The following is a 57,671-nucleotide window of genomic DNA, read 5'->3' as shown; positions in this document are numbered from 1 at the left end:
ACTTTCATATTCTCCTCTACGGTTAAATCTGCAAAAATACCTTGATTTTCGGGTACATAACCAATTCCTAATTTTGCAACTTTATAGGTCGGGCTTTTTTTAATAGAATGTGAGCGAAATTCTACCTCGCCCTTTGAAGCAGGCGTTAAGCCCATAATCGTTTTTAAAGTGGTCGTTTTGCCCGCTCCATTTCTACCAAGCAGTACACTTACTTGCCCCTCTATGGCCTCAAAATTGACGCCCTGCAAAATATGGTATTGACCTATATATGTGTGGACATCATTTAATTTCAGTAAGGTGTTCATCGTACAGACCTCCTAAATATGCATTTTGTACGGTTTCGTTTTTCATGATGTCCCCTGGTGTTCCATCTGCAAGAAGCTGGCCATTAAATAGCACCATAATCGAATCCGACAAATCTAGAATCATATCCATCTTGTGCTCAATGAGCAAAATGGTTTTATCACCTTGATTTTTAATAGTGCGAATAACATCTAAAATCGTTGGTACCTCCTCTAAGGACATGCCTGCCGTTGGTTCATCAAGTAAAAGGATTTCCGTATCAAGTGCTAACAGCATAGCAATCTCAAGCTTTCTCTTTTCCCCATGGGATAGCATTGTCGTAAGAGCATCTCTTTTATTGTCAAGCAATACAAGTGTTAATAGCTCCTCCGCTTTTTTGGTAATCGCCTTATAGCTTTTGTAATGGCGAAATAATTGGTAACGAACTTTCTCCTTGGACTGCACAGCTAAACGAACATTTTCTAAAACTGTTAGGTTCGGGAAGACATTCGTAATTTGAAAAGAGCGCCCTAGCCCCATTCGTGTTCTTTCAATAGCTGATTTTTGCGCAAGTGACTGCCCCTTAAAATAGACATCCCCGGCAGTCGGCTTTAACTCTCCACTAAGTAAATTAAAGAAGGTTGTTTTTCCAGCTCCATTTGGTCCAATAATTGATTTCAAATGCTTTTCCGGCATATTAAAATTCACATGGTCGACAGCTGTGTGTCCGCCAAAACGAATAGTTAAGTTTTCTGTTCGTAAAATGGGTTCCATCGTATTCTCCTTTCTAGTACTTCTATCTCTTTTCACCCATTCTCATATGAAAGTGGGTGAAGAGAGACAGAAAAATATCTGTCTCGTAATTTCACTTATTCATGATCGGAGGTGCCGTTTCTTCAGGGCTAAGCTCACGAATTAGCACTGGTACTGGATAATCTACACCATCTTGTTTTTCTAAACGGATAGAATACATCGACTGTAAAGCTTGATGGTCTTCTTTTCGGAAAGTCATCGTTCCTTTTGGTGTTTCAAATGACATCCCTTCCATAATGCCGATAAGTTTATCCGCATCTGTATCGCCATTTGATTTTTTCAGCGCATCAACAATAGAGATGGCTGCTGACATGCCTCCTGGCGTAAATAAATCCGGAACTTCATTGAAGCGTTTTTGATGTTCCTCCACTAACCATTTATTCACATCATTTTGTGGTAACGTATGATAATAAACAGAGAACCCTTCCATACCGATTAATGGATTCATAAATTTCAATGCAATAATATCTGGTGCACCCGTTGAAATTTTAATGCCCTTTTCTTGAATTTTTAAATCTGCAATTTGATTCCACGGTGAGTTTGCACCAGCCCATACAATAAATAGATAATCTGGTTTTGCAGCAATTACTTTTTGCAAATTGGACGTAAAATCAGTTGCTGCTGGATCTGCATATTCCTCTAAAACAATTTCTGCGCCTAACTTTTCCGCAGCTGTCTTAAACGCCTTCACCCCATCCAAGCCAAAAGAATAGTCCGGTGCAAACGTTGCGATCTTAACACCCTTTCCAGCAATCGCAGCCGCTGCTGCATAAGCATCCTGAGAAGAATTTCGTCCTGTACGGAAAATATATTTATTAAATTCTGAGCCCGTAATGCTATCTGCTACCGCAGGCTCCACCACCATTATTTTTTGATATTCTTCTGCAAGTGGTAAGACAGCGAGCGTATCACCTGAGCTAGAAGAACCTACTAAGAAATCAACCTTGTCATCTTCTAATAGCTTTGTCGCTTTTTGTACCGCCACCTCAGGCTTTGTTTCTGTATCTTCATAGACAATTTCTATTTTCTTACCGTTAACCTCCATCGTGCCGCCTGTAGCATAGTCAATCCCTAATTCAAAGCCATTCTTTGTTTGTTTCCCATACGACTCCAGAGCACCCGTCAATGACGCAAGCACACCGATTTTAATAGTGCCTCCTTCCTCAGTATTTCCCTTTGTATCATCCACCGAAGCCTTATCACCTTTTGAACTATCCTTCGTCCCCTCCGAATTACAAGCCACCATCACCATCGTCAGCATCAATAAAAGCACAAATAACCAATGCTTCTTCATCCCAAAACCCCTTTCATAATAAGTTAAAAAGAAAGCGCTTTCGTTGCTATATCCACTATATAAAACTCCAGTTACAAATTAGTTACAATATAGTTGAGCGTTAGCGTAACGACAGCGACAAAAATCTTTAATGAGCTACAGTTTTGAGATTTATCGAGAACTTTTGATTGTTTATCGACCAACTTTTTTAATTTATCACCCAACTTTCGAAAAATATCGATATCTACCTTCTTGTGGGGAGCTACTTTTCTGCGACGAAAGTGTGGTTTTTTCCGGGGATGAGAGGTTTATCGGAATAAATTTACGTTTTATCGGAACAATTTTGAGATTTATCGGAACATTTTCAGATTTTATCGGAATGTTTCATCGATTTATCGGAATCTTTTAGAAAATACACTACCATGATGAGCGCACACAAAAAGGACTCACCTAATTTGGTGAATCCTTTTAGCTTGGCCTAAAGATTAATCATTAAATTCCTCTACCCTATCCAACCATTCAAGCAAAAGGCTATTAAACAAATTCGCTTTTTCAATTTGCAAGTTATGTCCAGCTTTATCTAAAATTGTGAAGGCTGCTCTTGGGTATTTATCTAAAATGGCAAAAGCGTCCTTATAGCCAACCATGGAATCCTGTTTGCCTAGCAAAAATAAGCAAGGTTTATCAAATGAAATTTCATCTACAAGAAAAGAAAAACTATAGCTTTCTTGGATTTTCTCTAAAAACTCCACATCCGCATTTTCTATACCCGCTAACACTTCATTTGTATAACGTTGACAATTATATTCATTTAAAACAACTAGATGAGAGCTAAAATCTTCTAGCTCATGTTTCGTTAATGTCGATAAAAATTCTTTATCCGTCGAGACAATACTTTGTGGTGGTACTGTTCGACTTTGTTTATCAGGAATAATCAATGGACAAATAAACGCTGCTCCCAAAATTTGTTCATGATACTCCCTCATGATTCCTCGCACTAAATATCCACCATAAGATTCTCCTACTAATAAATAACGTTCATTTGGTATTAAGGAGTGAATTAGTTCTACTACAGCTTCTAGCATTTCATCTGAGTTACTGATCTTTTCGTAGTCTGTCGTCTTGCCCATTCCTGGAAGGTCAATATAGATTCGTTGCCAGCCCTCCCTGTCTGCAAAAACAGGCTCCATACATCCCTTCATTAATCTATGATCTGGCGAATATCCATGTAGCATTACGATTGGTGTTCCAGTCCCAATTATTTCATAGTAAATATTCGCCTTACTTACCTTACAAAATGACATAGTAGTTCCTCCAATATTATTATAAAGTGGATTTCCGTTCCGACTGGGCGCTTTGTTGCTGACGCTTCGCTTTCGCACAGATAAAACATTTGTCGCTGACGCCAGAGCAAAGCTTCCTGGGGGCGTCCGATGAGCCGCTAATCCCCAAGGATCGCCCAGTCTCTACTACAATCCATGAGTCATTATTACAAAAAAATGGTTGTTAAACCAAATATACACTACCCGATTATTAAATCATAGACAACCATCGTCGATTCCATCGGTGTTGTACTTAGTTCACTTTTTAATTGCTGCACACATTTTTCATACCATTTTAACGCGAGGGAGCGGTTTTGTAATTGATAATAACTATACATCAACAACCGATAGCCTTCTTCCCATAATGCATCCTCACGAATCATTCTTTCTGCATAAAAAATAGCTTGCTTATAATTTTGTTGCCGCGTCGCATTTTGTGCTAATCTTTCCAGTACTTCAATATATAATGATTGCAGCTTTTCACGATCCTGTATAAGCCATTCTAACTGCTTTTTTTCAGCATAAAGAACATCTTTATAGCTCGTTTCAGCAAGATGCAGCCATTCATTTGACAATTGTGAATCGAACTCCTCCATCCCTAATTCATAAAAATAAAGAAAGCGTTCGACATCGATTTGCAGAAACTGAATTTGCTGCAATTGGTACATATTATTTTTACGCTCAATGAAAAAGCTGTCCTGACGCGCATTTCTATTTGGCTCAAGAACCTTTAATAACGTATTCAATACAACTTTAAAATCTCGATCTAATGAATCAACATTCCGCTCTGGCCATAATGCCTGGGCAATCTCTTCCTTTGGCGTAAACCGATTGCGATGACAATATAAATAAACGAAGAGCTCCTTCGATTTATCGCGCTGCCATTCTTTAACTTCAAGCTTTCGATGCTTTCTTATTAAATCTAAACTTCCTAAAAAGTTCACCTGCACTTCCTCATGTGGATAAACAATATTGTCCTCAACTTGAAAATAGCTACGCATCGTCAAAATAGGGGCATTTTCCCCATCACATTTTCTACTAAATTGTAAAAGCTCATAAAAAATCATCCTATTTGGTGGACCAAGAATGGTTTTCCTTTGTAAAAAGTAATCATAGCCATTATTAATGCATAACTGTGCAAACAGCTGAAAATAATGATTGAATTGTTGAGGATTATTTTCTTTGAAGGCAATGACAGATTGAAAGAAAAGTACATGCATCTCACCATTTTGATCGCCACAGTCGTTGAAAAGTCGCCGTGCCTTCATTAATAATTGCCGCGCTCGTTCAAATTCCTGTTGAGAAATAATAATTTTAACCTCAGCGATTAATATAAGAGCGGTCATCCATGCATCTTGAACTTGCTCTGTTTCACGTAAGCCAAGTGCTACATATTTTTTAGCAGAAATAATATCTCCTTGCGCATGTTTGACAATTGCAAGTCCCATGTACGGCTCGGCCTTTACGCGAGAAATATTAATCGTATTCATTAATGTAAGGGCTTTCTCATAAGCATTACAGGCTCCGTGATAGTCAGGAAAATCTATTAATAGTAAAGCATGTGCTTTGCGAATATAGCCAACAGCCTCAATAAATACCGATTTTTCACGTAATCCCCTACGAATCCCATGCTGAGCGGCATACCAAGCATCCTTCCCTAGCCCTAATAGCGCATAGACAAATGATGCTAGCAGCTCACTCTCTCTATGTGTCGCTACAAGCTGTGGTGGTAATTCCAATCTCTTCGTCAGCAATTCCTTTGCTTCTAGAAGCTGCCCTGTTCTTAATAATAGTCGAACATCGACATTTGCTCTTTGTAGCACTTCCTCCGTCAAAGCAACCTCATCCGTAAAAATTTGAGCACCTTTCGCCTTCCCTAAATTCACCAAATTTTCAGCATACTGACGTTGCAATTCGAGAAGTTCCTCTTCGTTTAACGGCGTATGATTTGCTAATTCTAATGCCCTTTTTAAATGCGGCTCTGCCAATGCCGGCTGGATTGTATCGAGATAAATATGTGCTAAACTTGCCTGCGCTTTCGTCATAAAGAGATAATCATTCTTACTTTTTGCGATGTTTGCACAATTTTCATAGCATTGCCTCGCTTTTTCATAATAAGCACGGTAGCGGTGGCACTCACCTTCGAAATAATACATTTTGTAATATTCTGATTTTTCATCAACTGTAAATCGGTTTATTTTTTCTAATAACCACTCAAATTGCCCAGCACGAACTAGACTTTCAGCATGATTTTGTAATAGCTCACCACAAAAACCATGATCATTCGTTTTAAATGCATGATGAAGAACAGCTTGTATATTGTTTAGTTTTACATAATACAATGCTGCTTGTTTATGCAATGCAATATATTGCGAAGCATCTTGTTGCCATTTTAGCTCTAAAAAACGACTAAACAAGGCATGAAAACGATATAAACCATCCGTTGTGATCGGTTGAATAAATAAATGTCGCTGTACAAACAATTTTAACGCCTCTGCTATTTCCGAACCATAAAATTGTGTAATAAGCTCCTCTGAGAAAGTAGGAAAAATCGCCAGTTTTAATAATGCCTCTTGCTCGAAAACAGACATCTTAAGATAAACTTCCTCCGATAAATAGGTGAAAAGATCATTTGTTGAGATATTTAGCCAATGAGCTAATGTCTCTTTGTCCCATTGCTCAGCTAATAAAGAAATACTAATGGCCCAGCCCTCTGTAATTTCTAAAACCTTAGATATTTCACCTTCTGTTAAATGCACTGCTACGTAATCCTCGAAAAAAACAGCGATCTCCTCAGAAGAAAATGCTAATTCTCCTTCTGCAATAACGAGTAATTTTTTTTGTAACTTTAATCTCCTCGTAATATCCCAATTCGGCAACGTTCTAGAAGCGATGATAAAATGAACATTCGGTGGTGAAAACTCAATTATTTTTTCCATCACATAATTAATATGAAATTCATGATCAACGAGATGGTAGTCGTCAATGACAATTAAAATCGGCCCTTCGATTTCACATAAACTATTGACAAACAGCTTAAACCAACGATTAAGTTCCTCTATTTTCGGAAAGCGAGATAATTGATTCCATGCATCAAATTCTTGACCGAAGCTCGGAACAATTCGTGTGATACTAAAAAATAAATGCCTTAAAAATGGCAATATATTATCATCTTCATCCGACACACTATACCAAGAAAATTTATTTGATTGAGCATGTAGAAATTGTGTAAGGCTTGTTGTTTTGCCATACCCCGCCCCACTATGAATAAATGTGCAAGTATGGTCTAGGCTTTTTTTTAATGTTCTCATTAATGTAGCTCTACTAATACAATGATTGGATGGACTCGGTGGAATACATTTTGATTGAATAATAATGTCTGTCGTCATTTAGTGATAACCTCCCCATTCAACTGGTTATGTAAGGTTACAAGTCTTCAGAGTTAAAATCTTTTATGAGTTCATCATTATAACGCGGGGGCGATCTTGTGAAATCTTTACATTTAAGTATTAAAAGCGAAAGCTCACGTACCGCATTTGTTGCTGAGACAAACCGTGTCATCAGTAGTTTAAGGATTTCTTCCAATAACAACCGTTGCATCTAATTTATAATCTCTTGCTATTTTAGTAATTAGCCCAAAATCAGCAAAAATTTCTGAAGTTTGAGTAGCCTGAATTTCACTAGTCTCTATCAATAGATGTCCACCAGGAACAAGCCAGTGAGAAGCCTCTTCTATTACCTTTCGCTGAAGGTCTAGTCCATCCATTCCTCCATCAAGCGCCACTTTTGGTTCATATAAACGAGCTTCTTGGGGAAGCAGTTTTATTGAATCAGTAGGAACGTAAGGTACGTTAGCCACTATGATGTTCACTCGACCTTTTAATGAATCTGATAATGCGTCATATAAGTCACCTTGATAAACGTGACCACCAATCTTAGTTATATTACGGGATGTACATCGTACAGCAACAGGGTCAATATCAACAGAGTGTAATAAAATCTTTTTAAGGTCGGTTGTAATTGCCGCACCAATGGCACCAGACCCGCAACATAAATCCAAAACAATATCATATGGGCGGGTTATAATTTTTGCTTGCTGAACTAGAAACTCTGTACGTCGACGTGGTATAAAAACTCCCCGTTCTACTTCTATTCGTAGCCCACAAAACTTCGTAAACCCAAGCACGTATTCAAGCGGTAAACCACTTACTCGTTTTTCTACCATTTTCATTAAATCCTCTATACTTCTAGCCTCAGAGGTAAGTAACTGTAATTCTTCTTCAGCGAAGACACACCCCTCACTCCGTAGTCTGTTGATAATGCTTTTTTCAGTTTTATTATCTAAAAATAAATTGATTTTTTGTGCTATTAACCTCACCTCTTCCTTCATCCCAGTTATTTATCTTTTTATTCTAGAAATAATATAAATGTCCTTCATCAACAAAGCTGCTCCGTTAGTTAATAGCAACAATCTTTTCGAAAACAGCCCAGCACAAAAGTTACTTATCGTATTTCTTAAACTCGGGAGTTTCCATTAGTCTTTGGAAAAAGATATCTTTGGCTTCCCTATAGTCATCCATTGATTTGGCTTCATATTCTTTCTTCAATTTATCATATGCATCGCGATATTTATTATTTGCCAATAAAACTTCTCTAAATTTCCAAAAGAAATCAAACTCAGAATCAATTACAGTTAATTGAATCCCTAAAGGAGGATTACTTGTATCATCTTTAAATGCCCTAAATGTATCTGTTTTGACACTTTCATCATTTCTTTCATATAAATTTGATAAAAGCTCTACTGCTTTCGAAAATTGTTCAGCGCTAACACGTACTTGGATGTCTAAATCACCTTTAGTCACGCTATCAGGAATTGCTGAACTACCAACATGCTGGATATCCGCCTCTGGTAGTAATTTTTTTATTTTATTTTCGTGTATCAAAAAAGTTTTCTCAGCATTTTCATGAAATAGTTCACTAGTAAAAAAATTTACTTTTTCCATATAAAACTCCCCCAATCTAAACTAATTCTATAGTAAGTATTGTAATTCAAATTGGTACTTTACCCTTTATTTTACCATCATAGCCCAATTTTACCCTATCGCCAATATGAAATGTTGCATCTGGATTCTTCGCAAGATTTACAATTACTACCTTTTTAGGTACATAAACTATTGCACTTGGGCATTTATCTCCTCAATTGCACCTGTAAAAGTTATTTTTACTTTATTAAAAAAAAGAATCCATTTTGAAAAGATTGATCAAAATGGATTCTGATTTATGTTTTGTTTTTCCATAGATATGAAAACCTTTGCTATACCGCGATTTAGAGGATGGTAAATGTAAACTAATTAATACTTATCAATGACTGATTAAACTTGATTGACTCTTCCCACTGGGGAAAATGACTTGAATTTTCGAACCAAATGAGTTTTTTTGGCGTTTTTATTGTGTGATAGTAATCCTCTACTAATGACGAAGAAACATGCTGATCATGACGCCCCTCAAAAAAAGTAATAGGGACATCGAAACTCTTGTATTCACTAAAATCTATTTCCATGAGCTCTTGCCACAAATATTGAATAGATTGTAGACTCCCTTTTTCGCGATTGATTAAATCTTTAAATGTGTACTTTGATGAAAAAATGAAATCCCTTACCAATTGGTTGTAATTACTTTTTCCATATAAAGAATGTCTGTATCGAACCACTAATTTAGTAACAAATAATAAATCGATTAACCAATCTTTTTGAGTCAATGAAAGGTCAATATTTTTCAATCGCTGAACTATCTTTTTTTGATTCCGTTCTTGACTTTCTTTCAGAACAAAATCATATTGACACTTCAACCCTTCTTTCATGTTAACTACTTGACCACATCCAAAATAACTATGTACTAGCTGTGGATATTTTTTAATGAAAATTAAGCCTAGTACACTTCCCCACGAATGCCCTAAAAGGTAAACTTTTTCTTGTTTAAACGTTTCTAATAAATAATAAATTAAACTGTGTAGGTCCTCTATGTATGTTTCAATAACTATTTGTTCCTCTTCAGAAAATTTATAGTAGGATTTTCCAGACCCTCTTTGTTCCCAGACTACAACATTAAACGTTTTTCCAAGTTCTGAGTTATATTTATAAATCAGTGGTAAAGCGGCATCACCTGGACCACCATGCAAATACACTAAAAGAGGCAGATTGTTATCTTCACCAAAAATAGAAATAAATTGTTTGGAAGAGCCTATTTTTATATATTTGGACACTTGAGTTTTCATTTTCTTCTCCTACCTTACTATCTATGATATATCTACCTTGGATAGAGCCGTTAAGAAAGCTTACTACTGTCTTTATCTCATTAAATAAGAACCACATACTATATCGGATAAAAAAGGGTTTATTTAACAACAAATATAATTAATTACCATAAAAAACCCAATGATTTGTTATATCGATGAGTTCGCTTTACGTAATGTTAGCAATTATGCAGTCGTTAATTTTGTCATCTCCAGCTTTTGATGAGCGTTTTCAATTATTGTCAGTTTACCTCTATAGTGATTTAACAAAATAACTTGCTAAAAATGAAAAACCCGATTATCAACTATATGATAATCGGGTAGTAGTTAAATAGTTTACTATTATAAAAGTTCTTTACGTAATTCAGCAGCTGATTTTGGTGATAACAGACCGAATGGGATATCGAATACTGTTTTAGCACCTTTGTCACCAGCTTGGTTTAAGCGATGTGCTGCACGAGCAAATGCTACTAGAACGCTAGACGTGAAGTTTGGATTACTTTCAAGCTTTAATGAGAATTCAAGAATTTGTTTTTCGTTAGCGCCGCTTTCACCACTGCGAATAACGAATCCACCGTGTGGCATGCCTGTATGGTTAGCTTTAAATTCTTCTTCAGAAATAAAGTTTACTGTTGTGTCATACTCGTCAAAATAGTTTGGCATCGTCACAATTTCTTGTTCAACTTTTGCAGCATCTGCACCTGCCTCAAGAACAACCCAGCATTCACGTGCATGTTTTTCACGCGTTGTCAGCTCAGGATTTTCACCGTTTCGCACACGGTCAACAGCTTCTTTAATTGGTAATGTGTATTGTACAGCATTGTTAACACCTTCGATGCGACGAATAGCATCTGAGTGACCTTGACTTAAACCGTCTCCCCAGAAAGTATAAGTTGTGCCTACTGGTAGAACTGTCTCCCCAAGTATACGATTTAATGAGAACAAACCTGGATCCCAACCAACTGAAATGACTGATACTTTACCAGATTTTTGTGCTTCTGCATCTACAGCCTCGAAGAACTCAGGAATTTTCGCATGTGTATCAAAGCTGTCAATTGTATTAAACCATTGTGCAAAGTGTGGTCCTTGCTCAGGTAAATCTGTTGCTGAGCCACCACATAAAATCATTACATCAATGTCATTTTGGAATTTTTCAGCATCATCCACTAAATATACGCTTGCATTACTTGCAATGTTTACAGTTGAAGGATCGCGACGTGTGAATACCGCTACTAATTCCATATCTGGATTTTGCGAGATAGCATACTCTACTCCGCGCCCTAAATTTCCATAACCTACAATACCTACTCGAATTGCACTCATTAAAAATTCCTCCTCACGATTACGTGACTCTGTAAAACCTTTCACGTTAAATCTAATTACAATAATACGTTTTGTTAGGAAAATTCACAATAGTTTGAGTACGTGTTTTTCTCTTGAAATTATACAAATTTTCTATGATTTTTATTCGTTAATGGCATGAATGCGGTTACATATTACTAATCTAATGAAATCACTAACCTTTAAGTTTTCGTTAAAGCCTTGTAAATGAAGACTATTCCGACCGCATGTCTTGTACAATAAAACTAACGACAAAGGGGGCATGTTGAATGAAAAGTAATTGTTATTCACCTAGCACAACATTGGAACAAGGAGAATTACTTGCTTGTCCATTCCAAAATGCACAAAAATCTGCTAAAACTCACATTGAAGCTGAGGCAAAGCACAAAAAATTTTCACCTAACAAACATCAATGTATAAGGGTTTTACCTTTTGGCGTTATAGACGAAACCCTAAATATCTCCGTAGAAAACCAACGAGTCGATGAGGTTAACTTCTACCATAGCGGCAAGGAAATCGCCCGCTGGTTGATTAAAAAAAGTGAATACAATAAGCTGTAGTATCCCTCAAAGTATCTCCTGTGCCAATTCGGAAAGACGCTTTTCATTGATAATGTGATAGCCATTCTTTCTCTTTTCTAAAATTTTTTCTTCGCAAAATTGTGCCAGTACATATAACAAATGCCTATAAGAAACCCCTAAATATTCGCAGATTTCCGTATGCTTTTCTTTATAGATTCCTTGATCTGACGAAAATTGAATAAATGCAGCAAGTCGATTTTCAAGTGGAAATGCTTGATTTTGTGTATATTTTGACGTCATTTTGAACGCCTTTTCCCCTAAAAACACACAAAGTTTACGTAAAAATAATACATCCGTGAGTAACTTTTCTTTGCAGGACTGTGTAATCGAAAAACAAATCGTCTCGGTTACTGCCTGAATCCCCTTCGTATATCTTGCCTCATTAAGCAACTCAATTTCACCCATAAAAAGTGGTGCTTCCAAGTAATCGATAAGCGAGACCTTACCATTTTTATGTGTCATATATAACTTCGCTTTTCCTTCAATCATGTAATATAGAGTATCCGGGAATGACCCTTCTTGAAAAATCCATTCACCTTTGTCAAACTTACATATTTCTAGAAATAGATCAATTTCAAAAGAAAAAAAACCATCTATTGGATATTTATCAAGATAGTATGAACGTTCCTCAGCTGTAAGAATATGCATTATTTTACTCTCTCCTTCAAAACAATGTGAGATATCTCACATTATTGTACCGATGAACGTGCTATTATTCAACTTAGTTAAATTGGAGGTACGGAAAATTTATGAACAATCAACGATGGCTTTCTCAAAATTTCTTTGCATTTTTCTTTACATGGGGTATTTTCTTACCTTACTGGACTGGTTGGCTTGTAGATGCCAAACATCTTACTGTCTCACAGGCTAGCGTCATAATGGGCTGCGGTCTTTTAGCACGAGCAACTTCAAATCTATTTTTATTCCCGACTCTTGCAAAATATGTAAATAACAAACGACTAACTACAATTCTGGCAATAGGTGCCCTAATCACAACTTTATTTTACATACCAAGCACGAGCTTTATCTCGCTTCTTATCGTTACCCTGTTATTTAGCGTTTTTTATCCAGCTCTGCTCCCTGCCGTTGAAAGTAGTGCAGCTACGCTCGTACAGCATGGAAATGTACACTATGGTAAAAGCCGCTCCTACGGTTCCCTTGGCTTTGTCATTGCAGTATTAATCATTAGTATGCTAACAGGTGCATTTGGCAATGAGGTGATCTTTTGGAGTATGGTGATCGGCCTAATCGGTATGCTGTTGATGCAGCAAATGGCTACACCAAAAGAGTTACTCGTTATACCGACGAAAGAACAACGGGCAAAATCATTGTCGATGAAAACATTATGGACTATTAAAGGCTTCCCTATTGTTTTATTAATCGTTATCCTATTGCAAGGCGCACACGCTTCTTATTACAGCTACGGCTATATTTATTTAGGTGATTTACATGTTGATCCATTCTATATGGGGATGATTATAAACATCGCCGTTCTTTGCGAAATTTTATACTTTATGAAGGCAGATACACTATTTAAAAAATGGCGCTCATCTTCCTTATTACTTTTAGCTGCAAGTGGTTCTTCGTTACGTTGGCTACTCATTTACTTATTCCCTAATGTTTGGGTATTTATCGCTTCTCAAACATTGCATGCATTTTCTTTTGCTCTCGCGCATTTCGCTTTTATTAGCTATTTAACAAAAACATTGCCGAAGGAGCAAATTCCAAATGCACAAGGACTTTACTCTGCATTAGCAATGGGATTAAGTACAGCGATCCTTACATTTTTAGGCGGCTATTTATACGATATTTCACCTGGACTATCATTTGCAGCAATGCTTATTTGTACTGTTCCAGCAATCGGTATTCTGCTTGCTACTAGAAATAAATATCAATATTAAAAACAAGCAGGTGGGAAAGATAAGATCTTTTATCTTTCCTACCTGCTTTTCTATATGCTCACCTTGGATAATAAGAAAATCCAGGATATTTTACAACCGGCCACTTTTCCTTTCTTAGTACGTTAAGAAGTTCTGGACCAACATTTAAATTGCTTTGTACTAGCTCAGATGGAGTAAGGGCCATCCATTGATTTAACGAAACATCCTGAAATCTATCACTTTTAAACATTTCAAGGAACCATAATGTCTCAGTACCGGTATTTTCAATATAGTGACCATTTGCAAACGGCACGTATCCCACATCTCCAGCACGATAATCGAATGTTCTCGCCACACCATTAGCTGCAAATACTGTCATACGCCCTTTTCCTTGTAGGTAATATTGCCATTCGTCATTATTCGGGTGCCAATGCAACTCTCTCATAGCACCAGGCTTAATCTCGACAAGTGCTGCGGCGATATTTTTAGAAATAGGAAAGTTTGTCGAATCCACAATTCTGACACTGCCACCAGGAGTTTTAATAGGAGTTTGGGCAAGCAGGCTATGTTTGAAGGTTTGGGGGACTGTACCGTATGGGGATTGTACTTTTTGTGTGTCTAGAGGTCCCGGAACCTTATCTTGATAAATATAGACCTGTTCTTTCGGGATATGTTTAAAAGCGCTAATCGGAACACCAAAATTGGAGGACAGCACATCTTTAGGAGTATGAGCAAACCAATCAGATATCGAAAATGTACTAAGATCTGAGAAATGCCCATCGTCAAACACCAGTAAAAATTCACAGCCATCTTCAAGACCCTGGATGGAGTGAGGAATTCCTGGTGGAAAATACCACAAATCCCCCGGTCCTACATCGGCAATAAAATTACGCCCATTTTGATCGACCGCTGTAATACGTGCATGACCAAGAAGCATATACGACCATTCTGCTTGTTGATGCCAATGCAGTTCACGTACCCCACCTGGTGTCAAACTCATATTGACACCTGCCAATGTAGTGGCAATTGGCAAATCACGAGCAGTAACTTCTCGAGACCAACCGCCATTTTTTAATACCATATGCGTATCAGAAAAAGAGAATTTTAAATTTGGTACAAGTCCAGCATCTGTTTTAGGAGGGACAAGCATATCTGGGTTTTCCAGATCTCTCATAATATCTCTCGGCCCTTTATCCACCCACCCCGCCCCATCTTTCCGAATAGGCTGTGGAACATAAGAATAGCCCTCTGGCATGTTCTCCAATGATTCACCTCTTCATAAAGAAATCGTTATATAATATATATGGATTCTTTACTTGGATTATTCTTTTCTCGAAAGCTTGCGCCCGAAAAGAACCGTTAAGTTGGATCTTTCATACCCATAGTAATCGCTAACCGTTTAACTTGGTGGCTCTTTCAATGTTTAGTAATAGCCTTTGTCATTTTGAAAATCTTTTTTTCACCATATTTACAGTTGGAATGTTATTAAACTCCTTTACATATATTTACTTCGGGATAGCTTACATTTTGCATCGCCCCAAACGTCATTGCAGTTTGCTATCCCATCATTATTTTAATTTCCCTCATATATTATTCAGTAGTATCCAAATTCCGCATTCATTTATGAAATAAACAAATGTAAGTTGATTCTCTTTTAAATCTGAGCTATAGCGTATACACGCTGCGGCTTTTATAAAGAAAAAATGAGGTGTTGAGCCGATGAATGGAGTATCTATTCCTGCGTTACTAAAGGCTGTCTTTATTTTCGTCAGTGGCATATTCAACAAATTTTAGTTTTAAAAAAGTTAGTGAAAAAATTAAAAAAATATATAAATTAAATTTTAGAGCGATTAGCTTTTATCTTAGGGTGACAACCTTCAAACGTATGTAAATAAATGAGGCTGGGACAAAAGTGTTTCAGCCAACAAAAATACCGAACTATCCAATGAAACGCTCATGAAGTGTTTCGGAATAGTTCGGTTTTTCTATTTATCGTGTTTTGTTAATTTAGAGATTATTCGGCTTTATGAAGGAACCATTTAGTTATGTCCCAGCCTCATTTTTTATGATTCTTTTCGTAACGATTGTTGTTTTATCTTGTCTTACCCAACTAACGGGGCAGTTTAAGATCAATTTATAACTCAACCTCGGTAACTTCATTATTATTTTTATTACCATTGCCATTGCCATTGCCATTGCCATTGCCATTACCATTGCCATTGCCATTGCCATTGCCATTGCCGTTACCATTACCATTGCCGTTGCCGTTGCCATTACCATTGCCATTGCCATTGCCATTGCCATTGCCATTGCCGTTGCCATTACCGTTACCATTACCGTTGTCATTCCCTGGCTTTACAACCAACACATCAAATGTTAGTGTGTGCTCACCATACGTTACCGTAATCGTCGTATTACCTTGACCTTTTCCTTTTACAGCCCCTGCTTTTACAGTAGCTATTTTATCATTCGCTATTTCGTAGGTTGCAAGCTTTGTAACATCTTTTTCTGTTGTTTTACCATCAAAAGTAGTTACTTCAGTAATTTTAACTGTAACTTCTTTACCTATTCTAGTTTCAACCTGAGCTTGGTCAATTTCTAGTGTTACTATTGGTTCTTTTACAACAGGTGCTTTAACTGTCACATTTATAGTAACTTTATTATCACCGTATGAAATAGTAATTGTAGTCGTGCCCTCACCTACTGCAGTTACTAATCCATTTACTATTGTTGCAACATTTTCATCTCCAACAACATAAGTAGCTTTTGAAGTTACGTCTTCCTCTGTTGCATCACCTTTTGCAGGCGTTGACGTTTCTGTTACCGTAAGTTGTGCAGTTTCTCCAGCTGTTAGGTCTAGCTTAGTTGGATTTACAGAAAGTGCTACTACTGGTTCTACTACTTCTTTTTCATATATCTTCGCTTCACCAACATTCCCGGCAGCGTCTTTAATTATTACTGATACAGCATTTGTTTCTGCTGTTACTGGGAATGTGAAGCTACCGTCTTGATTTAATTCAAAAACAACTGGTGCTTGTACTACGCCATTTACCGTCGAAATATAGGAAGCTTTTAATTTATCATTTAAATTGTAATTTAAACCGTATAAATATAACTCTTCATTGTAGTCGATATACTTATCTGTTACCTGTCCTGTAGCGACACCTTTAGCTACTGAACCAGTAATTTCTGGTTTAGTCGATTTCACGATAATTGGTCCAACATAACCGGAAACTACTCCTGATGCTGCAAGACCGGTGAAGTCAATTGTATATAGGCCATCTGGAATCGTTGTGGCAGGTGCTGTTCCCCATGGTTTGTACTGCCCACCAACATTCAGCGTATAAGAGCCTTTTCCTAGCGCAGTACCTGCATGTAGATAACCAATGTAGCCGTCTCCATATTCTCCACCTTCAGGATTCATAATATCCCAAAGCTCGATATAGTTAGTTGTTACATCTCCAGTTAATGTGAATGAAAGTACAGCTGAGTCTTTCACTCCATCTCCGTTAAAGGATAGGTCTGTTTCTGTAATCTTAAAATCTTTAATTTCAGTTTTTGCCGCGCCGCCTAAGTCAGCTGCGAATGGCAATGAAATTTCTGTAGCTCCGCCGCTGATGTTAATATACCCTAGTATTTCAGAGCCGTTTGGTGCCGTAGCTTGTGAAGCAGTTAATGTAATATTTAAAACTTGCTCACCATCTAGATTAAATGTCGGCTGATCTACTGTAACAGTTGCATCACCAAATGTTTTTGTTACATCAACTGATACGTTATAATTGCCGCCGTTCCCTTTAATATCTTTTACTAAAACTTGTTTCGTTACAGAAATATCTCGGTCTTTAAGTGATTGTGGACCGAAAGTAACTGTACCTTTCAAGTTTTCTGTAACTGCACCAGTTCCATCTAAAATTGCGCTATCAAGTGCATAGGCAAGAATTTCCGGATGAGCTGCTGCATAAGCATTTACACGCCCAGCACCCTGAGAAAACACATCGTATTTTGTTTTATCTATAACATTTGCGGTATTAGAAAGCGCCACTTTTACATCGAACGCGTTCCAATCAGGATTTGCTTGTTTAACTAATGCTGCAATACCTGCAATATGTGGTGTTGCCATAGAAGTTCCTGTTTTACGACCATATGCTTCCCCATAATCTGCATCAGGGAAATCTTTTTTATACATTGGAATCGTTGACATTATGTTTGTCCCAGGTGCACTTACATCTGGTTTAATATCAAAGTTTGGTGTAGATGGTCCACGTGAACTTGAATCGTTTACATCATCTCCTAGTGTCTTTGTGGAAGCAAATTTACTAAAGCTTACTTTTCCAATCCCGCTTGCTAATGCAGCGCGAATTGCAGCGCCATCCGTTTGTGACATATCAAATGTTGGCAGAAAATCAAATGAATCACCAAGGAATGTGCCTGAAATGTTCGGTGCATTCGTTCCACCAGCAAAGTTATGAATAATTGTTGCGACTGCTCCTTTTGCCTTTGCATTTGCAATTTTATCAACGAATGCGATACTGCCGCGAGAAATCAATGCCACTTTACCTTTTACATCAATTCCTTCAAAGTCTTTTACTTCCCCGTTTCCAGGAACAGCAACTAGGTCCAATTCTCCTTGAAGCTGTGTTGCTAAATTTTTCCCAAAAGTCGTTCCCATTAATGGAAGCTGTTTTGTTAAGTTGTAGTCGCCAACTGTAACATTCACTTCCCCGTTATACATTGTTTCAGGATTTGTTGTGTTACCAACAGCAATTCCTAAACGAGCAGTTGCAGGCGTGCCCATTGTTCCGCGATTTGGACCTTCGTTTCCTGTTGCAACTACTCCGATTGTTCCAGCCATCATTGCATTATTAATAGCAAATGAACCAGCATCCGTTTCAGAGTTAGCTCCCCCGCCAAGTGAAAGGTTGATAACGTCCATTTTTTCTTTTACAGCAGTTTCAATTGCTTTAACAATACCAGATGTAGCTCCACTTCCGTACGCCCCAAGAACACGGTAAGCATAAAGGTCTACTTTTGGAGCAATTCCTTTAATACCGAATTCGTTAGCTCCGATTGCTGCAATTGTTCCAGCAACATGTGTACCGTGAGAAGTATAGAACGCGCTGCCCTTTTCATTAAATTCAGGTGTCCCAGCTGGACGCTCCAAAGGCGATGTTTCCGATGCATCGTTATCTGCCCGAGGCTTCGTGTAAGTTGCTGAATTCGGAATGAAGTTTTTTCCACCTTTATAAACTCCAGCAAACTCAGGGTGATCTACATCAATACCAGTATCTAATACCGCTACTTTTATTCCTTGTCCTTCAAGTCCTTCCTTCCAAAGCTGTTCGATACCAAGGAAAGAATTACTTGTATTCATTTGAGCTTCTAATGGATCTTCTTTAATAAGTTCCGATGATTTCATCGTATTATCTTCTGATGCGGAAACAATTGCATCAGGTTCGATTAATGTAATTCCTTCTACTGTAAGCAGTTTCGGGAGATCATTTGCTTTTACATTTGCCGCAAAACCGTTTAAAACAGTATCAAATGTGTACCCTTGAGTCATCTGAACATTTTTAGCAGCTAACTCTTCTTTAACTTCTGCTTGTTGTGCTTTTACAGTTGAACGAACTTCATTTGCTTGGGCTTTAGAGAATTCTTCGCCTTTGGCTTCGCTCAGTCCTTGCTCTAGTGCCACTGGCTTTTCAGATAAATGAATGATGACTGCAACATCTTGATTGCCTGATACATTTTGTAAGCTTTCGTGAAGAGTTGGACCATCTTTAGACAAGCTTAGCTGTTCAGCGATAGCTGCCTTTAGTTGAATTATACTTTCACTTTGACTACCCTGCTTGAATGGTTTCGATTCTTCAGCACTAGCACTCGACAATGGAACCAATAGAGAAAGCACCATAACGAAAGCTAGAATACTACTTAAGAACTTCGTAAACTTAAACTTTTTCAAATCTCATTTCCCCTTCCGCTTTTAATTGTCACACTTTTCAGTTTAATGTGATATTTCCAATTTATCACAAATGGACTGATCCGAATATCTTAATATTTAAATATTCTAAATTATTGATAATTAGTATCGATTTATCAAATATAGATTAAATCTATCTTCCTAGTAATTTAATAAAAAAGTAGAACTTTCAAACGAGAAATTACTTACAGTAATTCATTAATTTTTTCAATTAATCCTATCAAGGCAGCAGTTGTAGGTACAGTCGGAGGTGTAGTTGCTTATAGAAAATTAGGAGGGCAGTAAGAAGAGTGATTGGAGGGGATGTCTTAAATGTTTAATTTCTTGATATTCCAACATACGATGAAACTAAAAATGCATATGAAAAGATGATAGATATATTTAAAGATTAAAAAGTAAGATAGGAACAAAATTACATGATTGTGAAGAAATACACTTAAAGTAACGGAGGCTTTACTAGAAGATCATTGAGTTGCATATGCAGCTCTTTTTTTCTTATTGAATTAACGGGGCTGGTTAGACCAGACTCTATAAGTGACTAATTATCTTCTATTCCTATACCCTTATATAAGATTAAATCGTTCTATTTTCGTTTAATATTCATATTGTTCGTTAGTTTGCTGTAGCGTAGGATGCCACCGAGGCTTTTTTTATGATAAAATTTACATATATTACATAACGAGGTGATAATATGGAAATCGAAAAATTAGTTTGTAAGGCTTGTGGTAGTGATTCCTTCGCACAAGGTGAATTAGGTGGATCTATGGCAAAAGTAAAACCCATTAAGCTCGATATGCTCCATTTTTCGAGTTCACCACTAATTTTGACTATTTGTACGAATTGTGGGGAAGTAGCTTCAATGAAAGTTAAGAAAGTTGATAAGTTTAAATAGTCTCTTATAGTTAAATATTGGGTCACATCTACTCGAGTGACTCTTTATTAGTTTCTTTCCTCTAAATGTTCATTAGAATGTCTTCCCTAATAGTGGACGTGGCTCAATTTAGATTTATAAATCCCAGAATGTGAAAAATAATTTATATAAATTCGTTAAGCAAAAAAAGGAAGTGTATCGTAATGAATATAAATTTGTTGTCATTCTTAATGTCTTTATGTTGTATAATTTTTTTCATCATAATAAGCACTAGCTCAACAAATTTAAATAGTTTTTTTATCTCACACTTTCAGTTCCATCCATTGAGCGTTGTATTACTATTAACAATACTTTCTTTTTTCTTGGCCCTAATAGGAATGAAGGATGTAAAAAATTTGGTTACCCTTATTGGGGGCATTGTTTCGATGGTTCTAACGTTAATACTCACTGGAATAATTGGTTATATACTATTCATTGGGAACTTATTAACTTAGATGGTTTTTTAAACTCTTCTAATGTGAAATTGCACACACCTGGATTAAAAATGAACAAACTATCCATTATTTTCGCAGTAATCGGTGCTGTTCTATTGAGTTTCACTTACATTTATTCAATTAACTTTGAAGTTCTTATGATATCTGGATTCGGTTTATTATTTATAAGTTTATTGTTAAGTCTTGGCGCTGTGTTTAAAAGAGAACAGGGAAAACTCAAGTTTTTGCCTGTCCAAACATTTTTCATTTGTAGTTTCATCATTACTTGCTATGAACCATTTCAAATTGTAAGATTACTTACTTGGATTAAAAATTAAATATTTTGAAATGAACTTCAAAAGCACTATAAGGAACTGTTTTAGCCTAATAGCACTGAAAACAGCCTTCCAGCCCCATCTGAGCAAGAATATAATAACCTTTTTTTCTTTCGATCTTAGCCAATTTGGCAATATATGAATTTGAATAATATTTAGCTAACATAATAATAACCACAGTTAAATAAAATCCGTTCCATATGTAAAAAATAGGAGGTGGATAACATGCATTATTTCCAAATTTTTTTCCTTACTTTATTTTTAAGTGTCATCAGCTTTTTGGCTTTAGCCGCAGCAGGATTCCTTAATTATATAGAAGGTCTAATAATGTCTATTGGGCTAATAATAGTTGCTTTACTTTCTATTATTATTAGCTTATTAGTGAGCACTAATAAACAATTGAAAAAGAGAGTGTAAAATATTTTTTGTTTGAATAAAAAAACGACAAAAAAGGAAGACCTTATCTTGGTAGAATTAATTCACCATAACCAATCAGGTCTTCCCTAATTTGGATTTAGGCTATACTTTTAGGATAGTGAGTTTTTAGCTGTCGCGAGTTTCATAATAGCAACTAGAAATAATGCTATACGGTGCAATAAAATCTTCATTATTAAATGAAAATACGCTATACCATTGATACATAATAAGGATATATTTCACTATAGTAATTTATCGCATCTTTGGATATATCCTACAAAAAACAGTTCAAAACTTAAGTATTTCCTCTTGTGTAATTTACCCCACTAGCACAGATAACAGTCTTTCTTAGGATTCCCTATAACCCCTGTCTTAACATTTCGCTCTCATAACTAATTCTGGAATATATGAATATGAATTCCTTTACTAACCTCATTTTTTTCTTAAAAAAGACGATTTATCGGAAAAGTAGTAGAGATTGCATTTTTCGCAAAAATATTATGGTAAAATATCTCTTTATTCTTTAATCATCAAGAAAGAAGGATAGATATGGAGAAAGACAAATCAAAAAAGACACAGAAGGATTTTAGCCCGAAAGATGCTATTTTTGCATTCTCTTCTTTTACATTCGTTTGTGTAGCTATCATTTTCGCTCTTATCGTTTATGATGTATTCACAATACAAAATTTTCTATCATTTGACCAACCATTCACAATGGTATTGAGCGTTATTCTCGCTTCATTCGGTCTACTTTCGTTTGGCGTAATATTAACATTGTATATTCCCTCGAAATACATAGACGAAACTAACAAAAGCTATCAAAACTATTCGTTGTTAAGTATTGTTGCCTTTATGTTTATAGGGGCGTTATTTGAAGAAATTTTGTTTAGAGGAATTATTCAAAATTTACTTCTAGTATTTCTAGAACACCAATGGTCTGCAATTATCATAACAACTTTATTGTTTATAGGGATGCATACTCAATACTTCAAAAAACCTATAATGTTAATTAATATAACCGTTCAAAGTTTAATTTTCGGATGGATTTATTTTGAAACAAACAATATTTTAGTACCTTTTCTTGTACATTTTTTGATGAATATCGGAATGACACTATTATTCAAATACAATTTAATAAGAGTTAAACATTAAAACGGATCGTGTAGATATACACGAAATTAATGAGACTTGTCGACGCAATAGCTTGGCAAATTCTTATCAACAATTGGTACATGTCAGATTTTTCACTTGAATTATTCTTTACTCAAAAGGTTACGCCCGAAAAGAGCCACCAAGATCTAATACTATTATTGCATTCAATCATAAATCATTTATATTCCTTGTTACTGTTTATAGCGGGATCATAAATTTTCCATTACAAATAATAACAAATCGTTTATAATACTACTTGAATGAAAAAACACGATTCGGTTGGTAGTCCGGATGCATCATAAATATGATGTCAGTAACCTTCCCCTCCTCGGGATGTCCGTCATTCGATTTTAATATGAGGAGGGACCTACTATGAAACTAACCATTTTTTATGATGGCCAATTTTATATAGGGCTAATAGAAAACATTTCCGAAAACAAATACAAAGCATACAAGTATACTTTCGGGAATGAACCAAAAGATCAAGAAGTCTTTGATTTTGTAAATAATAATTTGTTGGATTTTATCAAAAATAATGATAAATATGATGGAATACCTATCCAACAAGTTAAAATGAAGAAAATCAACCCTAAAAGGCTTCAAAGAAAAGTTGCAAAAGAACTAAGAAATCCAAGTATCACCTCTAAGGCCGAAGAAGCTATAAAAGCAGAATTGGCACTTAGAAAAAAAGAAAAATCTGTTACCTGTAAACGACTTAAAGAAGAACGCAAAGAATATATTCGGAATATCAAAGTTCAAAAGTCTAAAAATAAACATAAAGGTAGGTAATATTATTCTTTTTACTGGCAACTATTGTTGTCAGTTTTTTTATTAGGGATTAACACACAATTTCTTTTGAAAAATTTTCATATTGTACAATACATTCGGACAGATTCATTAACATTTCTTGTAATTAATGCTAATGTTAAAATACACATTATTATATTACTACTGTGGAGGGTACGTTGAATGTTCCAGATAGAATTACATAACGCACTATGGCTTTTTGTTATTATTTTTATGCTCCATGATTTTGAAGAGATAATAACTGTTGAAAACTGGTCTCAGAAAACAAATCATTTAATTAAAAATACAAATAATAATTTGAAACTACTAATTTGGAAGTTTTGGAATATCAATTCACATTCTTTTGCTAAAAGAGATGTATTTATTTTTCTAGTAACCTCAAGTATTGTATTTTTAAAAGTTCAATTTATAGATAATAATTGGACTGCAATCTTATTTATATCTTTTCTATGTTTCGTTCTCTTACATAATCTCATACATATCATACAAACAATCATTTTAAAGACATATACTCCTGGTCTTTATACAGCAATTTTTCTTGTTACTCCCTATTCTGTTTATCTTTTAAACAGATTAATTTAAGTCTTTTAATAAATTTTGTACCGTAGGCAATTTACCTGCCCTACGGTATTTCCATCTACCTTTTTTTGATAATCTCAAGTAAGATTTTTATCCTTTTTCCAATTCTCCATAGCATCTTGCGGATCGTATATATATCCAGCTTTAACGAGAACTTTTCGATGCAATAGCTGATTATATCATGGCAAAAAAAGAGACAACTTTAGGCTACATCTAGAAATTTTATCTCCCACCTTCACTAGTGCTGTCGCATCTTTACGTAAAAGTGGGAGACTTCTTTCGGAGAGAAGTTAATTTTGACCAAATTTGTCTACCGTCTAATCTACTAAAAAAGAACCCCCTATAATTGTGCTAATAACCAGCTATCATGCAACCATTTTTCGGTTATCCGACCACCTTCCCATTTAATGCCTTGCTCAAATGTCATTATTTTTTCATCAGGACCGAAAAATTGTAGCGCAAACAATTGATTCTACACAAGATACGTCATTCGTTTTGGATACTTTATATCAATTACCTGATTTACCGCAAGGCTGCATCTTGCATAGCGATCAAGGTTCTGTGTACACATCATATGCGTATCAAAAATCAGTCAAAGAAAAAGGAATTACCATAAGCATGTCCCGCAAAGGCACGCCCACTGATAATTCCCCAATTGAAACGTTCTATCTCGACGGAATCTACCGCACGACAAATGCGCATATGATTCAAATCGTCGAAGACTAAATTACCTATAATAACAATATCCGTATTCAAACAAAATTTAACAGCCAGTCCCCCATACCTGAATGAAAACACTGCTATCATTCAAAAAATAACGTTACATCTGCCAGTTTACTTAAGCTAAAATGCTCTCTGACTGTATAATAGTTGGTTTATAGGAATTTCGCAACTTCATGTACCTACAATAATTTAGATTACAATTATGTTTATATAGTAACTAATTCAGCTTTCTTTTTCTTAAGTGGTGCAAGCTCTGGTAGACGTACCCAACTTAAACCAAGCGTTCCTTCACCTGCATGAACCGCTACACAAGCACTTAGTGGTAATACGGAGAAGTTTATGAGCGGATATTCGTTCTCTAAAGCTTTTTTCCAAGCGGTTGCGCCTTCTTCATCATTACAGTGAATAATTGCAACTTCAGGGATAATACTTTTTTCTAGATCTGTATTTAAAACATTTTGTACATATGTTTTAGCTCTAGTCGTAGCGCGTACTTTTTCTTTCATAACGGGCTTCCCATCTTCAAATGATATGACAACTTTAATATTCAACAAGTTACTTAAAAATGCTTGAGTCCCTGAAACTCGACCACTTTTATGTAATTGTGATAAGTTAGCCGGAATAAATGAAAGCTCACTGTTATCTGCCATCTCATTGATTCTTTCAACAATATAGCCAGGTTCAAAACCTTCACGCTCTAACTGCTGACCGAGTTTAATCATTTTCATCATCGGAAATGACCCGATTTTTGAATCCACTGGATATACTTCAAATTCAGCTTGACCAGCTGCTGTGAAAGTGCTTTGATAAGTGCCCGAAAGATGTTGAGAGGTATGAATTGCAATTGCACATGTATACCCTTGTTCTTTTAATGATTTATATAAGTCTACAACTTCACCAATAGCAGGTTGTGATGTCTTTGGATTTTTTTTAGCATTTCGTAGCTTTTCGTAAAACTGATCATGTGTCATATCAACAGTTTCGCGTAAAGCCCCTTCTTCGAACACTATATTAAGTGGTAATACGTGAATTTGATTGTCCTGTATGAACTTTTCATCTAACAATGCTGCTGTATCTGTAACCCATGCAATTTTCTTTCCCATTTAAAAGTAATCCCCTTCATCTATCGTAGAATATTATTCATTTTATCTTATGCAACTATACACAGATAAGATCATCATGAGTAGTGATATTTATAATACTGTATTTATTTTTTTGCAATCTTCGACATTATTTCGACAATAATTGCGATAAAAATAGCATTTTATAAGCATACGGTAAGCTATCTAATATTTCATTCGCTAATTGTTGGGCGCATATACGACGTTATTGGCTGAAAGCCGATAGCAAAAATGGGAAAATCGGCTTGGATTACTGTGATCAACTATATCGCTTAGAACGGCAATATAAGCATCTCTCACCAGGAAAGCGTCGTAAAGCACAGCAAAAGCAATCAAAACCGATTGTCGAAAAGTTTCAGGAATGGGTAGATAAATCGCCTTTCTTCGGAAAAAACACCTTAGATAAAGTTTCCAAAAACACATTAAATCGTGTACATGGGTTAAAAGTTTCTCTGTTCGATGGTCGGATTGGAATTGATAATAATCCAGTTGAAAATCCGATTCGTCCTAATGTGATTGGCCGAAAGAACTGGCGTTTTTCTGTGAGTGAAGCTGGTGCTAAAGCGAATGCACTGCTTGAGTCTGGCTGAAACAGCAAAAGCGAATGGTATCGATTTCTATCAATATTTAGTTAAACTAATGATGGAGCTGCCGAATTTACCGATCCATCAGCAACCCCAAATTTTAAATAAATACATGCCTTGGTCGAAAAATATCCAAGCCACATGTGCAAAATAGCCATCTATTCGAAAAAAATTTCAGATAGATGGACATTCGTAGTGCGGTCCGGAAAGGTGCGCATATTTTTTATATTTCGGGCTTACCCTGTAACCGTTAAAGCCTCATTATTCACTGTAATAACTTCATCATGTGGGCGAATCCAATGATTTTCTAATGGATCAAATAATCCACTTTGAATTTTGTTCAGAAACACTTTAACCAGTTCCTCTGTTCTTTTTTCAGAGGGAAGTTGTTGATTGGAAGCAAAACGCTGATCCATCCATGTAATTCCTACGATTTTGTGACTCTCTTGTTCAATTGTAAAGGAATAATGTTCCCCTTCTAGACCGTTATTGAGTAAATCAGATTTTTAGGCTTTACTCTCGATGCGGCTGCTAAAAAAGTTGAAACCCGTATGAAAAATATAAACGAAGTATTTTTTAAATTGGCGAATTCGTCGTCGGAGAAAGATGATATTATCGAATAATTTATATATTCTTCTTATTATTTTAAGAATGAAAAGTCCCCATCGTGATTACACAATGGGGACTTTTTTTAGAATCTACCTAAAAGTTTATTTCTTCTTTCTTACAATCTCAAATAGGATATTTAATCCTTTTTCCAACTCTTCCTCCGTTGCATAGGCATATGATAATCGAATATGCTGCGTATCTTGAGGATCGTAAATATAGCCAGGATTAATGAGGACTTGTCGTTGTAATAGTTTGGTAAATAACTCTTTATCAACGATCGGCTCATGAAACTTTAGCCAAATATAAAAGCCCCCTTTTGGCTTAACCCAATTAGCAATTTCCGTAAATTTCTTTTGTAATATACCCTCAACAAAATTGGCTCTCCGTAATAATTCTTTCCGCAAACACTTAATATACCTTTCATACTTCCCTGATTGCAGCCAATGCAGCACAATTTCCTGTGAAATTGCGCTTGAACCGTAATCTGTTTGCATTTTTATATCTGCTAACCGCTCAATCACTGTTGTTGGACCGATTAACCAGCCGATTCTTAGTCCTGGACTTAATGTTTTCGAAACACTCCCAATATAAAGGACTTGCCCGCTATCATCCATTGATTTAATTGGAGATGTCGCCGCTTCAAAGAGCAATTCATGATAGACGTCATCCTCAATGATGGGGATGCGAGACGCTTTACACGCTTGATAAAGTTGTTTTTTTTCAAGCGACGTCCATACCCCACCAGTCGGATTGTTTAAAGTAGGAACAGCATAAAATACAGCCTGCCTTTTTCTTTTCCGCTGAGCAAATGTTTGCGCGAGCTGTTCATCACGATCGATAGCCATCATTTGCATACCCACAGACTGGAAAGGGTGGACTGAATTTAAATATGACGTCTGTTCCTGGAATACGATTGACCCCTGCTCAAGTAGTCCAACAGCAATGAGCTGCAATGCTTGAAGTGCACCAGATACAATACAAACATTTTGCGGCTTTGTATGGATCCCTCTTTTTTTCACGTATTCACAAATCGCTTCTCGAAGTTTATCGCTACCCTGTGGTGATGAATAACCTAAAGCTTTCGGCTGCAAAGAGAGTTCTTTCAATGACGCTTCAATTTCAGCAGTCGGTAATAAACTTGGTGCAAGCTCTCCAGTTCCCAATCGAATGACATCATCGCGCTGCTCGTATTCATTGATTAATTGAATGGTATGATAATTGGGCTTATGGAGACTTGTGTCTATGTACTTTTGCCAATTTGGTTGTGTTTGTGTAATGAATGAATCCCATGAATTTTGTGCTACATAAATACCTGATCCTACTTTCGATTCCAATATTCCTGCTGCTTTTAACTCTTCTAATGCCTGCTGAACAGTACTACGATTGACCCCAAACTGCATAGCTAGCTGTCTTTGTGTCGGTAGCTTTGTTCCTGCCACCCAATCTCCCCGTTCTATATGCTCAGTAATCCACTGAATAATTTGCTGCTGTAATGTCATTTCTCCCTGTCTACTTGGCTGCCAGCTCATCCATATCACCTCAAACATATCAATTTTGCCTCGGCATAACTGCGTCCGGAACCGGCTTTGTGCTTAGTGCAGGTCAGTTAGCCGTTATCGCATGGATGCGATGATCTTAGGCTAACATCCTTTATGAACTCCTTTCCGATTCCGTGACATCCGCCGTAGGCTTTAGGCCAACACGATGTTGGTCACTCAGTCGTGTGTTGCTGTCGCTGCGCTTTCGCACAGATAAATTGCCACAGGACGTGGCGTTCTTAGACTGAGTTCCTCTCTTTCAGATGGTGTCCAAACACCCGCTGAAAGTAATTAAAATTGGGTGGCTAAAAAACCATCCAATTGGTCGTTTTCTTTTAGTTATAACATATCTAAAATGTTTAGTGAAAGGAGGAATTTCATTGGAAGCATTTTTACATGGAATGATTTTAGCATTTGGACTTATTTTGCCCTTAGGCGTACAAAATGTCTTTGTCTTTTCTCAAGGTGCAACTCAGCCACATCTAGTTCGTGCCTTACCCGCCAGCATCACTGCCTCAATTTGTGATACGCTTTTAATATTGCTTGCGATATTTGGTTTATCTATAATCGTGTTGCAATTTGAGTGGTTACGGATCGCCTTGATGAGTGGTGGGATACTTTTCTTACTTTATATGGGCTATACAATTTGGCGCTCAAACCAGGCATCTGCCGATAATAACGAAGCACTTCCTGTTAAAAAACAAATTTTATTTGCGGTTTCTGTCTCTCTCTTAAATCCACATGCCATTTTAGATACAATAGGCGTTATCGGAACGAGTGCTTTAAAATATAGTGGAACGGAGCAAATGTTGTTCACTGCAGCATGTGTTTTGATTTCTTGGTTGTGGTTTTTCGGTCTTATCATTGCTGGAGCATCCTTGAAAAGAGTTGATAGCTCCGGGAAGCTTATGAATATTTTTAATAAATGCTCAGCGATTTTTATTTGGGGAACCGCTCTCTATATTGTTAGTGGTTTAATGTAATCTATTAAACGCTCAGGATACTGGTTTTTATTAAAAGCCAAGAATTTAAACTGTACCCTATAAGATAGACACTTTGAAAAAAGTCTATCCTATAGGGTACTTTTGTTTATAATGAGAAAAAAGATGTCGGAGCGGAATAAATGACGAAAAGATTATTTACTAAAAAAGAGCAAGAACAACTAAAGTGTAATCCTAATGTCCAAGCTATTAGTGATAAAGCGATTACTTATACTGAGGAATTTAAACGCCATTTTATTGCAGAAAATGAAAAAGGAAAACTCCCAAGAACGATTTTTGAAGAGGCTGGTTTAGATGTTGAACTGATTGGTTTGAAGCGCATTAGTTCAGCGGGAAAGCGTTGGCGTGCAGCTTATCGTACAACTGGAGTAGCTGGTCTACAAGATACACGGAAAACGAATTCAGGTCGTCCATCAGAACGGGAATTAAGTTTAGAAGAAAAAATTGCACGATTAGAAGCGAAAAATAGATTATTACAAGCGGAGAATGAACTTTTAAAAAAGCTCGATCTACTCGAAAGGCAGATGTTAAAGAAGAAATAACAATCGCAACGGAACTAAAGTTTGAATTAATCAGTAAAACGATTCAAAAATATAAACTAAAACGTTTAGTAAGCTATCTATGTGAAATCATGGGCGTATCACGTTCAGGTTACTATAATTATTTCACAGAGAAATCAATGCAAAAGCGTGCAGCATATGAATTAGCAGATGAAGCAACCAAAGAAATCATTTTAAAAGCGTATCATTTCCGAGGACGTAGAAAAGGTGCACGTCAGATTAAAATGACGTTAGAAAATCAATATGGAATTACATATAACTTAAAACGTATTCGCCGCATTATGAAGAAATTTGAGATTATATGCCCAATTCGAAAAGCGAATCCGGCACGTAGAATGGCCAAAGCAACAAAAGAACATCGTACATGTCCAAATGAATTACAGCGTAACTTTAAACAAGGTGTAGCAGGAAAAGTATTATTAACAGATCTCACGTATTTGACGTATGGAAACGGCAAACGTGCTTATTTATCAACGATTAAGGACGCTGAAACAAACGAAATTTTAGCGTATGAAGTATCTGCTTCTTTAAGTATGGATATACTTTCGATTTGTGGATGTATATGAGTGGTATCAGCAAGACAATACAGTTCTATTAAGAAGTAAAGGGTTTCCCATACCAAAAAGTCATCATCTAATTTAAATAACACCTCAATGACATTAGGAATGTAGTTAAACGCTTCTTCGGGTGACATTCCTTTTGTTATTGATTCGAAAGAATTACTAAAATACCACTCGTCATTATCTAATTTATCTTCCCATCCCATATATATTTCTACTTACGCTAGTTCAATAAAGAAAAAGAGAGCTGCCTACGCAACTCAATGATTGTTAATTAACGCATGTGTTAGTTCAATAAGATACTAGAATTTAATCTAATTTTTTACAAATAAAACTCTGTCTTGAATTGGTCCGTCATAGTCTGTATTTACTGATAGACCATTAACAATTCTATCTCCATTTTCAATTTCAAAACCCATCTTGGTATGATAGGCAATCGAAACTTTGTTGACAGGTGACGTTACACATCGAACAATACTTCGATTATTTTGCTTTACCGCATTAAAAAATTTATTGTATAATTGGTTTCCAATATTATGCTTTCTGTAGTCAGGATGAACTCCAACAAAATGAATATACGCCTCATTTGCATGAGTTTGAGAAAGGAATCCTATTAGAAAACCAACAAGTTTACCATCCTTTTCTGCAATGAAACTTGTTTGTGTAAAATGGTCGAAGAATAATTTTGGTAACATATCAGACATATTCCTACCACCCCACCACTCATTGATTAAAGGTGAAATTACATAGTAGTCTGAACCTTTAACTGAACGAATTTCCATTTTAATCCCCCTATTTATGTAAAAATCTATTTAGACTAATATTAACATCAAAGCAAATTTTATAGTATTCTTTATGCAAATAAACTACACTTTTAGCACAAGAAGCGACTGCTCTAATTGAACAATCGCCCCCGTTATTCAAAGTACATTCCTTCACAATTTCTTTAAGCTTAGCGGAGGCAAGCAAAGCACTCTTTACTTTAGGAACAATTCTTCGCAAAGCTTCCTTTTGTATCTTGTGAGGATATCCATCTATTAATCATAAAACCCTAAAGTCTTTCATACTTTCTCCAACAATATAGTGTGAAAACCACATTAAATTCTGCTTCATAATAGCCACATTAATTCCTGGCTGGTCAGAACTATACGCCATTCCTTTAAATATAATTAATTCTGTATCAACTTCCATATCCTTTAATCCTTGATATAGCTCATATGCATTTGGAATTGGTACTCTTGCATCCTTTTCGCCATGTTGGATTAAAGTGGGCGTACAGGCTGATTGAATATATGTCATTGGTGATGTTTTAGTATAGATCTCTGGATCATTCCATGGCGTATTGCCTAAATACATCCTAATAAAGTAAGGGATATCTGTATTTACATAATGGCTACTCCAATTAGTAATTCCACCACCAACGGAAATAGCTTTAAATCTACTACTAAATGTAGAACAGAAAGCTGATATATATCCACCGTTGCTCCATCCCATAACCCCTACTCTATCTTTATCTGCAATCCCTTTGTCAACTAGTTTATCCACTCCAGATATAACATCATCGTAGTTAGCAATTCCCAATTTTCTATAGTTTGCTTTTAAGAATTCTTTACCATAACCAGAACTTCCCCTGTAGTTTGGTTCTAAAACGATAAAGCCTTTTTCGATAAACTGTTCAATAGGATATTTCTCATTAAAACAGTCTGAAAATATTGAAAATGATGCCCAAGCTGGACCACCATGGATTACCACTAATAAAGGATATTTTTTATTTGCGTCAAACTCAACTGGGGTTGATAAAACTCCCTCTATGTCAAGACCATCACTACTTTGCCATGAGATTATTTCCCTGTTACTTTTAAGCTTTCCTTTGAAAAAGCTATTTTCATTCGTTATTTTTTTATCGTCTAAATAGATTTCAAAGGTTTCATTTGTTATAGCCTTATTATAGGATATATAATTTCCATCCCTTGTTATAGAAGCATCCATAATAAAGCTATCCACTTTTTTGCTTAACATTTCCACAGTGCCATTCTCAGATAACAACCCAATAAGATAATTAGTTTTATTCTGCCATCTAATTAAAATTCCTTTAGCTGTCCACCGTAATGGAATAACCGTACTATCAAAATCTGTTAAAGGTTGAATTAGCTCTCCAGTATTAATATCGTAGATCTCTAGTGTATTGTCTTGTATATGGGTCTTATAGTAATCCTTCTCCCTTATGCTTGCTGCGTAACATATTTTGCTGCCTTCAGGAGAAAAGCAAACGCTCCCTCCCAACAACTTATCTATATTCATCTTTTGTAATTCTCCAGCTTTAATATCTAGTATGTAGAGATCTCCCTTAATAAAATCTCCCATATTTGGACTTGGTGTAGCCATTAATACAACCTTTTTCCCACAATTTGAAATATCAAATTCATGGACATGAAAATCCTTACCATCAGTTAGTTGATAAACAATGCTATTTTCGTGTTCATCTTTATCCTTTTGTATCACTTTTTCTATTTCAATGTAATATAAACAATTATTCTGGTATTCCTTACCTATATGATGGAAATCTCCGTATAGTTCTCTACGTTTCTTTATCGCCTCAGATTCTTTTGACTGTGCAACATAATAAAAACCCTTGCCAGTAGGCTCCCATTTGAATTTACTGACTCCTTCTTTCTCATCAGTGATTTGAACCCCACTATAACCATCTATGGACTTAACAAAGATCTGATTTTTCTTATTTTCCTCGTCACCAACTGGGCTAAGGTATGCGATAGCTCTAGAGTCTGGAGACCATAATGGGTATGTACTATCTATATCCCTAGTTGTTAATGGGTAACACTGCCCCTTATCTTTTTCATATATCCATACATGATTCCTATATTTATTGTCTTTCCAGTTAGCTGTCTTCTTGACAAATGCTACGTTTTTGCCATCATCACTTATGTTTGTACCTGATAAGGTTGGTAATGAAATAATCTCTTCTATACTTAGATAAGTTTTTTCATTCATTTTCATTAATAACCCCCCTCGTTAACTCTCTTCCAATAAAGTTAGCAGGTACAGGGCTTAGTTCTAATTCTCTTGCCCAAACAGAAAGTTGACCTATGTGGTGAATTTCGTGAGTAATTATATGGTGTAATATTTCATCAAAAGTATATTTCTCTTCATCCCAAGAAACACTGACTAGTTTTTCTTTTAAACCGCCTAAATCTGTTTTTATAAATTCAGCTATTTCATTTCGTGATTTATCTGAAAGTGATTTAACCTTTTCAAGTGTATTATGATCAGCAAACTGAAATACTACATCTTCCTTGCCTTGAATACCACGAATCCAACTATATTCCACATCAATTATGTGAAAAAGTGTATACAATATATTTCCTACTCCACCCCTGCGGTCTTTTAACAACTCTTTAATTGTCAGTTGATTGCACCAGTCAAACCATTCATCTCTTACCTGCCAGTTGTATTCAAAGAATTTAATCATTGTAAGCACCCCAATCTAGCTTAATACATTATATTTCGATATAAATGCAACTATTTCCTTCTGCAACTAACCCGCGCCGTTAATACAAAAAGCGAGTGTAATAATTGAACAATCGAATCCGTTAGTGAAAAACGAAAACTAGGACAGGAGGTAATAACAATAATAATAGTGCGATTGAAATCAGCCATTTTGTCAATGTTTTTGAGAGTTTATCTTTAACATCTCCTTTATACCATCCACTAGATTGCAATTTATTTCGATATAAAACAGTAAATAAAATTAAAATTGAGATTACCATCATAATCCCATAAGTATTCGAATATTCAACACCTAATTTTCGGTAGATATAAACAACAATATTACCTGAAATCAAATAAAAAATTATGAGTAAAAAAACCATTCTTATGAACTCCAATAGTATCCTAGTTAAATCTCGTAGTGCCCTCATTACATTCACTCTCCAAGCTTTTATTCTTCACTTATTTTACCACATATATCCATACCGTTATTCAACTTTATTGCACCGTTAGTTCAAGTATGATTTCTCACAAATTCTTGATATTCGTAATAAGTAGTTGATTACCTTATTTATTAATTTCCTCATATTGTTCAGTAGTAGTGGTATTAGTTCAGCTTTTATTGTTTTTATAGATATAGTTTGAGTATATTGAATCTGTAAATTTTACTATTCATGCTTCAACTAAAGAACAGATATATCAAAGTTAGTATAAAATAAAAACAACCGTCATTTTATACGGTTGTTAAGAATTGCTATTTACTTACTTTAATAATAGTACCCTGATTGATTATTAATAAGTCTTGAACATTTATTTTAACTAATGAGTTTTCAGAACCACCACCAGTATATATGTAATCCATATTTGTAACTTTAGGGTCAACTAAAAACTGTGCATGAAAACCAAAAGAAGGAACTCCACCTGGTGGGAAACCTGTATGTTCAATAATTTCATTTCCGTTAGCAAGTCTTGGTTTTTCTATGTTTAATGATTTGGCAACACGAGTTGTACTAGCTCTATTGTTTCCTTTTACAATAGCAACTATTAATTCATTATTTGAGTCAATCATGCAAATATTTTTTACAAAATCGTCTTCCGAACCATTAACTGCTTTAGCAGCATCTTGTACTGAGTGGCATGATTGATTAAAAACGAAGTGTTCAGCTTTTACATTATTAGAGTCTAAAAATTCTTTAACTTTAGTTTCATACGAATTCATAAAGGCCTCCTTTAATATTTTTATTTGTGTAAATATTAGCATAATAATGAAGTTTTAATACCACTATTAGTTCAGCTTAAATATATGTTTTTAGTGCATTACTTTAACACTTAACTGTTTAATAAAATACTGGTACCTGAACGATTTTTGCATCGTTCTGTACTTTTTTCTGGCGACTCCTAAGCAGTTATTGAGCTTACCTGATCATTTCTTTTGTCAACGGAGCAATTTCCGGGCTTACCCGATCACTTCTTCTGTCTACCCGAGCAGTTTCCGGACTTACCCGATCACTTCTTCTGTCTACCCGAGCAGTTTCCGGACTTACCCGATCACTTCTTCTGTCTACCCCAAGCGTTTGAAACTTACCTGAGTACTAAAGTTTTTACAGTTTAAAATAGACAGTAACTTTTTCATCAAACACTTCTGTCTCTAAATATCGTTCACCATGATCGTCACTCACATAATGAATATCATGTAACAACACATTGGCCTTTAGTAATGCTTCGTGCTGCTGGAGGATAGTTGTTGCTTTAGCACTTCCAGCAATCGATATCGATATATACTGTTCAACAGGAAGTTTCCATTTTTTGCGTGTATCTTGAATTGTGCGAATTAATTCCCTAATTTGCCCTTCTTCAAGTAAGCTAGCTGTCAGATGAACATTCATAAGGACTCGACAAGGAGCTTCTTCGGCTAAGACGAAATGTTCCTTCACAATTGATTCTGATAACACATACGCTTTTAATAATGTTACCTGTTCCCCATCGATCGTTAACGCAACTGAACCTGTTCGCTGTAATACATTTTTCTCTTCATCATTTAAATTCACTACATAATCTTTTACTTTGTTCACTTTTGCTCCAAATGCTGCACCAGCCGTTTTAAAATTAAGCTTATAATGTACCGTTTCATAAGCTGAAAAATTGTTAGTCCAAACGCACTCTTTCATATTTAATTCATCTTTCACGAGCTCGCTATATGGTTGATAATCTGTTAGCTCACCGTCAACAGAGACAATCATTTCACTTAACGGCTGCTTTACCTTGATTCCTTGACTATTACGGATGCTGCGGGCTAGTTCTACGATTGTTAAAATATTCGCCATCTCTTTTTCAAGCTTTGGATTCAATAGTTGTTCATTATATGTTGGGTAGTTTTGTAAATGAACACTTTTCCCTGATAATTGTCGATATAAATCCTCAGCGATAAACGGAGTGAAAGGTGCTAGTAATTGACAAATTGTCGTTAGTAGCTCATACAGTGTACTATAGGCACCTCGTTTTTCCTCTGTCAGCCCATTTGCCCAAAATCTTGCTCGTGAGCGACGGATATACCAGTTACTTAGCTCCTCTACAAGCTTGCCAATTTCACGTGTTGCCTGTGTAAATTGATAGTCGTCCATAGATTTAGTAACGATCTGGATTGTATGATGTAATCGAGAAAGTATCCATTGATCTAATTTTGTACGAGTGCCAACCTTATCAGCATCGTACTGGAAACCATCTATTTCTGCATATAGCTGATAAAATTTGAACGTATTATCTAGTGTATCGACTAGCTTTGATTTCGCGTCCATCACAATCTTCTTAGAAAAGCGTTTAGGATTCCAAGGAGAACTGTCCACTAAGAACGCCCATCGTAAAGCATCCGCTCCGTACTGCTCTATTAGTTCAACTGGCTCCAATGCATTTCCTTTGCTTTTCGACATTTTCTGTCCATTCTCATCTAAAACATGACCTAAGGAAAGGACATTTTTATAAGGTGCCTTTCCTGTAAATAAAGTTGAAACCGCTAATAAACTATAGAAAAAGCCTCGTGTTTGATCGATGCCTTCTATGACAACATCAGCAGGGAATTGATTGTTAAAAGCAGCAGAGTCTCCAAAAGGATAATGTTGTTGAGCAAATGGCATGGATCCACTATCAAACCATACATCAATTACTTCCGGTGTACGTTCCATGTCGCCATTACATTTAGGACAAGTACAAACAACCTCGTCAATATACGGCTTGTGAAGTTCAATGTCAGGTAAAGTACCCTGCGCTAACTCTTTTAAGGCAGCCATACTATTTGGTGCCACTTCATGACCACAATCCTGACAAATCCACACATTGAGCGGTGTACCCCAATAACGATTTCGGCTAATATTCCAGTCCACTAGATTTTCTAAGAAATTACCAAATCTACCATGTTTAATGTGCTCCGGATACCATGTTACTTGATCATTATTTTCTAAAAGCTTATTTTTCAAAGCAGACATTTGGATAAACCAGCTGTCAGTCGCGTAGTAAAGCAAAGGTGAATCACAGCGCCAGCAATGTGGATAGCTATGCTCATATTTTTCCTTATCAAACAATAGCTCCTTTTTAGCGAGCATTTTAATAATATCGACATCACAATCTTTCACAAATTTACCAACAAGCTCTGGAACATCTTCTGTATAGCAACCCTTTAAATCAACAACATTGACAAACGATAGACCATTTTGCTGAACCGTTTTATAATCGTCCTCCCCATATGCAGGTGCGATATGGACGATACCAGTTCCACTATGCTCTGTGACATAATCGGCTAGTACAACGATATGCCCCTTATCAACTGTGACATAAGAAAATGGTGGGGTGTACGACACACCTTCGAATTCATGCCCCTTATGTTCACTTAACACTTCAACAGAATCAGCAAAAACTTTATTCACTAGTGATTTTGCTAAGATATAGATTTTATTATGCTGCTTCACTCGAACATATGTGAGCTTAGGATTCATGGCCAAGGCAACATTGGCAGGTAATGTCCATGGAGTCGTTGTCCAACCAAGAAAATATTCTTCTTTATCTTTCAGCTTAAACATTGCCGTGACAGATAAATCCTTTACATCCTTATAGCCCTGTGCAACCTCATGAGAGCTTAATGATGTTTGACAGCTAGGGCAATATGGTGAAACGCGGTGCCCCTTATATAAAAAATTTTCCTTGTGTACATGACTTAAAATATTCCAAACGGACTCAATATAATCATTACTTAGCGTTAAATATGGGTCATCCATGTCAATCCAATAGCCTAGCTGCTCTGTAAAGGAGCGCCACTTCTTCTCATAAGTAAAGACACTTCCCTTACACTCTTGAATAAATTGTTCAACACCATATTTCTCAATCTCTTGCTTGCCAGAGATACCTAGCTTTTTTTCCACGCCTAACTCTACAGGCAAACCATGTGTATCCCAGCCAGCCTTACGCTCCACTAAATAACCTTGCATCGTTTTATAACGAGCCACGACATCTTTAATCGTTCTGCCAAATGCATGACCTACGTGTGGTAAACCATTCGCAGTTGGTGGACCTTCATAAAATACAAAAGGTTTATTGTCAGAACGGTTTGTAACAGACGCTTGAAACGTTCCTTCTTGGTCCCACAACTGACGAATCCGCATTTCTCTTTCTACAGTCGTTTCTTTCTTCTCTTCAGCTTGCATGTAAATTCCTCCTATACTTATTGTATAAAAGGCATACAAAAAACCCCGTCCCAAGTAAGGGACGGGGTTAACCGCGAATACCACCCTAATTCTATTGAACCAACGTTCAATAGCACTCAGCAACGTACAATCATACGTGTTCTTTTTAACGGTAGACACCCGGATTAGCTTACTATGTTCTGCCAATCTTCTCAGAGAGGATCTTCATGTAACACCTGCACACCGACTTCCACCAATATGTCGGCTCTCTGTAGAACAAAATGAAACACTACTCTTTCTCATCAACGAATTTGTATGCTTTTATTGTCACTCATCTTAACAAACTAATTTTTGTCTGTCAATAATTTCAAAGTACTAATATTGGTAGTAATTTCCCTATAATTCATCGAGACATGCTTCGATGCTTTCATGAAGAGTTGCGAACTTAGGTTTCCCATTTGTTTTAATATAAAAGCTTTTCACAAAGGCTTTACAGTTAAAAACTAAAATTCTGTGATGTTGTACATCGAGCAGTTCTTTTTTTACTTTTAAAGTAGCAGGTAATTCTTGCAGTAATCTAATGATCTCTTGCTCCTCTAAACCATGCTCAAGCATTGTGAAAATAGGTACTAAAATCCGTTCATCTTCATTATGAATGAAAGCATAATTTTCTTGCAAAACGACGTTATATAATGCGTATACAATTTCAATATATGAGGCTTTATTTAATTTTTGATTTTTCACCAATTCATCGATGGCATCAGCCATATGAGCAACACTATGAGCCCACCCTTTCACCGGCACATAGCCCCTTACATCCTTTTCTGTTGATAAATAAGCTAGTAATCGATCTTTACACTCATTTATTTTGTGCTCAGATAAAAAATTGTCTGCGTTATCTCTATATAAAATAAGTGCGATTAATAGCGACGTAAATGTGCGGGTAAAAACTAAATCTGATTCGCTTTCTTCGATACCCTTACATAATAAATTATTCAAACATTCCTCTAAAAGCTCCGTTAAAAGTGAATGCTCTAGTAAGTTTTTTTCACGGATCAATTCATAAAACGATCCATAAATTAAGTCATCTCGCAGTTCACTATCTAATGAACCGATATGTAACATCATTGATTGAATGAGATGAGTTTGGTCCTCTTGCTGCCACATTTTACTTCCACTATTTATGTCTGTTAGTATTTTTTTTAATTCAATTTCCTTAAGTAAGTTTTTATTTAGTATCATAGCCAATCTTTCTCCCCATTCCCTTTTGTTTTGATAAAAGAATTTACATAATCATCTATTATCATATCCCCTGATTATATAATTACTTACAATAATTGTACACTAATCCAAATACAAGAGGAGATTAAAAAAGCCAGACATTCTTGAAATTTTGAATGTCTAGCATTAATTCATTAATGATCTTCCAGTATTTTCATGCTATCTATATCTGCAAATCCTATTTTAGAATCATCTTTTTCTCCTGCTAAATCTGTACTATATTTCACTTCTACATCATCACCAAGCGCCAATGTTGTAGGAACATCAATTAATGGGAACCACGTACCATTACCGTGTTTTTGTACGATGTCATCAATTGATAATTTACCAATATCCGATTCATCTGCATAAGAAACTACTAAAAATTCATGTTCCTTGATTGCTACTACTATCCCACGTTTTGAATGGATTTCTTTTTCCCCAACTGGAATATTATATTTTTCACGTAAGGCTGCTATTTCTTGACTATCATGCTCCTCTAAATAGTTCAAAGCATCTTTCCCTACTAGAAAAAATAATATCGGCTTATTTACATCTTTGTATTGATTCTTTTCCTGCTCCAATAGTAAATTGATTATAGCAAATTTATAAGATAGTGGTTTAATATATTGCTCGATAAATTCTTCTCTTGTAACATTCAGCATTTTTAATTGTTCAGCAAGTTGCGCTTCGTTTTGATTTATACCTACTTCCATCAATGATTCTAGTTGTTCATCAATTTGTTTTTGCGTAGGTACTATCCCTTTTGATCGAGCGTAAGCATATAAAGATTCAGCCTGTAAAAAGAAATCAAACTTCTCCTTTTTTGCATCATTGGACCTTGTCTGATCCTTTACTCGGGGATCCGTTTCTAAATAGAAGTTTAGAAATTTTTCATCTAAAACAATTGGTGTACTTGCTAACTGCTCCTGATTTCCGCTGTATTGAGTATATAGAAAGATGCCAATACAAACTGTAAATATAATAGATAATACACTATATTGCCAACGCCAAGATCTTTTTTTCATCTCACGCTGTTCTAAATGCTGTACAACATTGGTCATAACACGCTTTTTGCTTTCGGTTAAATCCTTTAATACCCTAACATCTACTTTACTCATGTAACAGGACCTCCCATTCAATATGCTGTAGCTTTGGCTTCAATAGCTCTCGTCCACGACGTAGCCTTGTTTTCACCGTACTCTCCGGAATACTTAAAAGCTCGGCAATTTCAATAACAGACATTTCCTCAAAATAAAAATAAATAAGGACCTCTCGCTGTTTTAATGGTAGTGCTAAGATGGCGTTTTCTACTAAGGTTTGTTCATCCTGTTGCACTAGCATGTCCCTTTTCGTGACAGCCTGCTTGGCAAAGATCTTCTGTTGAACTTGTATTTTACGGTATGTCCAGCTGCGTAAATAGTCTTTACTTTTGTTAATGACGAGCCTCGATAGATATGCTCGTAATTCTCCTCTTTCCTCATAGTTTTGTTGATTATCGTAAAATTTAATAAATACATCTTGCACGATATCTTCTGCACTTTGTAAATCTTTGACGTAATAAAAGGCAAGTCGGATGAGCCTTTCTGTATGCTGCTGCATTATTTCTTCGAGTTCTCTAATTTCAAGCAACGTCTCTCCCCCTCTCTGCCCTATAAACGGTGCTCACGGTATAGAGGTTTGCTTTTTTGTATTTTTTAAATAAAGATCTGGATTTTAGGATTACCCGAGCAATTCTGGCCCCAATTATTCAAAATTTTCATCAGAAAAAGGCGCAATGACCGTTTTTTTATTTGAAGAAAGTACAATATTTGTTGATGGCGTTCCATAAGGCATTGCCTCATCAATAAACTGTTCTAATGTTTCCACTGAATTGGTTGCAATTTTTACAATATAACTGATTTCACCCGCTACACGATAGCATTCAAGGACATCGGGATGTGCGTTACAAAAATCCGAAAGGCTTTTACAATCAATTGATTTAAATAAAATAATGGCTTGAATGTCGCGATTCAACTTTTTTAAATTTACTTTTGCACTATAAGCTTCAATAATCCCCTGTTCTTCTAACTTTTTGACACGCTCAATAACTGCTGGGGATGATAAATGAACCGTCGCCGCTAATTCCTTCATCGACATTTTTGCATTTCGCTGCAATTGCTGTAGTATTTCTGTATCTATTTGATCCATATGTATCCACCTTTTTTAATAAATTAGATTTAATAAAATTCCTTTTATTATAAAGCAAATCATCTAAATTACATTATACAGATTCTGTCATTGTATAACCTTATTCACTACAATTAAACATATAAAGGAGGCATTAACAACGTGAAAAAAATATTATTACTATTAGCGAATGGTTTTGAGGCCGTTGAAGCGAGTGTTTTTACAGATGTTCTTGGCTGGAATAAATGGGAGGGCGACGGCACAACAGAAGTCGTGACTGTAGGATTGCATAATCAATTACAATGTACATGGAATTTTAACGTAGCTCCCGAAAAATTGCTTCATGAAATTTCATTAGAGGATTTTGATGCACTTGCGATTCCTGGTGGATTTGAGGAAGCTGGATTTTATGATGATGCTTTTAGCGAGGAGTTCCAGGCGGTTGTTCGTCATTTCAATGAACACAAAAAACCGATTGCGACGGTTTGTGTAGCTTCCCTCATTTTAGGTCATAGCGGAGTACTACAAAATCGAAAAGCTACTACTTATAATCATCCAACAAGTAAACGATTAGCACAGCTACAATCTTATGGAGCAGACTTCGTCAACGAGCGAATTGTTCAAACTGGACATATTATTACATCCTCCAATCCCGGCACTGCATTCGACGTGGCATTTAGCTTTCTGGAAATGCTGACATCTGAGGAAAATGCAAAAAAGGTAAAGGATTTAATGGGGTTTAATTAATGGAAAGAAGCTGTCTCAAAGCGTTAAATTGGGACAGCTTCTTTCCATTTAATTTGATAATAAATGTTGTAACTTCGATCCAAATTCTTTGCTTTTTGTAACCAATGAAATTGTTCTTCCAAAATCATTAATTGGTAAGGCAAAAAGCTGAAGATGACCGATATTTTTTGCCATTAACTCTGGCACAATCGTAATCCCCATTCCAGAGGTCACAGCCCCAAAAATAAAATCGCCAAAGTTCACTTCACTTATAATATTAGGTTTATAGCCAAGCGCTTGTATTTGTTCTACTATATCCTTTCTTGAATCACAAGGAGCCTGATGAACAATAAGCGGCTCCTCACACAATTCTGCAAGGTCAACTGCTGTTCTTGAATTAAAACGATGGTTCAAAGGAAACACAGCATAGTAAGGTTCCGTAAACAATTCACAACTCCACAAAGATTCTCCCGTATATTTTGCATCCACAAAGACTGCATCAAGTCTACCTTTTTGTAAAGATTGCAACAGTTCATTTGAAGTATTTTGAATCATTAAGGTTATAGGTCGATCTAGTAGCTTAAGTTCATTCATTTTATTTGGCAAATAATAAGTGGCTAAGCTAGGCAGACCACCGATGGCAATTGGATTGCTCTGGTTAAATTGCTGTAATTCTTCACGAATGGCGGCTAGTTCAGTAATAACTGGTGTAATTCGAGTGTAAAAACGTTCCCCAGCTTCTGTTAATTCAATACCTATGGATGTCCTATGAAATAGCTCGATGCCAAGATTATTCTCTAAGTTTCGTATATGTTTACTTAGTGCAGGTTGAGAAAGATTCGTGATTTGAGCAGCTTTAGAAAAACTTTTCTGATTGGCAGCAGCAATAAAACTATGTAACCATTCTACATTCATTGTATTCCTCCCTAACCTATAACGATTTGTTATACCCTTATAAAATAGTGATTGTTCCATATTCAACGATTTTTAGTAACCTATTAAATATAGAGGGTGCTTCGATTATAACATATTGTTATAAGTTATCTAATCGACAAAATACTTAGCATCTTTACTATATGGAGGTTCAATAAATGAAAAATATTTTATTATTATCCTTTGGCATGTTTGCCTTGGGCTTTGATGCCTATGTGATCGCAGGGCTAATCCCAGGAATTAGCGATACGTATCAAAAAAGTACATCACAAGTCGGCCAGGCTGTGAGCATTTTTACTTTGTTTTACGCAATCTCAGCGCCGTTTTTTTCTTCTTTACTTGCAGGAAAACCAATAAAAAAAATCTTAATAGGGTCAATGCTTATCTTCACAATAGCGAATAGCATCACTGCTTTAGCGCCGACCTTTTCTATTCTTCTACTATCGAGAGCAATTGCAGGGACAGGGGCTGGTTTATTTTCTCCATTAGCCGTAGCAGCCTCTTCAAAGTTCGTTTCTAGTGAAAAGAGAGGGAGAGCTCTAGGTTTGACAATTGGAGGAATGAGTATGGGAACAGTACTTGGGGTTCCTTTAGGTATATATATATCCAACTTATTTGATTGGAAAATAACGCTTTGGCTATTAGTTGTGATCGGTGTAATTGCTGTTTTATGTATGTATATTTTCCTGCCCGATTTCCCAACAACGCCTCCTCCTGCACTTAACGAACGATTAAAGATGTTCCTAGATAAAAGAGTAACTATAACTGTATGTATAACATTTTTCGCCAGTGTTGCTAGCCTTGGATTGTACACATATCTATCTCCCCTATTAGAGGAAATGGCAGGTTCCAGTAACTTAACGATATATCTTTGGGCATGGGGATTCGGTGGCTTGGTTGGAAGTATAATGATTGGTTACTTAATCGACTATTTCGGGAAACCAAAAACTTTAGTTACAATCATTTTATTGACTTTAATTTTATCCATTATTTGTATACCATTAATGATTAACTTACCGATATTAAAATACTTACCGTTCTTTGTCTGGGGAGCAATGGGTTGGGCATGCCAAGCACCTCAACAACATATTTTACTATCATATCAGCCGAATAACGGAAGTTCAGCAGTAGCATTAAACAGTTCTGTAAATTATTTAGGTAGTGCAATAGGTGCAAGTTTAGGTGGAATTGTACTGTCCTTACAGATGGGATCAATAACATTGATTTATTTTGCAGTCATCTCTATGTCATTTGCAATTTGTTTACAGTTTTATAGTATGAAGAACAAATTTAGCGTATAAACTGATTTAACAATTACGATTCTAACTGTCGCTTCGATAACTTTATTTATCGTTTCGGTGGTTAGAACTGTAACTTTGACGGGGCTATCCATCATTTAGGAGGTCCTATCCGCAACTTTGACGATTCTATCCACCATTTCGGAAGTTCTATCCATCATTCTGACGGTTCTATCCACCACTTCAGCCGAGCGATCCACGATTTCAGATGTTCTATCCACCACTTCAGCCGAGCGATCCATCACTAAGAGTTATATGGTACATTACTACCATTACCGAGGCAATGGCATTTGAAAAAGCTACCGTCTGCATTAAATGAGAACTCCTACGATCTGTAACTATTTGGTATTTAGTTCGTCTAATTGGCAATAGAATAAACTTTTTGGAGGCATGTCTAATGAAAAAATTTTTGTTTCTATTTTTATTGGTAAGTCTGTTTTTGGTTTCTGCTTATACAAATGGTAAAACGCAATCATTAGAAGCCTTTTATAAGGATGCAAAAATTGAAAATATAGATAAAGTGATCATCCAAGATGGTTCAATTGGTGCTTCAAAAACGATAACTAAGCAAGAACAAATCAATGAATTCGTTTCTTTGATTAAAGATATAAAGTTTACTCCACAAGACAATCAAGAAAAACGTGTTGGATGGAGATATGGTATTACTCTTTTTGATAGTAAAAGAAAATTTAAATTTACACTAAGTGAAATTGATAATACCTACTATGATTCAAACCCAGATATTTATCCTATTGTAGAGAACTATTACAAACAGTTGGAAATTGTAGAAGAGTAAAGATTTTAAAAAATAATGATTTCTATATTTTGAGGTCTTTTTTATGCATTTCAGAAGTTCTACTCATCATTTTGACATTTCTATCCATCATTTCGGCGGGGCTATCCATCATTTTAAAGGTTCTATCCACGATTTTGATGTTTTTACAGAAGTACATAAAAAACCGATCTCCTAAGAGATCGGTTTTTTATTTAAATGATTACTGAGCAGCTTTCGCGCGAAGAACCATTTGTAGGATACCACCGTGACGGTAGTAGTCTACTTCTACTTCTGAGTCGAAACGAGCTAAAGCTTGGAAAGTTTTAACTGATCCGTCTTCAGATTTAGCAGTAACTGTTAAGATTTCACGTGGTTTTACGTTGTCAGTAATGTTAACAGAGATTTCTTCTTTACCAGTTAAGCCTAAAGTTTCAGCAGATTCACCTGGCATGAATTGAAGTGGAAGAACACCCATCATTACTAAGTTAGAACGGTGGATACGCTCGTAAGATTGTGCGATAACAGTTTTCACGCCAAGTAGGAATGTACCTTTCGCAGCCCAGTCACGAGAAGAACCCATACCGTAGTCGTTACCAGCAAGTACTACTAAGCCAGTACCTTGCTCTTGGTATTTCATACATGCGTCATAGATGTACTCTACTTCACCTGTTGGCCAGTAAGTCGTGAAACCACCTTCTGTACCAGGAGCAACTTGGTTACGGATACGGATGTTTGCAAATGTACCACGCATCATAACTTCGTGGTTACCACGACGAGAACCGTATGAGTTGAAGTCACGGATTGCAACACCGTTTTCGATTAAATATTTACCTGCAGGTGTTTCTTTACCGATTGCACCAGCTGGTGAAATATGGTCAGTTGTAATTGAGTCACCGAACTTCGCCATAATGCGTAAGCCATCTAAGCCTTTAATAGCTTCTGGTTCTTTTGCAAGACCTTGGAAGAATGGTGGGTTTTGGATGTAAGTTGATTTGTCATCAAATGTGTATAGAGACTCAGTTGATGTTTCAATTGCATTCCATTTTTCGTTCGCTGTGAATACAGTTTCGTATTCTTTTTGGAATAATTCACGGTTAACTACAGTACCTAATACTGCGTTAACTTCTTCAGTTGAAGGCCAGATATCAGCGAAGAATACTTCGTTGCCATCTTTGTCTTTACCGAATGAATCTTTTTGTAGGTCAACATCCACAGTACCAGCAAGTGCATAAGCAACAACAAGTGGTGGTGAAGCTAAGTAGTTAGCTTTTACAAGTGGGTGTACGCGACCTTCGAAGTTACGGTTACCAGAAAGAACTGATGTTACGAATAAGTCGTTATCTTTGATAGCGTCTTCGATTTCAGGAAGTAATGGACCTGAGTTACCGATACATGTTGTACAACCGTAACCTACAGTGTTGAAACCGATTTGGTCAAGGTAAGTTTGTAAACCTGAATCTTCAAGGTAACCAGTTACTACTTTAGAACCTGGTGCTAAAGAAGTTTTTACCCATTTAGGCACAGTTAGACCTTTTTCTACAGCTTTTTTCGCAACTAAGCCCGCAGCGATTAATACGTATGGGTTAGATGTATTTGTACAAGAAGTGATTGCAGCGATTGCTACAGCACCTGTTGGGATTTCTACATCACCTTCAGCGAATTTAGCTACAGAAGTTTTTGCGAATTCATCTTCAGTTAAACCGAAACCTTGTGTACCTTGTGGTGCCACTACTGCTTCTTTGTAACGAGTACGCATTTGAGATAGTGGAATTAAGTCTTGTGGACGTTTTGGACCAGAAAGGTTTGGTTCGATTTCAGCTAAGTTTACTTCTAATACGTCAGTGTAAACTGGCTCTAAAGTTGGATCGAAGAACATGTGGTTAGCTTTTAAGTAAGATTCCACAACCGCGATGTGCTCTTCGTCACGACCAGTTAAACGCATGTAGTTTAATGATTCTTCGTCAATTGCGAAGAAACCACATGTAGCACCATATTCAGGAGCCATGTTAGAGATTGTCGCACGGTCAGCTAGTGGTAATTTTGTTACGCCAGGTCCGAAGAACTCAACGAATTTACCAACTACGCCACGTTGACGTAATACTTGAGTAACTTTTAATGCTAAGTCAGTAGCAGTAGTTCCGTTTGGAAGATCGCCAACTAATTTAACACCGATAACTTCTGGGATTGGGAAGTATGAAGGTTGACCAAGCATACCTGCTTCAGCTTCGATACCACCAACGCCCCATCCAAGAACGCCGATACCGTTGATCATTGTTGTATGTGAGTCAGTACCTACTACTGAATCTGGGAAAGTTTCGAATGTACCGTCAGTATTTTCGTTTACGTGTACAACTGGAGCTAAATACTCTAAGTTTACTTGGTGAACGATACCAGTTGCTGGTGGTACAGCACGGAAGTTATTGTAAGCAGTTTGAGCCCATTTTAAGAAGTTATAACGCTCAGCGTTACGTTCGAATTCTAGGTCCATGTTTGCTGCTAATGCAGATGCATTACCGTATTTGTCAACTTGTACTGAGTGGTCAATTACAAGGTCAACTGGAATAGCAGGGTTGATCTTACTTGGGTCGCCGCCCATTTCTTTCATAGCAGAACGTAGAGAAGCAAGGTCAACTACTACTGGTACACCAGTGAAGTCTTGTAATACTACGCGAGAAGGTTTGAATGGTACTTCAGCTTCTGGATCTGCACCGTTACCCCATTTTGCTAATTCGTTTACGTGCTCTTCTTTGATAACATATGCATCATATTGACGTAAAACTGATTCTAATAATACTTTGATTGAGTAAGGAAGGTTTGAAACTTTTGCAACGCCAGCTTTTTCAATCGCAGCTAAGTCATAGTAATTATAAGTTTTACCATTAACTTCGAATGATGCGCGGCTGTTGTGTAAATTACCTTGTGCCATTTGCGGATCCCCCTAAATATCTTTTTGAAAAGGCCTATATAAATTTTAAAGCATCTTTTCTCCAATACCCATGATAGCTCATTTATATTCATAAGTAAATTACATTAATATTATCTTTTTCGATAAGGATTACTTATGACCTTGATTTGTAGCCTAATGTTTTTATTTTTTTGATGTGCATAATATGAAGGTTTCGCTGAAACGACATTTTTATACCTTTTTATTGAAGTGTATAAAATGTTTTTGACCGGGGTACTTTCTGGGGCACTCGTAGTTTTTTTTAAATAGTGACCCAACAAAAAATTATATATTTATAAAAATCATTATGGACAGGTACATTATATAGTAGCAATTTTATCAAAGAAAATAATTTACAACAACTAGGTTTTGTAACCTTTATTTCCATTTTATTTTATATAATCTCTAAAATGAAATAAGCCACTATGGTTGAACCGTACCCCAAAAGTAAGATTTTTGGTCTAACTTTTGGGATATAGTTATTTTTAGTGGCTTTTATTTATTATTTATTATCTTTTACATATTTCCGAGTTAAGAATGCAGTTAAATGAGCTCGAGTTATTTCTGTGTCGTTCTGGTTTCGTTGAAGACGTTCTTGAATTATAGTTAGTTCAACGTGATTGCAAATTGCGAGTTCGGCTCGCCAGCAAATACAACTGTTCCGTTCTTCGGCAGTTTTACTTTGTTATTGCCGCTTACAACAGTAAAATTGACGCATACTCCCTCACCATCATACACCGCGAACGAACTCTTCGGTGGTAACGCCACTGTCATCGTTTTCTCTACTACCGCTTGCGGGATCGTATACCATCTCGCATGCCCATTTGCTTGTAGCGTAACTTTGGATGATTGGCTTGCCTCAAGCGGTTTTAAGTTGGTACCACTTACGTATAACAATCCGGACATCTCCATATATTCATTACCGCCTTCTGTATAGAAACGAGATTCCGTCGTATCACGGCCTGCCATTACGGGGATTTGGAGCTGATGCGCAGCCGTGTTTGGGCCTGTAATTTTTCTGCCGTCCCAATAGCCCTCTAGACCTTCATTACGATTAATTTGTGTTGTAAGCATCATTGGTACGAGATATTGAGCAGAACTATATTTCTCGTTTACAAGATAGTACTTGACGCCTTCCCGCTTCGCCCATGCGGCAGTGGTTTCCTTCGATAACACGTTGACTTCTAGTTTCTCGCCTAAATAGTAAGTAACCACTTCTTGCCCTAAACCTGGCATCGATATATATGTGCTCTCCCTCAAATATGTTCGTCTATTCTTCTCTGTGACGAAGTTGAGCTTGGAGGTACCTGTCTCATTAATAAAGCTTCCATCCGCAGTATATACATATTTTTCTTCTGGATTATATGGTAAGACCAGTTCTCCATTCTTCGTAATTTCTATTTTGAAATGACTGTAACTATTACCGTAATAACCCGCTTTCTTCACTACGTCTTGAGGAATCTTGGCCTTGATCGGCTTGCCAAAGGATTTGTTCGGCTTGATATCCTTAATTGTGCCCTTCTCTTTAAGCGCAGCGAGCAGTAATTCAGTCGCCACCAGTTGATTTGTAGTGCTGCTACCGCCGGATGACAACACAGCCACTGCCATCTTCTGTTCAGGAAGTACGACCAGTGAAGCATGTTGCAGTCCCGTGTCGCCGCCTTTAGCCAAGCCCTTTATCCCATATTCACTGAATGGATATAGTTTCACACTATCCCACCCAAGACCATAGTTGACAATATTATCTCCATCCCCTGGCCACATTCCTTTTTTATATTCCTCTTGCTCCATCGCCTTGACTGCCTTTTCAGAGAGGATTCCTTTTCCCTGTCCCATAAATAGTTGTGAGAATCGCACCATATCTTCTGCTGTGGAAGAGATCCCTCCCGTACCAATCACATTCACCGATTCAGTAGGTAGCTGCCCTTGGTACGTTGGAAAATAAAGTCCAGCCCGCTTATCGTTTTCCCATTTGTCCTGCGGCGTTATCGTATGATTTAGCTTTAAGGGTTCTGTAAACCGTTGATGTATAAATTCGGTAAAGCTCATACCGCTGACTCTTTCCACCATAATCTCGGCTAGCGTAAAGCCGTCGTTGCAGTAAACCGAGAACGCGCCAGGATCCGCCTTCAATTGCTGGTTGGACAATTGCCGCAACAAGTTATCATGGGCATAGGTATCATTATCGTTAAATAAAAATGTATTACTAAACGTACTACCTTGCAAGCCGGAGGAGTGGTTCAACAGCATACGTGGCGTAATGCTTTTGTAACGCTCGTCGTTCATCTTGAAATCAGGAACATAGTGGACGACAGGAGCATCCAAATCGACTTTTCCTTCGTCGACCAATTTCATTACAGCCGCCGTTGCATACATTTTACTGACTGAACCAATCCCGTATAGGGTATCTTTGGTCAGCAGCTGTTTCCCTTTCATATCGTTCTTGCCTGTCTGATCCGACAAAATAAGTTTGCCATTATCAATTAGCGCATACTGCACGCTAGTCGTCTCATACGACTTCGTGAGTAGCGCAGCCTTCTCTGTCGCAATCTTTTTTAGTTCTTGACTAGCTACTTCTTGGCTAGCCACAACCGTAGTCTGACTGTTAGAAAACGCCATCGCCCCTGTTGGTAGGCTCATCGTTAACGCTAATGTAGCGGCTAACACCGCAGAAAGTTTATTTTTCATAAAAGAATTGCCTCCTCGATTTCTAGATATACACTTCCTAAAAAATTAATGCCCCCACAAATAAAATTTTTTTATTCACTTTAACACCTTGATTACCCCCTTCATCAAGAAATATTTTCCATAAATAGAATATCAAAGTTTTATTTACTCGTAAATACAGTGATAGACTGATACCATATCGGGCTTAAGACTTAAGGTTGATTATGACTAAGTAAATAAAAAAGACCAGCTCGGCTAAATAAGCTTTGCTGGTCATCTTCTATTGTGTAGCTACAATATTTGCAACTTGCGCAAGTTTAGCTGTTTTTATTTTATTAGCTCCTTCTTTGGCTTGAGGAGCTCCTGTTTCTAAGGAACATCAAAAAATTAAAGTTATCTTAACAGGAAGAAATCTATCTAATTAATATCAGATGTTTTAGATTTGTAAACTTTCTAATAAGGAAATCCCAATCTTTTCATCATCATTTCTACCTAATCTATAATTGGCCAAAACTACGGAGGCAACTTTCTTTTCTTTATCAATCCCTAAAAATGAACTAAAGCATCCTGTTCCGCCGCCATGTAACATAACATTATTATTTTTCTTTAAAAGCCACCATCCAAGACCCATATCATACTTCTTTGATTTTCCACTTCCATGTTTATCATGACAAAGAGACAAATAGGGTTTATCTTCATTAATATTTATTTTTGCATATTTAAGTAAATCATCAGCAGTTGAACTTATTGCGCCCGCAGGTGACATAAGATTTTCTTTGTTCCATTTCCAATTGCCGCAATCATTATTTTTTCTGCCAAAACCATGTAAATTATTATTGGATGTACCTAAATAAGTATCGCTTAGTCCCAGCTCATTACGAAGAAAATCGTTCATAGTGTCCCAGTATCCCTTGCCTGATACAATCCCCAATCCATACCCAATAAGTGATAAACCGAAATTTGAATATTCCCATGAATAATCCATTTCTTTCAATTTATTTTTTTCCATTAGCATTTTCATTTTGTTAAAATCAATATTTAACGGATTAGTCTTATTGAAATTACTAGCGCCCATAATCAAATCTAAAAATAGACTAAAATATTCTCGTTTATTTAATGGCAGATTTTCTGAATATCCAGAAGAATGAGTAGCAAGACGGAGCAATGTAGGATAATACTCGTCTTCCTTAAGTTCTTCTATATATTTTTGTATTGAATCGTTTAGTGACAACTTGTTTTCAAAAACATATTTTGATAGCAAAGATGCAGTAAAAGTCTTTGTAATAGAGCCAATTTCATAATGAAATTTTTTTGATGAATCAAGTTCACCGTTTTCATTATAAATTTTTATAACTGTATTATTGTCCGTTAAATAACCTACAGTTAATTTTAAATCTTTTTTTCCTTTACAGGTCTTTTTAATTAATTTTAACGTTTCATCACTAATTTCAAACATAATGATCACTCTCCTTTATCCTTCATTTTAAAAATAGATTGATATTTATTTTGTATTTCCGTTATTAATTGCTTGAATTCTTCGTCTTTCAAATTCCTTCATTACTCTCATTTGCAATTCATTGGTATCTTCATCCATGTTTAAATTACCCTCTTCTTCAAATCCATCTTGTTCTTCACCGTCAAAACTATAAAGTTTCTTTAAAAGGTCCCACATTGTTTCCAATTCTTCAGTTGAGAATTTTTTAAAAAGGTCTTCCAATAAGAAGATTCCTTTTTCTGCAACAACAAGCAATACCTCTTTTCCATTTTTAGTGATTATTACATTAACCGCACGTTTATCTTTCTTACTAGGAACTACGTTAACGTAACCCTTATTTTCCATGATTGTAATTAACTGTTTCGTACTCTGTTTTGTAGTACCTAATTTTCTAGCAATATTATTCAAAGTCGTTTCATCCTCAGGTAAGTGCGCTATTGCTACCATTGCCATATACTGTCTTGAAGTTAAAAGTTCAAGAAACTTGTCACCTTTTACTTGAATTTTATTTGCTAAAGAAAATAAAGTAGCGTAAGTTTGCTGCATTAAAAAAATTTCTTTGTATATATCCATTTTTATCCTCCATTTTAGACAGTTTACTGTCTAAATTAAGAGTATCACATTTTTCATTTTAGTCAATATACTGTCTATTTATTTTGAAATAAACGCTCCTTTAATTCAATAAGAAAAAATGAAGTGGATTGTTGTGTGTTTAATGAAGTACAAAATTTTAAAAATGCTTAAACTAAAAGGTCCTATAATTAAGTCTTTGACATCGGGAGAAAATAAAAAAGGATAAAAAATTTACAGCAGATTTACCAGAAAAACTAGAACAAAAAAATATTGGAAAATGACATTCGAACAGGAACTCTTGATCAATCAATTTTAGAAGAAGTTAAAGAAGAATCTAAAAACTGACTAAACATAAACGCAATCTTTATATGATGATATTTTAAGGGACTAGTCGGTGGTCTAGCACCAGTTTTAGCAACCTTACTCGTATTGTTAATGACATTATAGTTACTCTTAAAAGCAAAAATAAATCGAGTGGTGGTTGATATGCAAAATAATTTCTTGTACGAAAGTTTCATAGACGTTGTTTCACATTTAGCCGCTATGCGCGGCTCCAGCTTGGGTATCGGTTGCTCTTGTTTCTTAAGATATATCGTTTATTCCTCATATTGTGCAGCAATTGAATCATTCCATATTTTCAAATATTATCTAATTATGTTATCCTTATATAGGTTAATAACCTATATATCAGGAGTTGTTATGCAATGAAAACAATGTCTACAATAGGATGGGTCATATTTTTTTTAGGCACCTTTTTATTTTCACGAGGATGGAGCAGAGTATCAGGTACCTTCGAATACAATTCATCTATTCCAAATAAATCTGTTGCACTAATATACATTTCTATGGGCGTTTTTGTTATGTTCATTTCATACTTTGTAAAACCCAAAAAAGATCAATAATTTTACCGAACAATATATTTCAAATCTTCACTAAGCCCATCTACGCAAATTACTAGTCTGCTCAAGCTCCTTCCCAATGTTTCGTAGCTGCCTATAAATCTTGCATCTTCTGTATTTCTTGGTTTGATTAAAAGCTTTTCATTTCGGACATCCTCGGCATTCGAGAAAAGCTATGCGGACCTATTGATTGATTAGCCTTGCTCTATGCTGTTCGACTTCTTTTCGTATTGTTAGGCACCCATTCAATCGTCACCTCGGCTCTAGGTGCTCTGAATAAAAACTTTCTCACGGTACAATACGGTTAATCATCTATATCCTCCTTAATGATGAAATTTCCACATCAAACCGTTTGCGTTGTCCCAAACGAAAAATCCTAAATCTATAGATGGTTCGTCATCATACGGTTTAAAGTTGTCAATTTCATCGTCAGAATATCCTAATGAACGAATTATCTCGCGATTCTCCTCGTTATCTTCAACATTTACGAATTGTACTGTTTCACCATCAGATTCAGCTTCTTCAATTTCAATAGAATTAATAATTTCTAACGCCTTTTGTTTATGGAAAAATGGTTACTCAGGTTAGGAAATAAGAAATAATTTCCCGGGTAAGCGCAAGAAATGACAAGTTTAGTCTTACATTGCCAGCAACAAGCGACTGATTTTATCATTACTCTCCGCATCCCAGCCTGGTGCCCCTTTTATAGTTACTTTACTCATATTGTTCAGTAGTGACCTCCGGATTGGTTATTTCCGAAAGTTTGTCCTTCATATTGTTGTGGTAGTTGCATTGCTGATATGGAATTGGTTATGCCTGACTTTATAGCATTTGTTCCCGTTATCTGCAGAGAGTTTTTCATACATAAGTATTCCTTTGTTTCTTTAAAACCAACTAGTAATTCACCCTAAACATTGCACCATTTATTCCCTCTATTTTTTTATTTTCTGTTTTCACGAGTAAAAGATTCCGTACTATAGCGCAATTTATAAAATTTATGTGAGTAATTTAAATGGCATCTAAATGGCTTAAGTTCACTGTGCCTCTTTGCTTGCGAAAATCCACACGTGGAAGATAAAAATAACTATGCTTGTGATCAGTAAGTACAGAAATCTAAATAACAATTAGTATAAATCCCACTATTCTTCTCTATCATTCCACGTTATTTCCCATCTTATTATAGGCTTTATTATTTCCCTTACCTAAGTCTCATATCTACTCAAAATAAAAATCTAAATATTCAATATTTCCCTAGATATTATGAATATGGAACCAAGTTTTATTAATTGATTATTCTCACTATTGATTAAATTCTGTATTCAATATATAGTTTACTATATTAAAAAAATATTACATAGAGGTGTATAAATGAAAGTTTTAGAACGTTTTAGTCAGTTTGTTAGCAATACATTTGCAATTTGGGTGCTTCTTTTTGCAGCACTTGCCTTTTTTATTCCTAGCGGATTTTCTTGGATCGGGGCATATATTACGGCATTACTAGGCATTGTGATGTTCGGTATGGGATTAACTATAACAATTTCGGATTTTAAAGAAGTTTTAACTAGACCGAAAGATGTGGCAGTTGGTGTAGTTGGTCAATTTTTAATCATGCCATTTCTAGCCTTTTTATTGGTGAAACTATTCAATCTTCAACCGGAAATTGCAATTGGTGTTATATTGGTAGGTTGCTGCCCAGGGGGTACATCTTCAAATGTCATGACATTCCTTTCCAAAGGAGATGTGGCATTATCGGTGACAGTAACATCTGTCACAACTTTATTAGCTCCAATTGTTACGCCTGGACTTATTTATTTATTCGCAAGTGAGTACATTGATGTTGCACCTAGTGCACTTTTTATGTCGATCGTCAAAGTAATTATTATTCCGATTGCATTAGGCTTCATTGTACAAAAGTTCTTTAACAAGCAAGCCAAAGCAAGTGTGAAAGTGATGCCACTCGTTTCTGTAGTAGCCATCGTTGCTATTGTGGCTGCTGTTGTTGCGGGCAATCAACAAAAGATTGCTGAAACTGGTTTAATTATCTTCGGTGTTGTTGTTTTACACAATTGTTTAGGATATTTAATCGGGTATTTATTTGGAAAGATTTTCGGTATGAACTTAGCTAAAAAGAAAGCTATTGCAATTGAAGTAGGAATGCAAAATTCAGGCCTAGGTGCATCTTTAGCCGTTGCACATTTCTCTCCATTAGCCGCGGTACCAAGTGCGATTTTCAGTGTATGGCATAATATATCAGGTCCGATATTAGCAACCATTTTTAGTCGTATGAAAGATAAGGATAAGTGAATAAGATTCAACACATACCATTTAATTGTTCAAAAACTCTGGAAGCCTTGGCTTTTCAGAGTTTTCATTTTTTATTGAGAAGTAAGTTTTACTCACTTAAAAAACTAATTATCTATGTGTGCTCAGACGATATAGCATGTACCCCGAGGTAAACCTCGCTCCGTACGTGCAGGGATACTTTGCTCATTTTTTAACTGTTTAATTGCTATAGGATAATCTATATTCTTATCGACTGTTATGCCACGTGGCTTAGAAACATAAATAGACCGAGGCTGGGACAAAACCCTCCTCTGAAAACTAATAAGCCGTTGAAATTTTACGACGAGTAAAATTTCAACGGCTTTGATTGTTTTTTACATTAAA

At 36.1% G+C, this 57,671-nt stretch carries 42 protein-coding genes, 4 pseudogenes and 1 other annotated feature (1 of these 47 running past the window's edge); of the genes and pseudogenes, 15 read left to right on the top strand and 31 right to left on the bottom strand.

Annotated features, from left to right (window positions below):
* From ACIQLB_RS09290 to ACIQLB_RS09250, 9 genes are all read right to left on the bottom strand, one after another.
* Positions 1 to 305, bottom strand: the start of a protein-coding gene (locus tag ACIQLB_RS09290; protein WP_400724192.1) for an ABC transporter ATP-binding protein. It extends 403 nt beyond the left edge of the window; only the first 305 of its 708 coding nucleotides appear in the window; the start codon lies at positions 303 to 305; the stop codon falls past the left edge of the window.
* Entirely contained in the window at positions 280 to 1,056 is a 777-nt protein-coding gene (locus ACIQLB_RS09285; RefSeq protein ID WP_400724189.1) for an ABC transporter ATP-binding protein, read from the bottom strand. Before ACIQLB_RS09285 ends, ACIQLB_RS09290 begins: the two co-directional genes overlap by 26 nt.
* Positions 1,057 to 1,147: 91 nt before the next feature.
* Positions 1,148 to 2,389 carry a substrate-binding domain-containing protein gene (locus ACIQLB_RS09280; RefSeq protein ID WP_400724186.1) on the bottom strand — a complete coding sequence of 414 codons (1,242 nt, stop codon included), beginning with the start codon at positions 2,387 to 2,389 and terminating at the stop codon, positions 1,148 to 1,150.
* A gap of 464 nt (positions 2,390 to 2,853) precedes the next feature.
* On the bottom strand, positions 2,854 to 3,672 hold the full coding sequence (locus tag ACIQLB_RS09275; protein WP_400724184.1) for an alpha/beta fold hydrolase: 819 nt from the start codon (positions 3,670 to 3,672) through the stop codon (positions 2,854 to 2,856).
* Positions 3,673 to 3,890: 218 nt separating this feature from the next.
* A complete protein-coding gene (locus ACIQLB_RS09270) occupies positions 3,891 to 7,079 on the bottom strand; it encodes a BTAD domain-containing putative transcriptional regulator (RefSeq protein WP_400724181.1) in 3,189 nt (1,062 codons plus the stop codon).
* A gap of 179 nt (positions 7,080 to 7,258) precedes the next feature.
* The gene (locus ACIQLB_RS09265; RefSeq protein WP_400724178.1) at positions 7,259 to 8,068 is read right to left on the bottom strand and encodes a putative protein N(5)-glutamine methyltransferase; all 810 of its coding nucleotides are present in this window, start codon (positions 8,066 to 8,068) and stop codon (positions 7,259 to 7,261) included.
* A 121-nt stretch (positions 8,069 to 8,189) separates the two neighbouring features.
* On the bottom strand, positions 8,190 to 8,693 hold the full coding sequence (locus tag ACIQLB_RS09260; protein WP_400724176.1) for a GrpB family protein: 504 nt from the start codon (positions 8,691 to 8,693) through the stop codon (positions 8,190 to 8,192).
* A gap of 344 nt (positions 8,694 to 9,037) precedes the next feature.
* Positions 9,038 to 9,964: an alpha/beta fold hydrolase gene (locus tag ACIQLB_RS09255; RefSeq protein WP_400724173.1), complete on the bottom strand. Its 927-nt coding sequence runs from the start codon at positions 9,962 to 9,964 to the stop codon at positions 9,038 to 9,040.
* A gap of 360 nt (positions 9,965 to 10,324) precedes the next feature.
* On the bottom strand, positions 10,325 to 11,305 hold the full coding sequence (locus ACIQLB_RS09250; protein WP_400724170.1) for a diaminopimelate dehydrogenase: 981 nt from the start codon (positions 11,303 to 11,305) through the stop codon (positions 10,325 to 10,327).
* 287 nt (positions 11,306 to 11,592) lie between these two features.
* On the opposite strand from ACIQLB_RS09250, the gene ACIQLB_RS09245 reads away from it, so the two are divergent.
* Positions 11,593 to 11,883: a hypothetical protein gene (locus tag ACIQLB_RS09245; protein ID WP_400724167.1), complete on the top strand. Its 291-nt coding sequence runs from the start codon at positions 11,593 to 11,595 to the stop codon at positions 11,881 to 11,883.
* Positions 11,884 to 11,889: 6 nt separating this feature from the next.
* Here ACIQLB_RS09245 and yeiL read toward each other — a convergent pair whose 3' ends face one another.
* Positions 11,890 to 12,552, bottom strand: coding sequence for a transcriptional regulator YeiL (gene yeiL / locus ACIQLB_RS09240; protein WP_400724164.1), 663 nt, complete (start codon positions 12,550 to 12,552; stop codon positions 11,890 to 11,892).
* A 101-nt stretch (positions 12,553 to 12,653) separates the two neighbouring features.
* Between yeiL and ACIQLB_RS09235 the strand changes: the two genes are divergently transcribed.
* Positions 12,654 to 13,805, top strand: coding sequence for an MFS transporter (locus ACIQLB_RS09235; RefSeq protein ID WP_400724161.1), 1,152 nt, complete (start codon positions 12,654 to 12,656; stop codon positions 13,803 to 13,805).
* A 58-nt stretch (positions 13,806 to 13,863) separates the two neighbouring features.
* On the opposite strand, the gene ACIQLB_RS09230 is transcribed toward ACIQLB_RS09235, so the two are convergent.
* Together ACIQLB_RS09230 and ACIQLB_RS09225 are read right to left on the bottom strand one after the other, a co-directional pair.
* Positions 13,864 to 15,039, bottom strand: a complete 1,176-nt coding sequence (locus ACIQLB_RS09230) for an oxalate decarboxylase family bicupin (RefSeq protein ID WP_400724667.1) — start codon at positions 15,037 to 15,039, stop codon at positions 13,864 to 13,866.
* A gap of 879 nt (positions 15,040 to 15,918) precedes the next feature.
* On the bottom strand, positions 15,919 to 19,743 hold the full coding sequence (locus tag ACIQLB_RS09225) for a S8 family serine peptidase (RefSeq protein ID WP_400724158.1): 3,825 nt from the start codon (positions 19,741 to 19,743) through the stop codon (positions 15,919 to 15,921).
* Between the two features lie 709 nt (positions 19,744 to 20,452).
* Here ACIQLB_RS09225 and ACIQLB_RS09220 point away from each other — a divergent pair.
* The 6 genes and pseudogenes from ACIQLB_RS09220 to ACIQLB_RS09195 form a co-directional block, all read left to right on the top strand.
* Entirely contained in the window at positions 20,453 to 20,653 is a 201-nt protein-coding gene (locus ACIQLB_RS09220; protein ID WP_400724155.1) for a hypothetical protein, read from the top strand.
* Positions 20,654 to 21,665: 1,012 nt separating this feature from the next.
* The gene (locus ACIQLB_RS09215; protein ID WP_400724152.1) at positions 21,666 to 21,857 is read left to right on the top strand and encodes a hypothetical protein; all 192 of its coding nucleotides are present in this window, start codon (positions 21,666 to 21,668) and stop codon (positions 21,855 to 21,857) included.
* Positions 21,858 to 22,406: 549 nt separating this feature from the next.
* The gene (locus ACIQLB_RS09210) at positions 22,407 to 23,009 is read left to right on the top strand and encodes a CPBP family intramembrane glutamic endopeptidase (protein ID WP_400724149.1); all 603 of its coding nucleotides are present in this window, start codon (positions 22,407 to 22,409) and stop codon (positions 23,007 to 23,009) included.
* A 372-nt stretch (positions 23,010 to 23,381) separates the two neighbouring features.
* Complete coding sequence (locus tag ACIQLB_RS09205) at positions 23,382 to 23,798, top strand: YjdF family protein (protein WP_400724146.1); 417 nt, start codon at positions 23,382 to 23,384, stop codon at positions 23,796 to 23,798.
* A gap of 180 nt (positions 23,799 to 23,978) precedes the next feature.
* Positions 23,979 to 24,398 carry an HXXEE domain-containing protein gene (locus tag ACIQLB_RS09200; protein WP_400724144.1) on the top strand — a complete coding sequence of 140 codons (420 nt, stop codon included), beginning with the start codon at positions 23,979 to 23,981 and terminating at the stop codon, positions 24,396 to 24,398.
* A gap of 444 nt (positions 24,399 to 24,842) precedes the next feature.
* Positions 24,843 to 25,118, top strand: a pseudogene (locus tag ACIQLB_RS09195) (DDE-type integrase/transposase/recombinase); the annotation flags it as partial.
* Positions 25,119 to 25,324: 206 nt separating this feature from the next.
* Here ACIQLB_RS09195 and ACIQLB_RS09190 read toward each other — a convergent pair.
* On the bottom strand, positions 25,325 to 26,221 hold the full coding sequence (locus ACIQLB_RS09190; protein ID WP_323646460.1) for a DegV family protein: 897 nt from the start codon (positions 26,219 to 26,221) through the stop codon (positions 25,325 to 25,327).
* A gap of 167 nt (positions 26,222 to 26,388) precedes the next feature.
* Here ACIQLB_RS09190 and ACIQLB_RS09185 point away from each other — a divergent pair.
* Positions 26,389 to 26,977: pseudogene (locus ACIQLB_RS09185) on the top strand (IS66 family transposase); the annotation flags it as partial.
* An 82-nt stretch (positions 26,978 to 27,059) separates the two neighbouring features.
* Here ACIQLB_RS09185 and ACIQLB_RS09175 read toward each other — a convergent pair.
* Both ACIQLB_RS09175 and ACIQLB_RS09170 read right to left on the bottom strand, forming a co-directional pair.
* The gene (locus ACIQLB_RS09175) at positions 27,060 to 27,239 is read right to left on the bottom strand and encodes a hypothetical protein (protein WP_400724140.1); all 180 of its coding nucleotides are present in this window, start codon (positions 27,237 to 27,239) and stop codon (positions 27,060 to 27,062) included.
* A 294-nt stretch (positions 27,240 to 27,533) separates the two neighbouring features.
* Positions 27,534 to 28,961 carry an aminotransferase-like domain-containing protein gene (locus ACIQLB_RS09170; RefSeq protein WP_400724137.1) on the bottom strand — a complete coding sequence of 476 codons (1,428 nt, stop codon included), beginning with the start codon at positions 28,959 to 28,961 and terminating at the stop codon, positions 27,534 to 27,536.
* Between the two features lie 389 nt (positions 28,962 to 29,350).
* Between ACIQLB_RS09170 and ACIQLB_RS09165 the strand changes: the two genes are divergently transcribed.
* On the top strand, positions 29,351 to 29,953 hold the full coding sequence (locus ACIQLB_RS09165) for a LysE/ArgO family amino acid transporter (RefSeq protein WP_400724134.1): 603 nt from the start codon (positions 29,351 to 29,353) through the stop codon (positions 29,951 to 29,953).
* A 140-nt stretch (positions 29,954 to 30,093) separates the two neighbouring features.
* Positions 30,094 to 31,079 (top strand): annotated as a pseudogene (locus tag ACIQLB_RS09160) (IS3 family transposase); the annotation flags it as partial.
* Between the two features lie 326 nt (positions 31,080 to 31,405).
* Here ACIQLB_RS09160 and ACIQLB_RS09155 read toward each other — a convergent pair.
* From ACIQLB_RS09155 to ACIQLB_RS09110, 10 genes are all read right to left on the bottom strand, one after another.
* Positions 31,406 to 31,873, bottom strand: coding sequence for a GNAT family N-acetyltransferase (locus ACIQLB_RS09155; RefSeq protein ID WP_400724132.1), 468 nt, complete (start codon positions 31,871 to 31,873; stop codon positions 31,406 to 31,408).
* A 259-nt stretch (positions 31,874 to 32,132) separates the two neighbouring features.
* Entirely contained in the window at positions 32,133 to 34,106 is a 1,974-nt protein-coding gene (locus ACIQLB_RS09150) for a S9 family peptidase (protein ID WP_400724129.1), read from the bottom strand.
* Complete coding sequence (locus tag ACIQLB_RS09145; RefSeq protein WP_400724126.1) at positions 34,093 to 34,578, bottom strand: DinB family protein; 486 nt, start codon at positions 34,576 to 34,578, stop codon at positions 34,093 to 34,095. The genes ACIQLB_RS09150 and ACIQLB_RS09145 overlap by 14 nt, the downstream gene beginning before the upstream one ends.
* 121 nt (positions 34,579 to 34,699) lie before the next feature.
* Positions 34,700 to 34,978 (bottom strand): hypothetical protein, encoded by a 279-nt coding sequence (locus ACIQLB_RS09140; RefSeq protein WP_400724123.1) that lies wholly within the window; start codon positions 34,976 to 34,978, stop codon positions 34,700 to 34,702.
* Between the two features lie 371 nt (positions 34,979 to 35,349).
* Positions 35,350 to 35,814, bottom strand: a complete 465-nt coding sequence (locus ACIQLB_RS09135; protein ID WP_400724120.1) for an aminoacyl-tRNA deacylase — start codon at positions 35,812 to 35,814, stop codon at positions 35,350 to 35,352.
* Positions 35,815 to 36,196: 382 nt separating this feature from the next.
* Positions 36,197 to 39,286, bottom strand: coding sequence for an isoleucine--tRNA ligase (gene ileS / locus ACIQLB_RS09130; RefSeq protein ID WP_400724117.1), 3,090 nt, complete (start codon positions 39,284 to 39,286; stop codon positions 36,197 to 36,199).
* A 54-nt stretch (positions 39,287 to 39,340) separates the two neighbouring features.
* Positions 39,341 to 39,580: a binding site (T-box leader), on the bottom strand.
* 81 nt (positions 39,581 to 39,661) lie between these two features.
* Positions 39,662 to 40,507 carry a DUF2785 domain-containing protein gene (locus tag ACIQLB_RS09125; RefSeq protein WP_400724114.1) on the bottom strand — a complete coding sequence of 282 codons (846 nt, stop codon included), beginning with the start codon at positions 40,505 to 40,507 and terminating at the stop codon, positions 39,662 to 39,664.
* Between the two features lie 173 nt (positions 40,508 to 40,680).
* The gene (locus ACIQLB_RS09120; RefSeq protein WP_400724111.1) at positions 40,681 to 41,646 is read right to left on the bottom strand and encodes a hypothetical protein; all 966 of its coding nucleotides are present in this window, start codon (positions 41,644 to 41,646) and stop codon (positions 40,681 to 40,683) included.
* Entirely contained in the window at positions 41,639 to 42,157 is a 519-nt protein-coding gene (locus ACIQLB_RS09115; protein WP_400724108.1) for a sigma-70 family RNA polymerase sigma factor, read from the bottom strand. Before ACIQLB_RS09115 ends, ACIQLB_RS09120 begins: the two co-directional genes overlap by 8 nt.
* A gap of 114 nt (positions 42,158 to 42,271) precedes the next feature.
* Positions 42,272 to 42,715, bottom strand: coding sequence for an Lrp/AsnC family transcriptional regulator (locus tag ACIQLB_RS09110; RefSeq protein WP_400724105.1), 444 nt, complete (start codon positions 42,713 to 42,715; stop codon positions 42,272 to 42,274).
* A gap of 141 nt (positions 42,716 to 42,856) precedes the next feature.
* Between ACIQLB_RS09110 and ACIQLB_RS09105 the strand changes: the two genes are divergently transcribed.
* On the top strand, positions 42,857 to 43,441 hold the full coding sequence (locus ACIQLB_RS09105) for a DJ-1/PfpI family protein (RefSeq protein WP_400724103.1): 585 nt from the start codon (positions 42,857 to 42,859) through the stop codon (positions 43,439 to 43,441).
* A gap of 48 nt (positions 43,442 to 43,489) precedes the next feature.
* Here the strand turns inward: ACIQLB_RS09105 and ACIQLB_RS09100 are convergent, their stop codons facing one another.
* A complete protein-coding gene (locus ACIQLB_RS09100; RefSeq protein ID WP_400724100.1) occupies positions 43,490 to 44,335 on the bottom strand; it encodes a LysR family transcriptional regulator in 846 nt (281 codons plus the stop codon).
* Positions 44,336 to 44,511: 176 nt separating this feature from the next.
* Between ACIQLB_RS09100 and ACIQLB_RS09095 the strand changes: the two genes are divergently transcribed.
* Both ACIQLB_RS09095 and ACIQLB_RS09090 read left to right on the top strand, forming a co-directional pair.
* Positions 44,512 to 45,654, top strand: coding sequence for an MFS transporter (locus ACIQLB_RS09095; RefSeq protein WP_400724097.1), 1,143 nt, complete (start codon positions 44,512 to 44,514; stop codon positions 45,652 to 45,654).
* A gap of 394 nt (positions 45,655 to 46,048) precedes the next feature.
* Entirely contained in the window at positions 46,049 to 46,447 is a 399-nt protein-coding gene (locus ACIQLB_RS09090; RefSeq protein ID WP_400724094.1) for a hypothetical protein, read from the top strand.
* 199 nt (positions 46,448 to 46,646) lie between these two features.
* On the opposite strand, the gene acnA is transcribed toward ACIQLB_RS09090, so the two are convergent.
* From acnA to ACIQLB_RS09070, 4 genes are all read right to left on the bottom strand, one after another.
* The gene (acnA, locus tag ACIQLB_RS09085; RefSeq protein ID WP_400724091.1) at positions 46,647 to 49,352 is read right to left on the bottom strand and encodes an aconitate hydratase AcnA; all 2,706 of its coding nucleotides are present in this window, start codon (positions 49,350 to 49,352) and stop codon (positions 46,647 to 46,649) included.
* A 624-nt stretch (positions 49,353 to 49,976) separates the two neighbouring features.
* Positions 49,977 to 52,058, bottom strand: a complete 2,082-nt coding sequence (locus tag ACIQLB_RS09080; RefSeq protein WP_400724089.1) for a serine hydrolase domain-containing protein — start codon at positions 52,056 to 52,058, stop codon at positions 49,977 to 49,979.
* Positions 52,059 to 52,473: 415 nt separating this feature from the next.
* Positions 52,474 to 53,493: a serine hydrolase domain-containing protein gene (locus tag ACIQLB_RS09075; protein WP_400724086.1), complete on the bottom strand. Its 1,020-nt coding sequence runs from the start codon at positions 53,491 to 53,493 to the stop codon at positions 52,474 to 52,476.
* A 45-nt stretch (positions 53,494 to 53,538) separates the two neighbouring features.
* Positions 53,539 to 54,105, bottom strand: coding sequence for a MarR family winged helix-turn-helix transcriptional regulator (locus tag ACIQLB_RS09070; protein ID WP_400724083.1), 567 nt, complete (start codon positions 54,103 to 54,105; stop codon positions 53,539 to 53,541).
* A gap of 2,267 nt (positions 54,106 to 56,372) precedes the next feature.
* Here ACIQLB_RS09070 and ACIQLB_RS09065 point away from each other — a divergent pair.
* The gene (locus tag ACIQLB_RS09065; RefSeq protein WP_400724081.1) at positions 56,373 to 57,308 is read left to right on the top strand and encodes a bile acid:sodium symporter family protein; all 936 of its coding nucleotides are present in this window, start codon (positions 56,373 to 56,375) and stop codon (positions 57,306 to 57,308) included.
* 170 nt (positions 57,309 to 57,478) lie between these two features.
* On the opposite strand, the pseudogene ACIQLB_RS09060 reads toward ACIQLB_RS09065, so the two are convergent.
* Positions 57,479 to 57,577 (bottom strand): annotated as a pseudogene (locus ACIQLB_RS09060) (IS6 family transposase); the annotation flags it as partial.
* Positions 57,578 to 57,671 lie beyond the last annotated feature (94 nt).

The organism is Lysinibacillus sp. NPDC092081 (genome assembly GCF_044755845.1).
Classification (GTDB): domain Bacteria; phylum Bacillota; class Bacilli; order Bacillales_A; family Planococcaceae; genus Lysinibacillus.
Note: the sequence above shows the minus strand (reverse complement) of the source record. Positions and strands in the feature narration are given on the sequence as shown.

Bases quoted from the DNA above. Each gene is read 5' to 3' on its own strand.
- ACIQLB_RS09065 (WP_400724081.1), top strand. From the start codon at position 56,373: ATGAAAGTTTTAGAACGTTTTAGTCAGTTTGTTAGCAATACATTTGCA.
- ACIQLB_RS09135 (WP_400724120.1), bottom strand. From the start codon at position 35,814: ATGAATTCGTATGAAACTAAAGTTAAAGAATTTTTAGACTCTAATAAT.
- ACIQLB_RS09095 (WP_400724097.1), top strand. From the start codon at position 44,512: ATGAAAAATATTTTATTATTATCCTTTGGCATGTTTGCCTTGGGCTTT.
- ACIQLB_RS09080 (WP_400724089.1), bottom strand. From the start codon at position 52,058: ATGAAAAATAAACTTTCTGCGGTGTTAGCCGCTACATTAGCGTTAACG.
- ACIQLB_RS09210 (WP_400724149.1), top strand. From the start codon at position 22,407: ATGGAGAAAGACAAATCAAAAAAGACACAGAAGGATTTTAGCCCGAAA.
- ACIQLB_RS09215 (WP_400724152.1), top strand. From the start codon at position 21,666: ATGCATTATTTCCAAATTTTTTTCCTTACTTTATTTTTAAGTGTCATC.
- ACIQLB_RS09125 (WP_400724114.1), bottom strand. From the start codon at position 40,507: ATGATACTAAATAAAAACTTACTTAAGGAAATTGAATTAAAAAAAATA.
- ACIQLB_RS09230 (WP_400724667.1), bottom strand. From the start codon at position 15,039: ATGCCAGAGGGCTATTCTTATGTTCCACAGCCTATTCGGAAAGATGGG.
- ACIQLB_RS09275 (WP_400724184.1), bottom strand. From the start codon at position 3,672: ATGTCATTTTGTAAGGTAAGTAAGGCGAATATTTACTATGAAATAATT.
- ACIQLB_RS09200 (WP_400724144.1), top strand. From the start codon at position 23,979: ATGTTCCAGATAGAATTACATAACGCACTATGGCTTTTTGTTATTATT.
- ACIQLB_RS09235 (WP_400724161.1), top strand. From the start codon at position 12,654: ATGAACAATCAACGATGGCTTTCTCAAAATTTCTTTGCATTTTTCTTT.
- ACIQLB_RS09190 (WP_323646460.1), bottom strand. From the start codon at position 26,221: ATGGGAAAGAAAATTGCATGGGTTACAGATACAGCAGCATTGTTAGAT.
- ACIQLB_RS09090 (WP_400724094.1), top strand. From the start codon at position 46,049: ATGAAAAAATTTTTGTTTCTATTTTTATTGGTAAGTCTGTTTTTGGTT.
- ACIQLB_RS09155 (WP_400724132.1), bottom strand. From the start codon at position 31,873: ATGGAAATTCGTTCAGTTAAAGGTTCAGACTACTATGTAATTTCACCT.
- ACIQLB_RS09175 (WP_400724140.1), bottom strand. From the start codon at position 27,239: ATGGATCAGCGTTTTGCTTCCAATCAACAACTTCCCTCTGAAAAAAGA.
- ACIQLB_RS09285 (WP_400724189.1), bottom strand. From the start codon at position 1,056: ATGGAACCCATTTTACGAACAGAAAACTTAACTATTCGTTTTGGCGGA.
- ACIQLB_RS09170 (WP_400724137.1), bottom strand. From the start codon at position 28,961: ATGAGCTGGCAGCCAAGTAGACAGGGAGAAATGACATTACAGCAGCAA.
- ACIQLB_RS09120 (WP_400724111.1), bottom strand. From the start codon at position 41,646: ATGAGTAAAGTAGATGTTAGGGTATTAAAGGATTTAACCGAAAGCAAA.
- ACIQLB_RS09145 (WP_400724126.1), bottom strand. From the start codon at position 34,578: ATGATTAAATTCTTTGAATACAACTGGCAGGTAAGAGATGAATGGTTT.
- ACIQLB_RS09140 (WP_400724123.1), bottom strand. From the start codon at position 34,978: ATGGTTTTTTTACTCATAATTTTTTATTTGATTTCAGGTAATATTGTT.
- ACIQLB_RS09100 (WP_400724100.1), bottom strand. From the start codon at position 44,335: ATGAATGTAGAATGGTTACATAGTTTTATTGCTGCTGCCAATCAGAAA.
- yeiL (WP_400724164.1), bottom strand. From the start codon at position 12,552: ATGCATATTCTTACAGCTGAGGAACGTTCATACTATCTTGATAAATAT.
- ACIQLB_RS09270 (WP_400724181.1), bottom strand. From the start codon at position 7,079: ATGACGACAGACATTATTATTCAATCAAAATGTATTCCACCGAGTCCA.
- ACIQLB_RS09070 (WP_400724083.1), bottom strand. From the start codon at position 54,105: ATGGATATATACAAAGAAATTTTTTTAATGCAGCAAACTTACGCTACT.
- ACIQLB_RS09260 (WP_400724176.1), bottom strand. From the start codon at position 8,693: ATGGAAAAAGTAAATTTTTTTACTAGTGAACTATTTCATGAAAATGCT.
- ACIQLB_RS09280 (WP_400724186.1), bottom strand. From the start codon at position 2,389: ATGAAGAAGCATTGGTTATTTGTGCTTTTATTGATGCTGACGATGGTG.
- ACIQLB_RS09150 (WP_400724129.1), bottom strand. From the start codon at position 34,106: ATGAAAATGAATGAAAAAACTTATCTAAGTATAGAAGAGATTATTTCA.
- ACIQLB_RS09075 (WP_400724086.1), bottom strand. From the start codon at position 53,493: ATGTTTGAAATTAGTGATGAAACGTTAAAATTAATTAAAAAGACCTGT.
- ileS (WP_400724117.1), bottom strand. From the start codon at position 39,286: ATGCAAGCTGAAGAGAAGAAAGAAACGACTGTAGAAAGAGAAATGCGG.
- ACIQLB_RS09220 (WP_400724155.1), top strand. From the start codon at position 20,453: ATGGAAATCGAAAAATTAGTTTGTAAGGCTTGTGGTAGTGATTCCTTC.
- ACIQLB_RS09245 (WP_400724167.1), top strand. From the start codon at position 11,593: ATGAAAAGTAATTGTTATTCACCTAGCACAACATTGGAACAAGGAGAA.
- ACIQLB_RS09250 (WP_400724170.1), bottom strand. From the start codon at position 11,305: ATGAGTGCAATTCGAGTAGGTATTGTAGGTTATGGAAATTTAGGGCGC.
- ACIQLB_RS09205 (WP_400724146.1), top strand. From the start codon at position 23,382: ATGAAACTAACCATTTTTTATGATGGCCAATTTTATATAGGGCTAATA.
- acnA (WP_400724091.1), bottom strand. From the start codon at position 49,352: ATGGCACAAGGTAATTTACACAACAGCCGCGCATCATTCGAAGTTAAT.
- ACIQLB_RS09110 (WP_400724105.1), bottom strand. From the start codon at position 42,715: ATGGATCAAATAGATACAGAAATACTACAGCAATTGCAGCGAAATGCA.
- ACIQLB_RS09255 (WP_400724173.1), bottom strand. From the start codon at position 9,964: ATGAAAACTCAAGTGTCCAAATATATAAAAATAGGCTCTTCCAAACAA.